The sequence below is a fragment of the Brachybacterium sp. B718/18 genome (assembly GCF_055454375.1).
The window spans coordinates 206,959-262,894 of record NZ_JBVDDO010000002.1; the positions used below are offsets into that span (position 1 = coordinate 206,959).

The 55,936-nt window shown below is 73.1% G+C and carries 53 protein-coding genes (2 of these 53 running past the window's edge); 25 read left to right on the top strand and 28 right to left on the bottom strand.

Annotation, left to right across the window (positions count from 1 at the left end; translation table 11 throughout):
• Nucleotides 1–355: the beginning of a helix-turn-helix transcriptional regulator gene (locus ACZCAH_RS04820; RefSeq protein ID WP_464339986.1), read on the bottom strand. Its footprint begins 539 nt before the window's first position; only the first 355 of its 894 coding nucleotides appear in the window; it begins with the start codon at nt 353–355; its stop codon lies off the left edge, out of view.
• Between the two features lie 87 nt (nt 356–442).
• On the opposite strand from ACZCAH_RS04820, the gene ACZCAH_RS04825 reads away from it, so the two are divergent.
• Nucleotides 443–1,210, top strand: a complete 768-nt coding sequence (locus ACZCAH_RS04825) for an SDR family oxidoreductase (RefSeq protein ID WP_464339987.1) — start codon at nt 443–445, stop codon at nt 1,208–1,210.
• A 14-nt stretch (nt 1,211–1,224) separates the two neighbouring features.
• Here ACZCAH_RS04825 and ACZCAH_RS04830 read toward each other — a convergent pair whose 3' ends face one another.
• On the bottom strand, nt 1,225–2,313 hold the full coding sequence (locus ACZCAH_RS04830) for a DUF4241 domain-containing protein (protein ID WP_464339988.1): 1,089 nt from the start codon (nt 2,311–2,313) through the stop codon (nt 1,225–1,227).
• A gap of 47 nt (nt 2,314–2,360) precedes the next feature.
• Here ACZCAH_RS04830 and ACZCAH_RS04835 point away from each other — a divergent pair, with 47 nt between their 5' ends.
• From ACZCAH_RS04835 to ACZCAH_RS04845, 3 genes are all read left to right on the top strand, one after another.
• Entirely contained in the window at nt 2,361–2,651 is a 291-nt protein-coding gene (locus ACZCAH_RS04835; protein ID WP_464339989.1) for a hypothetical protein, read from the top strand.
• A 77-nt stretch (nt 2,652–2,728) separates the two neighbouring features.
• The gene (locus ACZCAH_RS04840; RefSeq protein ID WP_464339990.1) at nt 2,729–3,028 is read left to right on the top strand and encodes a hypothetical protein; all 300 of its coding nucleotides are present in this window, start codon (nt 2,729–2,731) and stop codon (nt 3,026–3,028) included.
• Nucleotides 3,029–3,092: 64 nt separating this feature from the next.
• Entirely contained in the window at nt 3,093–5,096 is a 2,004-nt protein-coding gene (locus tag ACZCAH_RS04845) for a GMC oxidoreductase (RefSeq protein ID WP_464339991.1), read from the top strand.
• A gap of 154 nt (nt 5,097–5,250) precedes the next feature.
• On the opposite strand, the gene ACZCAH_RS04850 is transcribed toward ACZCAH_RS04845, so the two are convergent.
• On the bottom strand, nt 5,251–7,770 hold the full coding sequence (locus ACZCAH_RS04850) for an ATP-dependent DNA ligase (RefSeq protein WP_464339992.1): 2,520 nt from the start codon (nt 7,768–7,770) through the stop codon (nt 5,251–5,253).
• A 128-nt stretch (nt 7,771–7,898) separates the two neighbouring features.
• Here ACZCAH_RS04850 and ku point away from each other — a divergent pair, with 128 nt between their 5' ends.
• Together ku and ACZCAH_RS04860 are read left to right on the top strand one after the other, a co-directional pair.
• Entirely contained in the window at nt 7,899–8,864 is a 966-nt protein-coding gene (ku, locus tag ACZCAH_RS04855) for a non-homologous end joining protein Ku (protein ID WP_464339993.1), read from the top strand.
• Nucleotides 8,865–8,998: 134 nt separating this feature from the next.
• The gene (locus ACZCAH_RS04860) at nt 8,999–9,475 is read left to right on the top strand and encodes a hypothetical protein (RefSeq protein WP_464339994.1); all 477 of its coding nucleotides are present in this window, start codon (nt 8,999–9,001) and stop codon (nt 9,473–9,475) included.
• Nucleotides 9,476–9,727: 252 nt separating this feature from the next.
• On the opposite strand, the gene ACZCAH_RS04865 is transcribed toward ACZCAH_RS04860, so the two are convergent.
• The 7 genes from ACZCAH_RS04865 to melA form a co-directional block, all read right to left on the bottom strand.
• Nucleotides 9,728–11,212, bottom strand: a complete 1,485-nt coding sequence (locus tag ACZCAH_RS04865; RefSeq protein ID WP_464339995.1) for a sulfatase family protein — start codon at nt 11,210–11,212, stop codon at nt 9,728–9,730.
• A 37-nt stretch (nt 11,213–11,249) separates the two neighbouring features.
• On the bottom strand, nt 11,250–12,878 hold the full coding sequence (locus ACZCAH_RS04870; protein WP_464339996.1) for an alpha-L-arabinofuranosidase C-terminal domain-containing protein: 1,629 nt from the start codon (nt 12,876–12,878) through the stop codon (nt 11,250–11,252).
• Nucleotides 12,875–14,464 (bottom strand): sulfatase-like hydrolase/transferase, encoded by a 1,590-nt coding sequence (locus tag ACZCAH_RS04875; RefSeq protein ID WP_464339997.1) that lies wholly within the window; start codon nt 14,462–14,464, stop codon nt 12,875–12,877. The genes ACZCAH_RS04870 and ACZCAH_RS04875 overlap by 4 nt, the downstream gene beginning before the upstream one ends.
• Entirely contained in the window at nt 14,461–15,705 is a 1,245-nt protein-coding gene (locus ACZCAH_RS04880; RefSeq protein WP_464339998.1) for an ROK family transcriptional regulator, read from the bottom strand. Before ACZCAH_RS04880 ends, ACZCAH_RS04875 begins: the two co-directional genes overlap by 4 nt.
• Nucleotides 15,706–15,814: 109 nt before the next feature.
• Nucleotides 15,815–17,089, bottom strand: a complete 1,275-nt coding sequence (locus ACZCAH_RS04885; RefSeq protein ID WP_464339999.1) for an MFS transporter — start codon at nt 17,087–17,089, stop codon at nt 15,815–15,817.
• Between the two features lie 526 nt (nt 17,090–17,615).
• On the bottom strand, nt 17,616–17,936 hold the full coding sequence (locus ACZCAH_RS04890; protein ID WP_464340000.1) for a hypothetical protein: 321 nt from the start codon (nt 17,934–17,936) through the stop codon (nt 17,616–17,618).
• Nucleotides 17,937–18,225: 289 nt separating this feature from the next.
• Nucleotides 18,226–19,614, bottom strand: coding sequence for an alpha-galactosidase (melA, locus tag ACZCAH_RS04895; RefSeq protein WP_464340001.1), 1,389 nt, complete (start codon nt 19,612–19,614; stop codon nt 18,226–18,228).
• 90 nt (nt 19,615–19,704) lie between these two features.
• Here melA and ACZCAH_RS04900 point away from each other — a divergent pair, with 90 nt between their 5' ends.
• Nucleotides 19,705–20,655 carry a helix-turn-helix domain-containing protein gene (locus ACZCAH_RS04900; protein ID WP_464340002.1) on the top strand — a complete coding sequence of 317 codons (951 nt, stop codon included), beginning with the start codon at nt 19,705–19,707 and terminating at the stop codon, nt 20,653–20,655.
• A 28-nt stretch (nt 20,656–20,683) separates the two neighbouring features.
• Nucleotides 20,684–22,453 carry a DEAD/DEAH box helicase gene (locus ACZCAH_RS04905; protein WP_464340003.1) on the top strand — a complete coding sequence of 590 codons (1,770 nt, stop codon included), beginning with the start codon at nt 20,684–20,686 and terminating at the stop codon, nt 22,451–22,453.
• An 18-nt stretch (nt 22,454–22,471) separates the two neighbouring features.
• On the opposite strand, the gene ACZCAH_RS04910 is transcribed toward ACZCAH_RS04905, so the two are convergent.
• From ACZCAH_RS04910 to ACZCAH_RS04920, 3 genes are all read right to left on the bottom strand, one after another.
• Nucleotides 22,472–23,047 (bottom strand): YdeI/OmpD-associated family protein, encoded by a 576-nt coding sequence (locus ACZCAH_RS04910; RefSeq protein WP_464340004.1) that lies wholly within the window; start codon nt 23,045–23,047, stop codon nt 22,472–22,474.
• A gap of 71 nt (nt 23,048–23,118) precedes the next feature.
• Nucleotides 23,119–24,732: a CotH kinase family protein gene (locus ACZCAH_RS04915; RefSeq protein WP_464340005.1), complete on the bottom strand. Its 1,614-nt coding sequence runs from the start codon at nt 24,730–24,732 to the stop codon at nt 23,119–23,121.
• Entirely contained in the window at nt 24,729–24,968 is a 240-nt protein-coding gene (locus ACZCAH_RS04920) for a hypothetical protein (RefSeq protein WP_464340006.1), read from the bottom strand. The genes ACZCAH_RS04915 and ACZCAH_RS04920 overlap by 4 nt, the downstream gene beginning before the upstream one ends.
• 387 nt (nt 24,969–25,355) lie before the next feature.
• Here ACZCAH_RS04920 and ACZCAH_RS04925 point away from each other — a divergent pair, with 387 nt between their 5' ends.
• Nucleotides 25,356–26,618, top strand: coding sequence for an MFS transporter (locus ACZCAH_RS04925; protein ID WP_464340007.1), 1,263 nt, complete (start codon nt 25,356–25,358; stop codon nt 26,616–26,618).
• A 165-nt stretch (nt 26,619–26,783) separates the two neighbouring features.
• Here the strand turns inward: ACZCAH_RS04925 and ACZCAH_RS04930 are convergent, their stop codons facing one another.
• A complete protein-coding gene (locus ACZCAH_RS04930; protein WP_464340008.1) occupies nt 26,784–27,272 on the bottom strand; it encodes a GNAT family N-acetyltransferase in 489 nt (162 codons plus the stop codon).
• Nucleotides 27,273–27,628: 356 nt separating this feature from the next.
• On the opposite strand from ACZCAH_RS04930, the gene ACZCAH_RS04935 reads away from it, so the two are divergent.
• Nucleotides 27,629–28,075, top strand: coding sequence for a hypothetical protein (locus ACZCAH_RS04935; RefSeq protein WP_464340009.1), 447 nt, complete (start codon nt 27,629–27,631; stop codon nt 28,073–28,075).
• Nucleotides 28,076–28,097: 22 nt separating this feature from the next.
• On the opposite strand, the gene ACZCAH_RS04940 is transcribed toward ACZCAH_RS04935, so the two are convergent.
• Nucleotides 28,098–29,900: a glycoside hydrolase family 2 protein gene (locus tag ACZCAH_RS04940; RefSeq protein ID WP_464340010.1), complete on the bottom strand. Its 1,803-nt coding sequence runs from the start codon at nt 29,898–29,900 to the stop codon at nt 28,098–28,100.
• 98 nt (nt 29,901–29,998) lie between these two features.
• Nucleotides 29,999–31,936: a glycoside hydrolase family 127 protein gene (locus ACZCAH_RS04945; protein ID WP_464340011.1), complete on the bottom strand. Its 1,938-nt coding sequence runs from the start codon at nt 31,934–31,936 to the stop codon at nt 29,999–30,001.
• Nucleotides 31,937–32,134: 198 nt separating this feature from the next.
• On the opposite strand from ACZCAH_RS04945, the gene ACZCAH_RS04950 reads away from it, so the two are divergent.
• Complete coding sequence (locus ACZCAH_RS04950) at nt 32,135–33,160, top strand: LacI family DNA-binding transcriptional regulator (protein ID WP_464340012.1); 1,026 nt, start codon at nt 32,135–32,137, stop codon at nt 33,158–33,160.
• Nucleotides 33,161–33,326: 166 nt separating this feature from the next.
• Here ACZCAH_RS04950 and ACZCAH_RS04955 read toward each other — a convergent pair whose 3' ends face one another.
• On the bottom strand, nt 33,327–33,815 hold the full coding sequence (locus ACZCAH_RS04955) for a PTS sugar transporter subunit IIA (protein WP_464340013.1): 489 nt from the start codon (nt 33,813–33,815) through the stop codon (nt 33,327–33,329).
• A 117-nt stretch (nt 33,816–33,932) separates the two neighbouring features.
• On the bottom strand, nt 33,933–34,946 hold the full coding sequence (locus tag ACZCAH_RS04960) for an NAD(P)/FAD-dependent oxidoreductase (protein WP_464340014.1): 1,014 nt from the start codon (nt 34,944–34,946) through the stop codon (nt 33,933–33,935).
• 79 nt (nt 34,947–35,025) lie between these two features.
• Here ACZCAH_RS04960 and ACZCAH_RS04965 point away from each other — a divergent pair, with 79 nt between their 5' ends.
• The 8 genes from ACZCAH_RS04965 (at nt 35,026) to ACZCAH_RS05000 (ending at nt 42,116) form a co-directional block, all read left to right on the top strand.
• Nucleotides 35,026–35,607 carry a helix-turn-helix domain-containing protein gene (locus ACZCAH_RS04965; RefSeq protein WP_464340015.1) on the top strand — a complete coding sequence of 194 codons (582 nt, stop codon included), beginning with the start codon at nt 35,026–35,028 and terminating at the stop codon, nt 35,605–35,607.
• 51 nt (nt 35,608–35,658) lie between these two features.
• The gene (locus ACZCAH_RS04970; protein ID WP_464340016.1) at nt 35,659–36,321 is read left to right on the top strand and encodes a carbonic anhydrase; all 663 of its coding nucleotides are present in this window, start codon (nt 35,659–35,661) and stop codon (nt 36,319–36,321) included.
• A gap of 393 nt (nt 36,322–36,714) precedes the next feature.
• Nucleotides 36,715–38,157 (top strand): MFS transporter, encoded by a 1,443-nt coding sequence (locus ACZCAH_RS04975; protein ID WP_464340017.1) that lies wholly within the window; start codon nt 36,715–36,717, stop codon nt 38,155–38,157.
• Between the two features lie 100 nt (nt 38,158–38,257).
• Nucleotides 38,258–38,638 (top strand): hypothetical protein, encoded by a 381-nt coding sequence (locus tag ACZCAH_RS04980; RefSeq protein ID WP_464340018.1) that lies wholly within the window; start codon nt 38,258–38,260, stop codon nt 38,636–38,638.
• Nucleotides 38,639–38,682: 44 nt separating this feature from the next.
• On the top strand, nt 38,683–39,093 hold the full coding sequence (locus ACZCAH_RS04985; protein ID WP_464340019.1) for an ArsR/SmtB family transcription factor: 411 nt from the start codon (nt 38,683–38,685) through the stop codon (nt 39,091–39,093).
• An 83-nt stretch (nt 39,094–39,176) separates the two neighbouring features.
• Nucleotides 39,177–40,277, top strand: coding sequence for a FecCD family ABC transporter permease (locus ACZCAH_RS04990; protein WP_464340020.1), 1,101 nt, complete (start codon nt 39,177–39,179; stop codon nt 40,275–40,277).
• A 19-nt stretch (nt 40,278–40,296) separates the two neighbouring features.
• Entirely contained in the window at nt 40,297–41,331 is a 1,035-nt protein-coding gene (locus ACZCAH_RS04995) for an ABC transporter substrate-binding protein (RefSeq protein WP_464340021.1), read from the top strand.
• Entirely contained in the window at nt 41,328–42,116 is a 789-nt protein-coding gene (locus tag ACZCAH_RS05000) for an ABC transporter ATP-binding protein (protein WP_464340022.1), read from the top strand. Before ACZCAH_RS04995 ends, ACZCAH_RS05000 begins: the two co-directional genes overlap by 4 nt.
• Nucleotides 42,117–42,120: 4 nt before the next feature.
• Here the strand turns inward: ACZCAH_RS05000 and ACZCAH_RS05005 are convergent, their stop codons facing one another.
• On the bottom strand, nt 42,121–43,239 hold the full coding sequence (locus tag ACZCAH_RS05005) for a GTP-binding protein (protein WP_464340023.1): 1,119 nt from the start codon (nt 43,237–43,239) through the stop codon (nt 42,121–42,123).
• Between the two features lie 39 nt (nt 43,240–43,278).
• Here ACZCAH_RS05005 and rpmB point away from each other — a divergent pair, with 39 nt between their 5' ends.
• The 6 genes from rpmB to ACZCAH_RS05035 all read left to right on the top strand — a co-directional run bounded on the left by rpmB (nt 43,279) and on the right by ACZCAH_RS05035 (nt 46,437).
• Nucleotides 43,279–43,515, top strand: coding sequence for a 50S ribosomal protein L28 (rpmB, locus tag ACZCAH_RS05010; RefSeq protein ID WP_464340024.1), 237 nt, complete (start codon nt 43,279–43,281; stop codon nt 43,513–43,515).
• 13 nt (nt 43,516–43,528) lie between these two features.
• The gene (gene rpmG, locus ACZCAH_RS05015; RefSeq protein WP_464340025.1) at nt 43,529–43,696 is read left to right on the top strand and encodes a 50S ribosomal protein L33; all 168 of its coding nucleotides are present in this window, start codon (nt 43,529–43,531) and stop codon (nt 43,694–43,696) included.
• Nucleotides 43,696–44,001, top strand: a complete 306-nt coding sequence (gene rpsN / locus ACZCAH_RS05020; RefSeq protein ID WP_464340026.1) for a 30S ribosomal protein S14 — start codon at nt 43,696–43,698, stop codon at nt 43,999–44,001. The genes rpmG and rpsN overlap by 1 nt, the downstream gene beginning before the upstream one ends.
• Nucleotides 44,002–44,162: 161 nt before the next feature.
• On the top strand, nt 44,163–45,068 hold the full coding sequence (locus tag ACZCAH_RS05025) for a PrsW family intramembrane metalloprotease (RefSeq protein WP_464340027.1): 906 nt from the start codon (nt 44,163–44,165) through the stop codon (nt 45,066–45,068).
• A 72-nt stretch (nt 45,069–45,140) separates the two neighbouring features.
• Nucleotides 45,141–45,479 carry a PadR family transcriptional regulator gene (locus ACZCAH_RS05030; RefSeq protein WP_464340028.1) on the top strand — a complete coding sequence of 113 codons (339 nt, stop codon included), beginning with the start codon at nt 45,141–45,143 and terminating at the stop codon, nt 45,477–45,479.
• A 1-nt stretch (nt 45,480) separates the two neighbouring features.
• Nucleotides 45,481–46,437: a permease prefix domain 1-containing protein gene (locus tag ACZCAH_RS05035; protein WP_464340029.1), complete on the top strand. Its 957-nt coding sequence runs from the start codon at nt 45,481–45,483 to the stop codon at nt 46,435–46,437.
• 36 nt (nt 46,438–46,473) lie between these two features.
• Here ACZCAH_RS05035 and ACZCAH_RS05040 read toward each other — a convergent pair whose 3' ends face one another.
• The 9 genes from ACZCAH_RS05040 to ACZCAH_RS05080 all read right to left on the bottom strand — a co-directional run.
• Nucleotides 46,474–47,400, bottom strand: coding sequence for a helix-turn-helix domain-containing protein (locus ACZCAH_RS05040; RefSeq protein WP_464340030.1), 927 nt, complete (start codon nt 47,398–47,400; stop codon nt 46,474–46,476).
• A gap of 193 nt (nt 47,401–47,593) precedes the next feature.
• On the bottom strand, nt 47,594–48,877 hold the full coding sequence (locus ACZCAH_RS05045; protein WP_464340031.1) for a GAF domain-containing sensor histidine kinase: 1,284 nt from the start codon (nt 48,875–48,877) through the stop codon (nt 47,594–47,596).
• Nucleotides 48,878–49,013: 136 nt separating this feature from the next.
• Entirely contained in the window at nt 49,014–49,199 is a 186-nt protein-coding gene (locus ACZCAH_RS05050; RefSeq protein WP_464340032.1) for a hypothetical protein, read from the bottom strand.
• A gap of 132 nt (nt 49,200–49,331) precedes the next feature.
• Nucleotides 49,332–51,056 (bottom strand): D-lactate dehydrogenase, encoded by a 1,725-nt coding sequence (gene dld / locus ACZCAH_RS05055; protein WP_464340033.1) that lies wholly within the window; start codon nt 51,054–51,056, stop codon nt 49,332–49,334.
• A gap of 122 nt (nt 51,057–51,178) precedes the next feature.
• Complete coding sequence (locus tag ACZCAH_RS05060; protein WP_464340034.1) at nt 51,179–52,351, bottom strand: Gfo/Idh/MocA family protein; 1,173 nt, start codon at nt 52,349–52,351, stop codon at nt 51,179–51,181.
• Between the two features lie 158 nt (nt 52,352–52,509).
• Entirely contained in the window at nt 52,510–52,866 is a 357-nt protein-coding gene (locus ACZCAH_RS05065; protein ID WP_464340035.1) for a hypothetical protein, read from the bottom strand.
• 75 nt (nt 52,867–52,941) lie between these two features.
• Entirely contained in the window at nt 52,942–54,951 is a 2,010-nt protein-coding gene (locus tag ACZCAH_RS05070) for a beta-galactosidase (RefSeq protein ID WP_464340036.1), read from the bottom strand.
• A gap of 58 nt (nt 54,952–55,009) precedes the next feature.
• Nucleotides 55,010–55,651, bottom strand: coding sequence for a serpin family protein (locus ACZCAH_RS05075; RefSeq protein ID WP_464340037.1), 642 nt, complete (start codon nt 55,649–55,651; stop codon nt 55,010–55,012).
• 47 nt (nt 55,652–55,698) lie between these two features.
• Nucleotides 55,699–55,936, bottom strand: partial view of a serpin family protein gene (locus ACZCAH_RS05080; protein ID WP_464340038.1) — the 3' portion only. It continues 218 nt past the right edge of the window; the window shows 238 of its 456 coding nt (coding positions 219–456); the start codon falls outside the window, past its right edge; its stop codon occupies nt 55,699–55,701.

Here is a 55,936-nt window from a genome sequence, read left to right on the forward strand (position 1 = left end):
GGGTGTCCGGGAGGCGGGAGAGCAGGTCGAGCATCCCCGGGTGGACGTGCACGCCGGTCCCCGTCTGCGGCAGCGGACGGTCCGCGAGACGGAACAGGTAGTCCCGCTCGTCGCGGGTGAGGCGCAGCGCCCGCGCGAGCGCGGCGAGCATCTGCTCGGACGGCTGGGATCCGGCGCCCCGCTCGAGCTCGTGGTAGTAGTCGACCGACATCCCCGCGAGCTGCGCGACCTCGTCTCGTCGCAGCCCCGGCACCCGTCGGCGCGGCCCGGCGGGCACGCCCACGTCGGCCGGACGGATCCGGTCGCGCCGCGACCGCAGGAAGGCGCCCAGCTCATCGGGTCTCGCGGGAGTCATGGGGGCAGTGTGCCGCACGGGCGGGTCGGCGAGACAGGGGATCGGATCCCCTGGTTCGGCCGGCCGATGGCGCGCATCGTGGTCGTCATGACCACTCCTGCCACCGCCCCCTCCCCCGTCTCCAGCCCCCACGTCGCGATCGTGACCGGCGGTTCCCGCGGCATCGGCCGCGCGATCGCGCTCCGCCTCGCGGCCGACGGGTTCGCCGTCGGCGTGAACTACGCCGGGAACCACACCTCCGCCGAGGAGACCCTCGCCGCGATCCGCGCGGCGGGCGGCACCGCCCTCGCCCTGCGGGCCGACGTCGCCGACGAGCAGCAGGTCGCCGCCGCCTTCGATGCGGTCGAGGAGGCCTACGGCGGCGTAGACGTCGTGGTGCACTCCGCCGGTCGCATGGCCCTCTCCCCCGTCGCCGACCTCGACCTCTCCGATCTCGATGCCCTGCACCGCACCAACATCCGCGGCAGCTTCGTCGTCGCCCAGCAGGCGGCGCGGCGACTGCGCCCGGGCGGGGCCTTCGTCGCCCTCTCCACCACCGTCGTCGCCACCCAGCTGCCCACCTACGGGGCGTACGCCGCGTCCAAGGCGGCGGTCGAGGGGATGACCCTGATCCTCGCGCGCGAGCTGCGCGGCCGGGATGTCACGGTCAACGCGGTCGCGCCCGGCCCCACCGCGACGGACCTCTTCCTCGACGGCAAGACCTACGAGCAGGTGGCGGCTCTCTCGGCCGCGCCGCCGCTCGAGCGGCTCGGCACCCCGGAGGACATTGCCGCCGCGGTGTCCTTCCTCGCCGGCCCCGACGGGCGCTGGATCAACGGGCAGGTGCTCCGCGCGAACGGCGGGCTGGCGCGGTGAGGGTCACCCCCCGCTCAGCGGTGCCGCAGCATCCCGTCGTCGTCCTGGCGCACGAGCATCATGAAGTCGACGACGAGCTGCACGACGCGGCCCTCGGCGTCGACGCCCCAGTACACGGGGTAGGAGCCGTCGCCGGTGCCGGAGTCGACCACGATGCCGCGGTTCCCCTCCGGGAGCGGGATCTCGATCGCGGCGGGGCGCTTGGCGGCCCCGAAGGTCTGCAGCGCCGTGGCCTTGTCCCGCCGGGTCTGCGCCGCATACGCGGGGTAGTCGACGATGCAGGCGCTGCCGGAGTCGACCCCGAACACGTGCCCGCTGTTCGCGATCCGGGCCGGATGCCAGCTCACCGGCGCCTCCTCGGAGAAGAGCACCCGCACGGCGGCGTTGCGACCCGCGAGGGTGACCCGCTCGACGGGGTAGTAGCCGGGCGTCACGGTGCGCTCGAAGGGCCTCGCCCGGTCGTTGTTGTACCCGGCGTCGAGGACCGTCAGCACGCCGGTGGAGGTGACGAGGGTGCCGATCAGGGAGCGCTCGACCGGGACGCGCTCCTCCTCGGACTGGCCCGACACCTCCCGCGGGGTGAAGTTGTGGACATGGTCCAGGCCCCGCTCCCCCTCGGGCAGCTCGATGAGCTCGGCATCGGGGCTGGTCGTGGCACGCTGCTCGGCGGCGGCCTCCGCCATGACGAAGGGCTCGGTGGGATCGCCGTTGTAGTCCTCGATCGAGTCGATCATCCAGTCCTCCCCCTGGGCCTGGAGGGTGTACTCGTGGATCCGCTGCAGCGGCGAGCTGTCGCGGGTGAGCACGCGGGCCGTGTCGCCGAGCATCTCGGAGCCGACGATGGTCTCCGACTGCGGGCCGTACTCCGGCGGTTCGCCGAAGGACTGGCTGAGGCCGCGCGGGTCGGGATCCAGGAAGTGGCGCGGCACCAGCTCGGCGATCAGCGCCCGCCACTGCACGAAGGCCTCGCGCATCTTCCCCGGACCGCGGTCCTCGAAGGCGGACGCGGCCTTCCGCCACTGCTCGTCGTAGTCGGCACCGAAGCGGAGCACTCGCTCCTCAGCGGCCTTCTGGGCGGGGACGGTCGCATCATCGGCGGTCATGGGCGACATCGTAGGGGGACGGTGGCGTCGGAGGATACGGTTCCGGCATGTCCCCGTCACCCCTCGGCCAGGCCGCGAGCGAGGCGGTGCTGCTGCTCCTCGCCCGGCATCCCGGGAGGAACGAGGAGGCCTTCGCGGCCCGCTTCCCGGATCCGGCCGCGCGTCGCGCCGTGCAGGCGCTGATCGACGAGGCTGCGCGCTGTCCCCGCACTCCCCTGCAGGGCTCCCTGATCGGGATCAGCGAGGAGGTTCGCGCGGGGATGGCCCGTGCCCATCCGGAGCTGTCCGAGGCCGCGCTGCGGAAGCTCGGCAACGCGGTGACGTACCTGCTGCGGTGAGGCGGGCGGCGTGCCGCGACGACGAAGGGCCGATCGCGACCGGTTCCGCCCACGCGGGTCCCGGGCCGGTCTTCTTCATGCGTCGTTCGAGCGGACCGAGCGACGGGCAGTGGTCCACCCGGCTCGACTCGAACCCGACGCACTCGCAGGCGACCGTGAGCGGCACCTTCACCATCGAGTCCGGCAGCGGCATGCTGCGGATCGAGGGCGCCGACTACTGGCACGAGTACGAGCTCAGCCCCGAGGAGCCGGTCGTCCTCGAGGATCTCGCCCTCGAGCTGAAGGGCGACGGCCGCGAGGCCTGGCTCTACCTGGAGGTCGTGGCCGACCCGCAGATCGAGGGCTTCACGGCCGAGTACGAGTGGTCGACGAGCTGACTCCGTCGTCCCCACGTACCCTGCACCCATCCGTCGGCCCCGCACCGATCCACCGGAGGATCCCGTGACCCCTGCCGTCCGCCCCGACGATCCCCGGCTGACCGCCGCCCGCGAGCGCATCACCCGCGCCCTGGACCCGGCCCTCGCGAGCCCTGCCCTCGTCGACGAGCTCGCGACCCGCCTGCTCGCGATCGACGACTCGGACCGGATGGGCTGGGCGACGGGACCGCTCGAGGACCCTTCGGCCGAGCGCGCGCTCGTGGGCGACCTGCTGTACGCGCACGGCCTCGCCCCGGACCGCGTCGGCCAGACGCTCTCCCCGCACGCCGCGCACTGGGCGCCGCCCGCGCAGGTCACCCCGCACCCGGCGCTGCTGCGACCGGAGGACCTCATGACCCCCGACCGCCTGTCGGCGCAGTACGACGCGATCGTGATCGGCTCCGGCGCGGGCGGCGGCATGGCCGCGCAGACCCTCGCCGAGGCGGGCCTGCGCATCCTGGTCGTCGAGCGCGGCGACTACCCGGCCCCGTCGGCCCTGGTGAGGGAGCATCTGCGCACGCCCCGCGCCGCGACCGGGCTGCTCACCCTCACCGGTCCCGGCGCCCGCGGCGAGGACCGCGAGGTGTCGCTCGGCGAGGGGCCCGCCGAGAGCGTGCCGCCACGGGACTGGCGCTGGAACGACAACGCCCTCACCCTCGGCGGCGGCACCCGCGTCTTCGGCGCGCAGGCCTGGCGGTTCGCGCCGCGCGACTTCGAGATGGCGAGCACCTACGGCGTCCCCGAGGGCTCCTCCCTCGCCGACTGGCCGCTCACCTATGCGGATCTCGAGCCCTTCTACACCCGCGTCGAGCAGCAGCTCGGCGTGAGCGGCGGCCCCTTCACCGACCCGTGGGCGGGACCGCGCAGTGCCGAGCTGCCGCTGCCCGCCGTCGGCCGCTCCCCGCTGACCGCGCTGCTCGCGGCGGCGGCGCAGCGCCTGGGGCTCGGCACCCAGCCGGTGCCGCTGCTGGTCGCCTCCCGCCCCCACGGCGGGCGTGACGCCTGCGTCCGCTGCTCCCAGTGCATCGGCTTCGACTGCCCGGTCGCGGCCCGCGCCGGCAGCCACAACACGACCCTCCCCCGCGCCGCGGCCAGCGGGAACGCGACGATCCTGCCCGGTGCGCAGGTGGCCCGGATCCTCCTCGCCCCCGGCGGCTCGGGCCAGGTGCGGGGCGTGGAACTGGTGGGCAAGACGCCCGACGGACGGATCTGGCGGCGCGAGGTCGCCGCGGGCGCCGTGGTGCTCTCCGCGGGCGCGATCGAGTCGGCGCGGCTGCTGCTGGACAGCGCGACCGACACCCACCCGGCGGGGCTCGGGAACGCCCATGACCAGGTGGGGCGGCACCTCCAGGGGCATGCCTACGGCGGGGCGTCGGCCCTCTTCGCCGACGAGGTGTTGGACCTGCGCGGCCCCGGCCCGTCGATCTCCACCGGCGATCTGCGCCACGGGAACGCGGGGATCGTGGGCGGCGGGATCCTCGCTGACGAGTTCGTGCCCACCCCCGCCACCGCCCAGCGCTCCCTGCTGCAGACGGGCCTGGTCCCCGCCGACACCGCGCAGGGCTCCGCGGCGATGGAACGGGCCATGCTCCGCTTCGGCCGCATCATGGGACCGATCCAGGAGGTCACCTCCGCCGACTCGCGGGTGCGGATCGATCGCGGCCGACGGGACCGCTTCGGGCGCGCGATCGTGCACCTCTCCGGCGGTCTGCACGCCGAGGACCTGCGCGGACGCGCCCTGCTGACCGAGCGCGCGACCGCCTGGCTCGAGGAGGCGGGCGCGGAGCGGGTGGTGCCGATGGGGCCGATGTCGCTCCCCACCCCGGTCAGTGCCGGCCAGCACCAGGCGGGCACGCTCCGGATGGGCACCGACCCCGCCCGCTCCGCCACGGCGCCCGACGGGCACGTGTGGGGGCACGAGAACCTGTTCGTCGCCGACGCCTCGCTGCACGTGACCAACGGCGGCGTGAACCCGGTGCTGACGATCCTCGCGAACGCGCTGCGGGTCGCGGAGGGGGTCGCGGGCTGAGCGTCCGGGCGCCAGGCCGTGATCGGGCGAGGGCATCGATCCCTCAGCCCCCGAGGCCGTACAGCCGCAGGGCGTTGCCGCGCAGGGTCTCCTCGTTCTGCTCGCCGATCAGCGGGGAACCGGCACCGGTGCCCGCGGCGAGGGCCGTGCCCGCTCACTCCTCCCATCGCACCTCGTCTGCAGCCTCGTCCTTCCGCCACCCGCGCCAGACGGGGTGGCGGAGTCGGCCGTCGGCCGTGCGCTCGGTGTGCTGGACCTCGCCGACGAGGTCCGCGCGCACCCACTCGGCGTCGCGCCGGTCCGCGGAGGGCACGTCATCCACCGGAGGCGTCTTCCGAGTGCGTGAGGAGAGCGTGGCGGCGATCTGCTCGAGGTCGCGGTCGCTGAATCCGGTGCCGACGCGGCCGGCGTAGCGCAGCTCGCCGCCTGAGTCGGGGACGGCCAGCAGTAGGGAGCCGATGCCGCCGGAGCGACCGCCCCTGCCGTGCCGCCAGCCGATGACGACCACCTCCTGGTGCCGGGCGTTCTTGATCTTGATCCAGGTGCGGCTGCGCTTGCCGGGCCGGTACACGCCCGTCTCCGTCTTCGCCATGACGCCTTCGAGCTGCAGCTCCTTCGAGAGTGCGATCGCATGGTCGACGTCGCCGTGGTCCGCATGCGGCAGCTGCACGTGCCCGCTCGGCTCGACCACGTCGAACAGGGCGTCCCGCCGCTCGCGGTACGGGGTGCGCAGCAGCGACTCCCCGCCGCGCACGAGCAGGTCGAAGAGCATCACGTGCACCTCCACGTCCTGCCGGGCCCGCTCCACGTCCCGCGGACGGGTCAGCCCCAGTCGCTGCTGGAGGCGGGAGAAGGACGGCCGGTCGCGATCGTCGAGCGCGACGATCTCCCCGTCGAGCACGGTCTCACCGGCCGCAAGGACAGCGGGGTCGATGGCGTCCTGCAGCTCGGCGAGCTCGGGGAAGGTCACGGTCAGGTCCTTGCCTGTGCGACTGGTGAGGCGCACGGCGCCGGCCGTGACGGTCGCGATGACGCGCACCCCGTCCCACTTCATCTCGAAGGCCCAGTCGTCCTGGTCGCGGATGTCCTCGCGACGGCCCAGGGTGGCGAGCATCGGGGAGATCGGCTCCCCCATCGTCGCCGCGTCGGCCCCCTCGTCGGTTGCCGGATCGGGGGACTTGGCGCGGGCGGGTTCGGCTTCGGGCTGGTCCTTCATGAGGTGCATCAGCCAGTGGGCGCGGGCCTTCTCCTTCGCTGCCCGGCTCGTCCGCTTCCCGCCCGAGCCGCCGGTGTGCACGAACGCGTAGCGGCGCGGCACCCCGCCGAGCCCGCCGTCCTCACGACCGTGGCAGACGGCGATGATCTCCTTCCCCTCGCGCCACTTCTCGATCTCGACGGTGCCGGTGTCCCAGATGGTGACGTCGCCGCCGCCGTACTCTCCCTTCGGGATGCTGCCCTCGAAAGTGCCGTACTCGAGCGGATGGTCCTCCGTCTGCACGGCCAGGCGGTTCACGCCCACGTCCAGCGGGGGCCCCTTAGGCACGGCCCACGAGACCAGCACACCGTCGTGCTCGAGACGGACGTCCCAGTGCAGGCTCGAGGCGTGATGCTCCTGGATCACGAACATGGGCTGGTCCGCGTCGAGCGCGTGCTGCGCCGCCTCAGTGGCCGGCACGCGCTCGGGGACGGGCTCCGGGGTTCTGGCAGCGTCGCGCTTGGAGCGGTAGACCTCCAGACGGTCCCGCGTGCCGCGATCCTCGGGCCCGCTGGCCGGCTCACCGTCGCCGCTCCACCCCAGGTCAGCGATTGGATCGACGCCGTCCTCGACCCGCCGCAGGACCTCGTCGAGCTCCAGCTGCTCGAGCTGTGGATCCTCGATCTCCTCCCAGGTGCGGGGCGCGGCGACCGTCGGCCGCAGGCGACCGCGCAGTGAGTACGGGCAGACGGTGGTCTTGTGGCCGTTGTTCTGGGACCAGTCCACGAGCACCTTGCCCGCTCGCCGCGACTTCTTCATGTCGCTGACGACATCATCGGGGTGGTCCTCCTCGAGACTCCGGGCGAGCTCGTGGGCGACCTGGGCGATCTCCTGGGCCGTGGTCGAGCCGTCCAGGGGCGCGTACAGGTGGATGCCCTTCGAGCCGGAGGTGACCGGGAAGGACGCCATCCCCATGCCGTCGAGGATCTCGCGGCACCAGCCGGCTACGCGGGCGCAGTCCGCCAGCCCCGCACCCTCGCCGGGGTCGAGGTCCAGCACGAGCCGGTCGGGGTTCGACGGTGAGAGGTTCGCGTCGAAGCGCCACTGCGGGGTGTGGATCTCGAGGGATGCCAGCTGGGCGAGCCACACGAGCACGGCCGGCTCGTCGACCAGGGGGTAGGTCGACGTGCCGTCCTGATGATCGATGTCCGCCCGCGGGATCCAGTCTGGGGCGTGGTCCTCGAGGTCCTTGCGGAAGAAGACCTTGCCGGGATGCTCGGCGGTGCCCACGCCGTCGACCCAGCGCTTGCGGGTGGCGGGGCGGCGTGCGGCCTGCGGGACCATCACCCCGGCGACGCGCCGGTAGTAGTCCAGCACCTCGCCCTTGGTGGTGCCCGTGGAGGGGTAGTAGACCTTCTCGAGGTGCGAGACCCTCAGCGTGCGACCGTCGACCTCGACCTTCTGCTCACCGGTTGCCATGGTGCCACTGTGCCCCCGTTCCGCCGATCCGTCACGGAGCAGCTCGCTCCCACGACCGATCGGTCCGAGGCCCCGCGCCCCGGGGCCTCGACCCTGGCCAGGCGGCGAGCACTGTGCTGTCATGGGGCATGCGCGCGATATGGAGTGGTGAGATCACGTTCGGGCTCGTCAACGTCCCCGTGAAGCTCTACGGGGCGACACGGTCGCACGACCTGTCCTTCCACCAGGTCCACGACGAGGACCAGGGACGGATCCGGTACCAGCGCATCTGCGAGGTGTGCGGGCGCGAGATCGACTACGAGCACATCGACAAGGCCTACGACGACGGGGACAAGACCGTCGTGCTTACCGATGACGAGCTCGCGGACCTGCCGGCGGAGGACAACGACGAGATCGACGTCGTCCAGTTCGTCCCCGGGGATCAGGTGGACCCGATCCTGCTGGGGACCTCCTACTTACTCGAGCCCGTGGGCCGCTCCTCGAAGGCGTACGTACTGCTGCGCCGCACCCTCGAGGACACCGAGCGCACGGCCGTGGTCACCTTCACCCTGCGCTCCAAGACCCGTCTGGGGGTGCTGCGGGTGCACGAGGACCTGCTCGCCCTGCAGACCCTGCGCTGGCCGACCGATCTCCGGGACGTCGACTTCGGTCCGTCGCGGACGACGATCAGCGCGAAGGAGCGGAAAATGTCGGCCGCGCTCGTCGAGCAGTTCAGCGGGGACTTCGACCCGGAGCAGTTCACCGACGAGTACCAGGAGCAGCTGCGCGAGCTGGTCGATGCCAAGCTCGAGGAGGGCGATGCCATTGACACCGAGGCGACCTTCGGCAAGGACTCCTCCACCGACGACGACGCGGGCGACGGCAAGGTCATCAGCCTGATGGACGCCCTCGAGCGCAGCGTGCAGAAGAAGCGGAGCGCGGGATCGTCGGGAACCGAGAAGCGCTCGTCGACGACGAAGAAATCCGGCACGACGAAGAAGAAATCCGGCACGACGAAGAAGAAGTCCGGCGCGGCGAAGAAGAAGTCCGGCTCGACGAAGAAGAAGTCCGGGACGGCTAAGAAGAAGTCCGGGACGGCGAAGAAGTCCGCCTAGGTGGTGTTGACGCCCCCGCGGTCAGCCGCGTACGCCCGCCGGCGGAGACCCGTCCCTGGTCTGCCGATCCGGCCATGCGGGTCGCGGAGGTGGTCGCCGAGGGCGTTCCCGGGACCGTCGCATAAGGTGGGGCGATGAGCACCCCCTCCCCCGGCCCGGACGACCAGCCCACCCGCGGATCCCTCGAGCCGCACCCCGACCAGCTCGCCGAGATCGACCGTCTCCACGAGATCTCGAGCGCGCGCCCCACCGAGATCGAGCCGCAGATCGCCCTGTGGCGGGCGGTCACTGCCCTGGACAACTGGGTGGTCATCAACCGCGGCACCCCCGAGGAGCCGCGGCCCTACTTCCTCGCAGCCCCGACCGGGAACATGCTCGCGATCTACACCAGCGCCACCCGCGCGAAGGAGGGAGCGATCGCGAACGGTCTGATCACCGAGGGCGATGCGGCGCCGCTGATGCTCGTGCCGCTGCCCGCCGGTCTGGACTGGGCGATGTCCTTCGGCCAGCACGGCGTCGCCGGCGTGACCGTCGACTACCCGCGCATCGGCTCCTGGTGCCCGTTGCCGAACCTCGCCCGCCTCCGGGACGAGCGCGCCGCCGGGCAGTGACCGCCCGGCAGTGACCACGGAGCAGTGACCACGGAATCGTGACCGACCGGCCGTGAACCCACCACCGGGGCCACCCGGCGCGAGACTCGGTGGCACCAGAAGCGCTGCACTCTGGGGGGAATCCGGCGGCCATTCCGCCCAGTCTGCAGCGGTTTCGCGAAGCGATGCGGCGCCGAGACGGGGGCTCGAAGCGAGGCGGGGCCAGGATGGGGACTCGGAGCGAGGCGGCGCCGGATAGGCGCCGAGCGCCGCTCACCAGGGTGCGAGCTGCACGCCCCGACGGTCCTCGACCCCCGCCAGCACATCGAGCAGATCCTCCATGAGGTCCCGCCGCGCCTCGCCGTGCGCGGCGTCGTCCCACAGGTTCACGAGCTCGCCCGAATCGGCCTCGAGGTCGTACAGCTCCCCGGTCCGCTCCCGCGGGGTGCTCGGGGCGCCGTGGTGGACGATGAGCTTGTAGCGGCCGCGGCGCAGCATCGTCAGATGCGCCGACGGGTTCGCGGGGTCTCCGCTCGAGCGGTACTGGCTGAGAGCCCAGTCCCGCCATCCGTCCGCCTCGCCGCGCAGCAGCGGCAGGAGGCTCTCCCCCTGGTAGGAGCGCGGCCGCTCGATCCCCGCGGCCTCGAGGAAGGTCGGGGCGAGGTCCACCCACTGCACCAGCTCCCCGCGCCGGGTGCCCGGCTCGATCACGCCCGGCCAGCGCACGATCAGCGGCACCCGGACCGAGCAGTCGTAGAGGAACGGGCCCTTGCGCAGCAGCTGGTGGTCGCCGAGCAGCTCGCCATGGTCGCTCGTGAACACCACGATCGTGCTCTGGGCGAGGCCCTCCTCCTCGAGAGCGGCGAGGATGCGGCCCACCTCGTCGTCCACGAGGCTCACCATCGCGTAGTAGGCGCGGCGCACCTCGTCCAGCTGCTGCTCGTCGAGGTCGGCGTAGCTCGGCATCCCCCCGCCGCCGTGCAGCGAGGTCCACCGCTGGATCTCTGGCTTGTCATCGAGCTCCCCGTCCCGGGTGTTCACGGGAGGCAGCTCCACATCGTCGTAGCGCCGCATGTACTCCTCCGGCGCCCCGAAGCCGTGGTGCGGGTCGAAGAAGTTCGCGACGAAGAGGAACGGCTCATCGCGCCGACGATCGGTGCGCAGGAACGAGACGGTCTCCTCCGCGATCCAGTGGCTGTAGTGGAACGCGGTGGGCATCGTGTCGAAGCCGCCGTCCTCCTGCACGGCCCGGGCGTAGAGGTCCGGCCGCGTCGCCCGCAGCCACCGGTGATACGCGTTCTCGCTCGATCCCGGATAGGGGTCGTGCGCCCAGCGGAAGACCCGGAACCCGTCGTCCAGACGCGGCTCGGTGCGTCCGTGGAAGCAGGAGTGCAGATGGAACTTCCCGACCAGGCCGCAGTCGTAGCCGGCCGCGGCGAGGTCCTTCGAGAACACCCTCGTGCCCGGATCGATGTCCACCCCGTTCTCGTGCAGGCCGTGCGTGGAGACGTAGGTGCTGGTCATGAGGCTCGCCCGGGACGGTGAGCACACCGGGTTCTGCACATAGCAGTTCTCGAACAGGGCGCCCTGGGCGGCGAGGCGATCCAGGTGCGGCGTGGAGACCGCCGGGTTCCCGGCGGCGCCGATCATGTCGTAGCGCTGCTGGTCGGTGCAGATCAGCAGGATGTTGGGGCGGTCGCTCCCGGTTGAGGGCGTCGTCTCGGCCGTCGGTGCGGTCCGGGCTGTCGGTGCGGTCATGGGGCGACCTCCTCGTCGCAGATGGGGTCCGGGCCGGTCACCGGCGGAACGTCAGCAGCGTGACGCTGTGCGCCGGGAAGGTGTGGGTGCCGTCATCGAGGGTGATCTCGCCGCGGTCGCGGAGGGCGCAGCGGTCCGGGTCCGAGAGCGTCGGATGCTCGAAGAGGTCCTCCGCGTCGGCGCCGAGCTCGTGACAGTGCGCCGTGCCGGGCAGCGCGCCGTCGGCGTCGGCGAGCCGGGCGGTGATCGCCTCGTGCGGGGAGCGGTTGATCGCGGCGACCGTGAGGGTGCGGCCGTCGGGCGAGACGGAGGCGGAGACGTCCAGCAGCGAGACCGCCGTCGGCCGCGCGGATCGCGAGTACCCGCGCGGATCCTGGTGCTCGGAGCCCTGACGCACCTGCCGCCAGGTGGCGGGCGCCGTGACCTGGGCCCGCACCGCGAGGGGCTGGAACAGGTTCTGGTAGAGGTGCCAGATGTGGAACACCGGGGTGCGGAGCACCCCCTCGGGGCGGACCTGCAGGATGCCGTTGGCGTTGATCAGGTTCACGGCGTTCGCCATGGTCACGGGCACGGGATGGCCGGCGGCGCGATGGATCGCGTGGAAGACACCGGAGTACATCAGGGCGTCAGCGAGGGTGCGGGTGCTGTGCCGGTTCACCTCCTTGCGGTCCTCGCGCGCGCCGGCGCCCGCGGGCTCGAAGCCCCCGTCGGCCGCCGGCACCGGCTCGCCCAGCTCGACGGACTGCATGTGCCGGTTGTTCCATTCGTCCATCGCGATGGACGGCGCGCGATCCAGGTGCGCGCGCTCGGCGGCGAACCGGATCTCGTCGGCGTAGTCGGCGATCTTCTGCTCGAAGTAGACCGCCTGCGCGACCACGTCCTCGAACTCCGAGACCGTGGCCTCGGTGAGGTGATGGTCCAGGCCGTACAGGTGCAGGGAGACTGCGTCGACCCGGTCGCCGAGGCCCGCGATCAGCGTCTCGGTGTACGCCTCGCGCTCCCAGCCGCAGGCCACGAAGCGGATCCGCGGGTCGACGGCGCGCAGGAAGCGCACGTGCTCGCGGGCGTCCTCGACGTACCGCTCGACGCTGCGATGCCCCATCTGCCACGGCCCGTAGATCTCGTTGCCGATCCCCCACCACTGCACGTCGTAGGGCGCCGCGTGCCCGTCGGCCGCGCGCAGCGCCGTCATCTCGGTGTCGCCGCCGTGGTTGGTGTACTCGAGCCAGCGCACCGCGTCCTCGATGCTGCGGGCGGAGTGCGCGAGATACGCCGACGTCGGCGCCTGCTCGGTGCGGACCGCCTCGATCCAGGCCAGGAACTCGGGGGTGCCGAAGCGGTTGGACTCCTCCCAGCCCCAGGCGAGCTCGAGCCGGCGCGGCCGCTGATCGCGCGGGCCGGTCCCGTCCCGCCACCAGTAGGCGGAGGTGAAGTTCCCGCCCGGCCAGCGCACCACCGGCAGGCCCAGCTCGCGGCAGGCCTCGATCACGTCGGCCCGGCAGCCGTCCAGGGCGCCCTGCCCGCTGACCGCGAGGGGCGACCCCTCGTCGAACACGCCGCCCTCGATGTTCGAGAAGAAGGCGGACTCGAGGAAGTGGCCGTACACGGTCCGGTCCACCTCGGCGCGGACCGAGGTGTCGAGGGTGATGGTGGCCTGGGTTCTCATGCCGGGGCTCCCGGGGTCGCGGATCGGGCACGGTCGACGGACGCAGCGAATTCGACGGACGCGACGGAATCAGCGGACACGGCGTCGCCCCGGCTGTACGTGGAATCGTCGAGGCCGCTCATCATCGGGTCGTAGGAGACCTCGCCGACGGCGAACATCGAGGTCATCCAGTGGAAGAAGTTGTCGCCGCGCTCCACCAGCAGCTCGTACAGCCGGGCGGTGAGCCGGTCGCGCACCTCCGCCAGCTGCGGATCGGCGAAGCGGTTGGCGAGCTCGTCGGGATCGGCCTCGAGGTCGTACAGCTCGCTGACCGACTCGGGGTTGATGACCAGCTTGTAGCGGTCGGTGCGCAGCATCCGCTGCGGGTAGGGGAAGTGGTGGCCGTGGTACTCGCAGACCACGTCCTCCGGCCACGGCACCTCATGGCGGGTGGTCAGCGGGAGCAGGCTGCGGGAGTCGACGGCCGGGGCGGTGTCGAGTCCGGCGAGGTCGAGGATCGTGGCGGTGAGGTCGAGCAGGCTCACGAACTCCCGGCGGACGATGCCCGGCTCCTGCCCGGGCACGCGCAGGATCCCGGCGGTGCGGTAGATGTCCTCGTACATCGCCGGGCCCTTGTCGTGCAGGCGGTGCGCGCCCGTGAACTCGCCGTGGTCCGAGGTGATCGCGACGGCGGTGGTGTCCGTGAGCCCGAGGCGGTCCAGCGCGTCGAGCACGCGACCCATCTCTGCGTCGATCATCGCCACATAGCCCCAGTACACGGCGAGGAGCTTGCGGGAGGTCTCGAGCGGCATGGTGTCGAAGGCCCAGTGCCCGGAGTAGTTCGCCTGCACCGGCGGCTTGCCCGCGAAGGTCTCCGTGATCGAGGCGGGCAGCTCCACGAGCCCCGGGTCGATCAGGTCGAAGTACTCGTCGGGGAGGATGTACGGCAGGTGCGGGCCGAAGAGGTTCAGCTGCAGGAAGAAGGGGGCGTCGTCGGCGGTGCGCGCGGCGGCGTAGCGCTCGAGCAACTCGATCGTGCGGGTCGCGAGGTAGTGCTCGAAGGTCGCCTCGACCGGCTGGTGCAGCCGGGCGGCGAGCAGGTTCCCGGGCCCGCCGTTGGGCAGGGTGCCGCGGATCCGGTTGCTGATCGCATAGGGCGGGAGGTCGTGCTCGGCGAGGTATGCCAGGTAGTCGGGGGCGTCGACGGGGTTGTGCCAGGCGTCGCTCGGCAGCTCCGGCCCGTCGAAGCCGAAGCTCGCCGCGGTCCGCTCGTGCCCCGCATGCCACTTGCCGACGAGCCCCGTGCGGTAGCCGGCCTGCTGGAGCGCGGCGGGGAAGGTGAAGGCATCGGCGGGGAGGTCCTCGCGGTAGCCGACGTTCCGCTCGTGATTGGCAAGCACCCGGTGCCGGAAGGGCGCCTGCCCGGTGAGCAGGCTCGCCCGCGCCGGGGTGCAGATCGCGGTGGGCGTGTACCAGCGGTCGAAGCGGGTGCCGGTCGCGGCGACGCGGTCGGCGACCGGGGTGAGTCCGCACCGGTTGCCGTAGGCGCCGAAGGTGTCGACCCGGTGCTGGTCGGTCATGAGCAGGAGGATGTCGGTCCGGGTCATCCGAGGGCCTTCCGGGTGGTGGGGGCGGTGTCGGGGGCGGCGTCGCCAGAGGCGTCGTCCATGGCGTCGTCCCGCGCGGCGGGGAAGACGGTGTCGTCGTAGCCCGCGAGCAGCGGGGTCTCGTGGATCGCGCCGAGCAGGGCGCCGTGCGCCCCGGCGAGCGGCCCGCACACCGCGGCGCGCACGTCGGGCCGGGTGCCGGCCGAGCCGCCGGCGTTCTCCTCGACCACGGAGCGGATCCGCCCCAGCAGCTCCGGATGCTCGTCCAGGGCGCGGCCGCCGATCACGATCAGCGCGGGGTTCAGGACCATCGCGGCGGCGGCCAGCACGCGGCCGACGGCGAGCGCTGCGCGCTCGAGACGCGGGTCGTCGAGCTGCCCGTCGGCCGTGTGCTGGGCGGGTGCCCCGTCGGCCGTCTCGACAGGTGCCCCGTCGGCCGTGCCCGCGGGCGCGCCTGCGAGCGCGCCCGCCCGCGCGACCGTCTCCAGACAGCCGCGCTTGCCGCAGCGGCACCGGATCCCGCCGGGCTCGACGACCACGTGTCCCAGCTCGCCCGCGAACCGCTCGGTGCCCTGGTGGAGGCGGCCCCCGGCGATCACCGCCCCGCCCACGCCGTCGCTGAGCTGCAGGTAGAGCGCATGGGCGATGCCGCGGCCCTGCTCGGCCGCCTCGGCGAGCCCCGCGAAGCGCACGTTGTTGTCCACCGTGACGTCGAGTCCGAAGGCGTTGCCCAGCACGCCTGCGACCACGGGCTCGGCCTCGGCGCGGCTCCGCCCGGTGACCCCGGCGGCCACCCCCTGGATCGCCCCGAAGTGCAGGTCATGCGCCGCAGCGAGGGAGCGGGCGAGGTCCACGGCGATCTCCGCCCGCTCGCGCCAGGTGCTGTGCTCGGCATAGGCGGCCTCGCCCCGGGCGACCACCTCGTGGCCGGCGCCGGCGATCGCGACCGCGACCCTCCGATGCCCCAGGTCCAGGCCCAGGTACTGCGCCGATCCGGGGTCGAGGGCCAGCAGCGCGGCGGGCCGTCCGCTCCCCCGGCGCCAGCCGGCGTCGGTGTCGGCGACCACCACGGCCCCGCGGGCGAGCAGGTCGGCGACGATCTCGGAGAGGGTGGTGCGGGAGAGCCGGGCGGCCTCGGCGAGCTGGGCCCGGCTCGAGGGACCGCGGGAGCGGAGAGCGGCCAGCACCCGCCGCTCGTGGGTGCGGCGCGTCAGGGCGAGCACGCCGATGTCTCCGCTCATGGCGGCCACGCTAGGGTCGCGACATTATTCCGACAACCCTCCGGCAGAAAGATTCCTCGTGGCTCCTCCGCGCGGTGCGGGGCGCGCGGAGCAGCCGACGACCGCCGGATCAGGCGGCGCGGGCGGCCACCAGCCGGTTCAGTCGCTCCGACATCACGATGCCCAGCGCCACCAGGACGATCAGGAACAGCGGCAGGACCCACAGCCCGGTGACGGCGGAGAGCGCGCCGAACAGCGGCGGCGCAATCGTGGAGCCGGTGTAGGCGGCGGCCATCTGGATGCCGATGATCGCCTGCGAGTTGCGGGCGCCGAAGCTCGCCGGGGTCGAATGGATGATCGCGGGGTAGATCGGGGCGCAGCCGACGCCCGCGAGCAGCAGACCGACGAGGCCGACCACGTCGGTGGGCAGCGGCAGGGCGAGCAGCAGCGCGCCGACGCCGATCATCGCGAAGCCGCCGCGGATCAGCGCGCGGTCCCCGATCCGATCGGCGAAGAAGCCGGCGAGGAAGCGCCCGGCGGTGATGCCGAGGATGAACAGCGCCCCGAGCATTGCGGCGGCGGCCGGCGGTGCGCCCCGCTCCGTGACCAGGTACGTCGCCGCCCACAGCAGGCCCGTCGACTCGAGCGCGCAGTAGGCGAAGAAGGTCACGAGGATCAGCACCACGCCGGGGATCCGCAGCGCGGTCAGCAACGGCACGGGGCCGACGGGGGTCGCGCCGTCGGGAGCGTCCGCACCGGCTGCCGCGGGCGCGTCGGCGGCGGCGTCGGGCCCCGAGGCGGTGGGCGCGGCGGCGGGCCCGTCGCCGGTGGGGCCCGTCGGCCTGACGCGCTCGCGGTCGACCCTCCCCCACAGCGGGATGCTGACCAGCAGCGCGACCATCAACACGACCTGGATCGCGCCGATCCACAGGTAGGCGGCGGACCAGCCATGACCCGCCGAGATCGCGTACCCCATGAGGAACGGGCTGATCGAGGCGCCGACGCCCCAGAAGCTGTGCAGCCAGTTCATGTGGCGCGCCGCGTAGTGCAGCGCGACGTAGTTGTTCAGCGCCGCGTCGACCGCCCCCGCCCCCAGGCCGTACGGGATCGCCCACAGGCACAGCATCCAGAACGCGGGCGAGAACGAGAAGCCGAGCAGGGCGAGAGCGGTCATCCCGACGCTGACCGCGGTGACCGTCCCGGCGCCGAAGCGTCGCGTGACGCGCTCCGAGGCGAGGCTCGAGACGATCGTGCCGCTCGCGATGATCATCGTGAGGATCCCGGCGAACGCGACAGGGACGCCGAGGTCCTGGTGCATGACAGGCCAGCCCGCGCCGACGAGGGAGTCGGGCAGGCCGAGGCTGATGAAGGCGACGTAGATGATCGCGAGGAGGAGGGCGTACACGGGGGTGGAGGCGTCTTTCGAGAGGGGGTGTGCGGCGGGGACGGAGCGGCGGGCACGGTGGATGGGCGCGGTGGGCGGGCGCCGCGACGGGCTGAGCGGCACGTCGGACGGGCGGCGCGTCGGCACGACCCGACCGACGTCTAGGGACGATCGTACACAGCACGGGGCGCGGCGGTCACCCCGGCCGCCGATCCCTCGCCGCCCCTCACTATCCGCCCCCGAGAAGGCAGGTCACCATGGATCTCTTCCTCATCCCCTGGGACGTGCGCGCGGAGCATCGCGACACCCACATCCACCGCATGCTCGAGCGGGAGAGCCTCCGGCGCGCCGGGCTGCCCTGCGGCGGGACCGCCGAGGAGGTCGCCCAGCTCGACGCCTGGATCGCTGGTCTGCGCGGGTCACTACGTGCCCGAGAGCCGTCGCGGCTTCCTCCTGGTCTTCGCCCGCGAGGAGGACGGCGGCGACCGTGGAGCGCGGGCGTGCCCGGGGTCGGCTGTGGTGTGCGGGGGTCTGGGGCGTTCTCGGATCAGCCGCCGACCGGTCCGCCGCGCTGGGCGAGCTTGTCCTTGATGCCCTGGATCGTCTTGCCGAGGCCCGTCGGCGCGGGCTCGTCCTCGGAGGGCAGCTCGATGTAGTCGACGATCGACCGCATCGTCGCCACGTCGATGCTCGGCGTCCCTGCCGCGAGGAGCGTGCCGATCCGCTCCCCCACCATTCGCTCGAGCGCCGCCGCGGCCTGGTCCCCGCGGCTGTCCCGCACGGAGTCGAGACGTTCGTGCAGCAGGCGGGCGGCGACGGGCGAGGCCTTGACCGGCTCGGGATGGCCGGCGACGGTGATCAGTTCCACGGTGACGATCCCCCAGAGGTCGAGATGCGCGCGCGAGCCGGACCCGCACGGCCGCCGGGCAGCTGCGCCCGACTCCATGCACGGTACCGGGTCATCCCCCGCGCCACCACGCTGTCCGATCTGCCCCGTTTCGCAGCCACGCTCCGCGCGGGCGCGGCCACGAGCACGGGACTATGCCCGGTCCGCCCCCCAGAAGCGCTGCAGCCTCGGGGGAATCCGGCCCGAATTCGCCCCAGAGTGCAGAGGTTCTGCGGGGTGGCGGGAAGGGAAGGAACCCCGCCCCGCCCGCTCACCCCGCCTGCAACCGCTCCGGGAGGCGGTCGGTGTGGGCGGCGAGGAGCTCCTCGGTCATAACGCGCGCGTCCTCGAGGGTGAGCATCGCTGCAGTCAGAGGGTCGAGCGCCACGGCGTGGAAGACGTTCTCGAGGTCCCCCTCGAGCGCCGCCCGCACAGCGAGGGTCTGCACGTTGACGTTGGTGCGGTTCACGGCCGCGAGCTGCGGGGGCAGGTCGCCGATCGCGGTGGGCTGCACGCCGCGGGCGTCGACGAGGCAGGGCACCTCCACGCAGGCGTCGGCCGGGAGGTTCCGGATGAGCGCCCCGGCGTTGGGGACGTTGCCGTGCACGACGCTCGGCGTACCGGTGACGATCGAGTTCACGATGCTCGCCCCGTACTCGACGCTCGGCGCGAGCTCGGTCTTCAGCTTTTCGAGCTGTGCATTGATGTCGCCCTGGTCGTCGTGGGCGGCGCAGATCTCGTAGTAGTCCCAGCGCTCGGGGATGTACTCCTCCACCAGCTCGGGGGTCTTGCGGAAGTAGGGCAGGTACTCGGAGGCGTGGTGGCTGGACTCGGTCTGGAAGTAGCCGAAGGCGTTCATGATCGCGGTGCGGACCTGCTCGTTGCCGCCCTCGTAGGTGCTCGCCTCCTCCGCGGCCTCGGAGTGGTCGCCGTCGTCGCCGGCGAGATCGTCGGCCCCGCGCCCGCGCCGGTGCTTGGCGGACATGACCTCGCGCAGCCGCGGGTAGAGGTCCTCCTGGCCGCGCATGAACTCGAGGATCCAGGCCTGGTGGTTGATGCCGGCGCACCGGTAGGAGACCTCGTGGTAGGGGATCTCGAGGGTGCGGGCGAGCATGCGGGTGGTGCCCTGCACGCTGTGGCACAGGCCCACGGTGCGCAGGCCCTTCGCGTTCAGGTACGCCGTCGCCATCGCCATCGGGTTCGCGTAGTTGATGAAGGTCGCGTCGGGGCACACCTCGAGGGCGTCGGCCGCGATCTCGTCGTACGCGGTCACCGAGCGCAGGAAGCGGAACACGCCGCCGGGGCCGACGGTGTCGCCGACGGTCTGGTCGATGCCGTACTTCCGCGGGATCTCGACGTCGTGGCGGTAGGACTCCACGCCGCCCACCTGGAAGGTGATGATCACGATGTCCGCTCCGTCGAGCGCGGCGCGGCGGTCGGTGGTCTCCTCGACCGTGGCGCCGAAGCCGTGGTGGGCGACGAGCTCGCGGGTCGCGGCGGCGACCGGACCGAGCTTGTCCGGGTTCACGTCCATCAGGGTCAGCGTCGCCTCGCGCAGCGCGGGAAAGGAGAGGATGTCGCCGATCAGCCGGAACGGGAACACGAATCCGCCCGCGCCGATGAGGGTGATCTTGGGGTTCGTCAGATGCGTCGTCGTCATGGCATCACGCTAGGGCCGCACCGCACCGGAGGTCTCCCGGATTCCTCCCCGGATCTTCCAGGATCCTGCGGCCCCCGGTACGGTGCGAGGATGACGAGCGCGACGGTGGTCCCGGGGTTCGGGCTCGATGCCCGGGTCGACGAGGAGCGGGCGGGGCTGTGGATCCGCCGCGGCTCCCCGCCGCGCATGCTCTCGATGCACCGGCACGACGACGTCGAGATCAACGTGGTCCTCGATGGGCAGCTGCAGTACCTCCTCGCGGGCCGGCCGCTCACGGTGCGCGCAGGGGAGATCGCCGTGTTCTGGGCGGCGCAGCCCCATGGCCTGGTCGACTCGCGGCCCGGCGACACGCTGTGGATGCACGTGCCCTTCGCGACGGTGCTCGCCTGGGGGTTGCCGGAGGCAGAGACCGCGCCGCTGCTGAGCGGGCGGCCGCTCGTGGCGCGCGCGCCGGAGCTCGCGGCGCGCACGGCATTGCTCGCGCAGCAGTGGGTGCACGAGGTGCCGGGGGCCGAGGGGCCGACGGTCGCCGAGCTCGCCCCGGCCCCGCTGGACCTCGCCGAGCTCGAGATCCACGCGGCCGTGCGACGAATCCTCCGCGCGGGCATTCGGCCAGGCACCCCGGCGGACCCGACCGTCGGCGGCGCCCCCGTCGACCCCGACGCCGGCTCTCCGATCAGCCCTCGCAGCGGCTCCCCCGTCGGTTCCGCGCCGACGGCCCGGCTGCGCCACGTCTCCGCGATGGCGCAGCACGTGCGGGAGCACCATCGCGAGCCCTTGACCGTCGCCGACATCGCCGCCGCCGCGCATCTCACGCCGTCGCACGCGATGACGGTGTTCCGCCGCACCGTCGGCGTGACGCTCGGCGAGTACCTGACGATGTGCCGGGTCGCGGAGGCGCAGCGCCTGCTGCTGACCACGTCGATGACCACGGCGGAGATCGCGGCCGCCGCCGGCTTCGGCTCCCTCTCCAGCTTCTACGAGCACGTCACCGCGGCCTGCGGGATGACGCCGCGGGAGTACCGGCGGCAGGGGCGGTGACTGCGGGCGGCCGGCTCCTCGACCGCGCGTGCTCGCACCGATCGTCGTCGACCCCGGCTATCGTCGCCGGGTACCCACCTCCCGCCGCTCCAGCACCCGTCGACGCCGCAGCCACTCGCGACGTCGCGGCTCGAGCTCCGCACACAGGGAGCTGCCCTTCGTCGGCCCCGGCGAGCGGCTGTTCGTGCTGGACGTGCCGTACGGGACGCAGGTCGAGGGGGCGTCGTGGCATCCGGCGGTGCGGATGCACCTGCACGTCGGCCGCACCCTGCCCGCGCACCTCGCGCCCTACTCCCCCGGGCCCCACACGCTGGGACGGTTCCTCGAGAACGAGCTCAATCCCGGCGCGCCCGCACCGGTCGCCGCCCCGGCGGAGGATCTCGAACCGCGCCAGCTCCAGTACGAGGCGGCCGACGCGATCGCCGCACGTGCCGCCGCGGGCGGGCGCCTGTTCCTGCTGGCCGACGAGCCCGGCGTCGGTAAGACCATCTCCGCGGTGCTGGGGGCGAGCGCCGTCGGCGACCTGCGCGGGGCCGAGCGGGTGCTGGTCGTCGCCGACCGGCCTGCCGCCATCACCATCGGCCACTGGTGCCGCACCATCACCGCCCTCGGCGACGGCGGCCTGGACTGGGTGGTGATCACCTGGGACCGGCTGGAGAAGGTCGCGGGCCACGACTGGGACGTGATCATCGCCGACGAGGCCCACGCCCTGCGGCGCACCTCTACGAAGCGGTGGAAGCTCTGGGCGAAGATCTCCGGGCACGGGAAGCGCCACGACGACGCGCCGTTCGTCATCGCGACCACCGCGACGCCCGGGCACACCCCGCTCGAGCTGCCCTATCTCGCGCCCGCCTACGCGCAGGTGCAGGACGAACCGATGACCACCTGGACCTCGGCGAAGGATCCCGCGGGAGACTTCGCGGCCGCCCTCGAACGGCACGGGATTGCGCTCGAGAAGGGCCGCTACGGGCCGTCCTGGACGAGCGATGCGACCCGTCGGGCGGAGGATCTCACGCGAGTGCGCGGCTGGCTCGCGGACTCGGAGCCGCCCGCGATGCTGCACCGCGCGGCGCCCTGGGGGCCGGTGCCGATCTCGGGCCTGCCGGTCGCGCTGACCCCGGCGGAGCGGGACGCCTACGAGGCGGACTGGGGCGAGTTCTGTCGCGAGATGGACCTCGCGAGGCGCGGCCGGAACACCGCGAAGGGCCGCGCGGCCCTGCTGCGCTTCCGGCAGAAGGCGGGGCTGCTGCGCGTCGACTCGACGGTGCAGTGGATCGCGCAGCAGGTCGAGGCGGATCGGCAGGTGGCCTGTTCCGTCGAGTTCGTCGGCACCGCCGCCAACCCGATCACCGACCGGCTGCGGGCTACCGGGATCGAGGTCGCCACGATCTACGGCCAGGACCGCTTCGACGTCGAGGCCGAGCGGCTCCGCTTCCAGACGGGGAAGGCGCCGGTATGCGTCTTCACCACCGTCGCCTCGATCAGCCTGCACGCCGGGGAGACCCTCGAGGGCGGCGGGCAGGCGAGCACCGCGCCGCGCGTCGGGATCTTCCACCAGGCGCGCTTCTCCGGCATCGCCGGCCGACAGGTCACCGGCCGCACCCACCGCGACCACCAGGTCTCCCCGTGGTACATCGCCTACGCCCAGGACACGGTCGAGGAGCAGGTCAGCAGGGTGATGGTGGAGCGGATCGCCGCGGCCTCCGACACCGTGGGCGGCGACACCGAGGGACTCACCGACGTCGCCCAGCTGCTCCGCGCGGACTGGCTGCCGACAGGGGCGATGACCGAGGGGTGAGGTGTGGGTGGGGTCGCCTCACTCCCCCGTCGCCGCGAGCTTCGCCACGGCCGACGCGATCCGCTTCGCGCGCAGCTCGTCGCTGGTGACCGACAGGATCGGGTGCAGCACGCTGAACCGCGCAGAACGCGTGAGCCCCTCGAAGGCCGCGGCGGCAGCGGGGTCGGCAGCGAGCGCCTCGAGCAGCGCGGGCGGAGGCTCGGCGGTCGCGGGTCCGGCGTAGGCGTTCTCCCAGCGGCCATCGGCCCGGGCGAGCTCGACCTCGGCGCGGCCGCGCTCGCGCATCCGTCCCTCGGCCTCGAGGCGGGCGATGATCTCCACGTTGCGCCGGGACCATATCGACCGCGGCCGGCGCGGAGTGAAGCGCTGCCGGAAGGCGTGCTCGTCATGGGTGCGGCGCTGCCCGTCGATCCAGCCGCAGCACAGTGCCTCCTCGAGCGCCTCCTGGTAGGTGAGGCTGGTCGGAGCGTCCTTCCCCTTCTTCGCCAGCAGCAGCCACACTCCGTCGGAGGTGTCCGCGTGGGAGCGCAGCCAGTCGTGCCAGGACGCCAGGTCGGGGATCACGAGTGGCGGCGGGAGCTCGGTGGGGGCCATGGGAGGAGTGTGGCAGAGAGCGTCCCGCCGACCCTCCTCCCCCGCGCCCGCCGCCCTACCGCCCGCCCCGCTCACCCCTCGAGCACGGCGGTGATGGTCTCGGCGTCGGCCTGGAGGTCCTCGGCGGTGACGAGGTCGGAGGCGTCGGCGGTGAGCAGGTCGACCAGCTCCTGGAGCCGGGCGGCCGCGTCGCCGGAGGTGTAGATGGCCTCGGTGAGGTCGGCGAGCGCAGTGTCGTAGAGCGCGGCGAAGGTCGAGTCGGCGAGGAAGCGCTCGGACAGGATGTTCCCGCCCATCCCGCCGCCCATGCCCCCGCCACCCGCCGCGCCGCCGCGGCCGCCGGCGCCTTCGGGCAGCTCACCCTCGGGCAGCTCACCCCCGGCCGGGGGCTCGAAGTCCTCGGGCAGTTCGCCGTCCTCGGGGAAGCCGCCGGGTCCACCGCCCATGCCGCCCCCGCCACCCATCCCGCCGAAGGCGAGGTTGTGGTCCCAGGCCACGACGTTCCAGGTCGCCGCGTCGGAGTCGTAATGGAGGTAGGAGTTGTTGCCGGGGCCGTCGATGTCGTCGGTGTTGGCGACCATCTCCTGGGCGGCCAGATAGGCGGCGAAGCCGTCCACGTCGAAGCGGTCCATGAGCGTGGAGGCGAACTCGTCGTCCTCGGACTCCTCGAGGAACTGCAGGAACTCGCCGAGCGCGGCGAAGCTCTGCTCCGTGGTGAGGTCGTCCCCCACCCATTCCGCGTCGAACACGTCGACGTAGTCCGCCTCCGTCTCGCCGCGGTAGGAGTAGTCGCCGCCGGCCTGCGCCTTGAGGGTCGCGCCGACCCCGCCGTACCGGTCCTCGTTCCACAGGTCGTCGTCGGGCAGGTCCAGCACGAGGCGCAGCCGCTCCTCGGAGTCGTTCACGCTGAAGCGGGTATAGCTGTACTGCTCGGCGGGGACGCCCGCGGCGGCGAGCACCTCGAGCGCCATCGCCTCGTTGAGGGAGGAGGGGGTGTTGTTGCCGCGCACGGCGAAGTAGGTGCGGCCGGCGTAGCTCTGGCCGTCCTCGTACTTGTCCAGTCGGATCACCCAGGGCAGACCCTCCGGCTCGTCGGCCGACAGGCTCCCGTCGCCCTCATCGTCCATGCCGCCCATCCTGCCGCCGCCGGTCGGCATCTCGCCGCCGCCGTCCGAGGCGGCAGGTGCGGCGTCGGCGTCAGCGCCGTCCGACGCTCCCCCGGCGGCGTCACCCCCGCCGTCGGACGCGGCCCCGCCGTCGGACGCTCCCCCGCCCGCGGCCGTGCCGCCGCTCGCGAGGCCGCGCAGGCTCGAGTTGCCCTTGAGCTTGAGGCCGGCGCGCTCGAAGACGTTGCCGTCGATCTCGACGTCGGCCTCGATCCACTCCTTCTCCTCGGACTCCTGGTAGGTCAGGATCATCGCGTCGTAGGCATCCTGGTCGACGGAGACCGACAGGGTGTGCACGCTCGCGGTGTCCCAGAAGTCGCCCTCGACCGCACCGCTGACGACGGTGCCGTCGAGCCCCGCCCCGTCCGCGGCCCCGGATTCCGTGCAGGCCGCGACGGTCAGCACCGCCCCGAGCCCGCCGAGGGCGAGCAGCTCGCGCCGGGAGGGCCGACGGAGCAGGTCGGGCAGCGGGGCACGGGAGGTCGGGGCGGACGGGGCGGGCTTCTGCGGTGCGGTCATCCCTCGACGGTAGGGACGGCGGGTATGCCTCCCCCTGGGCGGCGCTGTGCATCGGCTGTGCATGTCGGCGCATGCTGCGGCGGGCGGAGGTCCGACGGGATCAAGAGCAGCACGCAGCCGCCCCGGATCAGGAGCATCTCCCTCTCGCCGATCAGCACGCTCTCGCGGCCGAGCAGCGGGTGCGCGGGGGCGTACAGCGGCAGGGCGATCAGCGCGTCGATCACGGTCGCGCCCACGTAGTTGGCCGCACCGACTCCTCGACGCGGCGCGGGAGATCCAGCTCCGCGATCCCGAGGCCGAGCAGGAACAGGCCGGGCACGAGCATCATCCCGCCGGCGAGCGGCCGACGTCCGGCTCGACGCGCGGGTCGATGGGTCCTGGCCCGGCTCCACCTCGTCTCGGACCATCCGGACTTCACCGAGGCGCATCTCTGGTGCATAGTCCACGTCGACGAGGACGGGCTGATCACCGAGGTCGAGGAGACGATCGGGTCGATCCCGTGAGGCGGGAGGGCGCCGACGGGCGGGGCGGAGAGCCCGACGGCCCATCCCCGATACCATCGAGCCCTCCCCACCGCTTCCAGCGTCGGCAGCGTTCCCGTCCCGCCCGCGCTGGAGGTCCCCGTGCCGCAGTCCCCGTCCGCCTCGTCCCCGTCGGCGCCGCTCACCCCGGGGCGCCTGCGCCTGGTGATCGTGGCGATGGCGCTCGGCGCCTTCGCGATCGGCACCACCGAGTTCGCCTCGATGGGCCTGCTGCCGCAGATCGCCGACGACCTCGGGGCGAGCATCCCGCAGGCCGGCATGCTGATCACCCTCTATGCGCTGGGCGTGGTGGTCGGGGCGCCGCTCGTGACGATCGCGGCGGTGCGCCTGCCGCGAGCCCGTCTGCTGGTGCTGCTCATCGCCCTGATCGGGCTCGGAAACCTGCTCTCGGCGGTGGCGCCGAGCTTCGGGGTGCTCGCGATCGCCCGGGTCATCGCGGGCCTCCCCCACGGCGCCTACTTCGGCGTCGCCTCCCTGGTCGCCTCGCGGCTCTCCCCACCCGGGCGCCGCGCCCGCTCCGTGTCGCTCGTGATGCTGGGCCTGACCATCGCGACGATGCTGGGCGTCCCGGCATCGACCGCGCTCGGCCAGTCGGTCGGCTGGCGCTGGGCGTACGTGATCGTCGTGGTGATCGCGGCGGCGAGCACCATCGCGATCTGGCGCCTCGTGCCCGAGCCGGAGGGCAGCGGCACCACCGGATCGATCCGCGGCGAGCTGCGGGCCCTGCGCCGCGCCCAGGTGTGGTTCGGCCTCGGCATCGGCTCGATCGGCTTCGGCGGCATGTTCGCCGTGTACAGCTACATCGGCGAGATCATCCCCGGTGTGCTGGGCCTCGGCGAGCGCGGCGTGCCGTGGGCGCTGTTCGTGTTCGGCATCGGCATGACGATCGGCAACATCCTCGCCGGTCGCCTTGCCGATCTCAGCATCTACGGCACGATCTTCGCGGGCCTGATCGGCATGACCCTCAGCCTCGCGGTGTTCGCCCTCGTCGCCCAGAGCGCGGCGGCAGGCCTCGTGCTGCTGTTCGCGATCGCCGTGACCTCGCAGCTGATGGGCCCGTCGCTGCAGATGTTCCTGCTCGACGCCTCGCCCGACGCCCCCTCCCTCGCCGCGGCCCTGCACCATTCCGCGCTCAACCTCGGCAACTCCCTCGGGGCGGCGCTCGGCGCGGCCGTGCTCGCCGCCGGCTGGGGACTGCTCGCTCCGTCCTGGGTCGGCGTGGGGCTCGCCCTGCTCGGCCTGGTCGTGGCCGGCTGGTCGTTCGCGCTGCACCGTCGGCAGACGGCGGCTGGTGACGGCGCGGAGGCCCGGGCGGGGGCCGAGACGGTGCCGGTCGGCGGCTGAGCCGGTGCCGGTCGGCGGCTGAGCGGGCGGGGTCGAGACGCCGGCTGCTGGAACTCCGCGCCAGGCGTGACCTCAGCGCTCCTCAGGCCCCCAGGTCGCACAGGGCGCGGAGTTTCAGCAGGGCCGGGTGGGGAGTGCAGGTCTGGGGGGACGCCCCGGCGCTGCTCAGCTCGCCGGAAGATCCTCCGCGACGAAGAGCTGCTCGACGGTGCCGTCGGCGTGAACGGTCTCCTCGTAGCCGGCGGGGATCACCCGGCGCCAGAACGCGGTCGCCGAGGAGTTCGTCGCGAGCTGGCTGATCGACCATCGCCCCGGGTGGAGGGCGATGATATCGCGGGCGGCGCGGGCACCGACCCCGGTGCGGCGGTACTTCCGAAGCACGAAGAACTCCGCCATCTGCACCGGGTCCTCGGCGCGCACCAGCGCGAAGCCAGCCGGACGGCCGTCGACGCGGATCACGTAGGCGTGACGCTCGGGCTCCTCCCGATACGCATGGAGCCAGGCGTAGGAGTAGCGGCCCCGCTCGTCGACGTCGTAGCCCGCATGCTCCGAGAAGTCGTGGAGGTAGAGCTGCAGGAGCTGCTCGAGCAGCGCGAACTCCGCCTCGGTCGCTCGGGTGACGGTCGGTCCCTGCCCTGCTGTCGGTGCTGCCATGTCGGCACTGTACGAGGGCGGGTGGGGACGGGCACCTGACTTTCCCGGGGGTGGGAGGGTGGGAGGGGCGAGGTGCGGCGGCAGGGCGGAAGGGTCGGCAGCGGTCTGGTGCGGCGGGCTCGCTGCGGAAAAACTGCGCCTGGCGTGACCTCACGGCTCCACAGCCCGTCAGATCATGCTGGGCGCGGAGTCTCAGCAGAGCTGGCCGGGGCAAGCTGGCGGGGGCTGGTGGCTGGCCGTGGCGGGGCGGGTGGTAGTAGACCGGAGCGGGTGGGCTGGAGCAGGGGGCGGACGGGGCGGGGGCCAGGCCGGGCGAAGCCGCCCAGCCCGTCCAGCCCTCCGCTACCCTCGACGCCATGCATGGGGAGAAGAGCATCCGAGGGGTCCGCGCTCGACGGGGAGCGGCAGCGCTGCTGCTCATCGGGATGCTCCTGCTCAGCGGATGCACCGAGAAGGTGCAGCAGCGCTGCAGCGGGAGCGACAACACGGTGACCTGCACCGCCACCTACGAGAAGTCCGAGGGGCAGTGGAGCACCGAGCTCGAGGGTAAGAGGCGGCACGGCGAGGTGACCATCTCCGGCACCTTCACCGTGACCTCCGGGAGCGGCACCCTGGAGATCGAGCACGCCGACGGCGTCGAGGAGTTCCCGCTCAGCGCCGACGAGCCGGTGGAGATCTCCGATCTGACCCTGCCGCTGATCGAGCCGCGCGACGCCGACGACGACACCCGCGTGGTGCTCTACACCCGGACCGACGGGACCTTCGAGGGGTTCTCTGCCGAGTACACCTTCGAGACCCGCTGAGCCGGGCCCACCCGCCGCCCCGTCATCCCCGCCCGGTGACGATCCCCCGGATCACGTCGGCCGGGAGCTTCGGCACTCGGTCGGCGGTGGCGAGGCCGTTGGCCTCCTGCAAGGTGTCGGTGAGCTGGGTGTAGCAGAACCCGGCGAGCACCTCGCTCGCATGCAGGGCGGCGAACAGCCCGCCGACCTTCTCCGCGAACGCCTCCGGATCCGAGACGGTGGCGTACCCCCAGGTGCCGTCGGCCGCGTAGGCGATCCCGCCGAACTCGGTGACCATGATCGGCGCGCCCTCGTGGATGTCGACCGCGCCGTCGTCGATCGGCCGTCGGCGCTGCGGGCCGCGCCCCGCGATGAGCGCCGCCACGGACGCCTCGTCGGCCCAGGTGCGGGCGAGCGCCTCGTCGTCGGTGGTATAGTCGTGCAAGGCGATCACGTCGCCGCCGGTCAGCTCGTAACCGTCGTTGGAGACGACCGGCCGGCTCGGGTCCAGCGCCTTGGTGAGCGCGGTGAGGGCGATGGTGAGCTGCCGCTGCGGGAGGGAGTCGGCGAGGTCGCGCACGCCCCAGGACTCGTTGACCGGCACCCAGGTGACGACGCTCGGATGCGGCCGGCACTGCTCGACGATCTCGGTCCACTCGTGCGTGATCGCGGCGGCCGCGGCGGGGCTGTAGGCGTAGGCGTTCGCGGTCTCGCCCCAGATCAGCACGCCGAGGCGGTCGGCCCAGTGCAGGAAGCGAGGGTCCTCGACCTTCTGGTGGATGCGGGCGGCGTTGAAACCGAGCTCCTTGATCAGCTCGACCTCGGCCCGCAGCGCCTCGGGCGTCGGGGCGGTCAGGTGCGAGGAGGGCCAGTACCCCTGCTCGAGCACGGAGCGCACGTAGTACGGCTCGCCGTTAAGCAGGAAGTGGCCACGGTCAATGCCGGTGGTGCGCAGTCCCAGGTAGCTCGCCGCCCGGTCACCGACCTCGCCGTCCTCGAGCACCTCGAGATCCACGTCGACGAGCACCGGATGCTCGGGGCTCCACAGCAGCCGGTCGCGGTCCTGCGTGTTCCGCACCGCGGGCACGTCCACGCTCACCTCGACCCGGGGCTCGAGGGCGCAGGTTTGCACGCTGCCCAGCAGAACGTCGCCGGCGCGGAGGGTCACCCGCAGCTCGGTTCCGGCTCGCGGCCGTCGGGCGAGGCGCACGCTCAGCTCCACGCGCGCCCGCGCCATGTCGAAGTCGCTGTGCACGGCGGTGACGTGCTGCTCGGGCACCTGCTCGAGCCACACGGTGCGCCAGATGCCGCTCGAGCGGTGATACCAGATGGCGTGCGGCTCCTCGCGCCAGTCCTGCTTGCCGCGGGGCTGCTCCGGATCATGCGGGTCATCGAGGGCCCGGACCACGACCACGTGCTCCTGCGCCTCGCCGAGCGCATGGGTGATGTCGAGCGTGAACGCGGTCTGACCGCCCACGTGCCGCCCCACGTGGAGACCGTTCACCCAGACGTCGGCCGTGTGGTCGACCGCCCCGAGGTGCAGCAGCGTCCGCTCCCCTGCCCGCGCGGCGGCGCGCAGCGTGCGCCGGTACCAGAGCACGGGATGGAAGCCCGTCTCGTGGATTCCGGAGGCCTCGCTCTCGGGCACAAAGGGCACGAGGATCTCGCGGTCGAAGCGCCCCTCCTGCCCTGGCGCGAACCAGTGCTCGTCGAGCCCGCGGTCCGCGTCGTCCTGGGCGAAGCCCCAGGTCCCGTCGAGATCGGTCCAGTCCGCGCGCCGCAGCGTGGGGCGGGGGTGGAGGGCGGCGTCGGGCTCGGAGGGCTCGGGCTGGGCGGTCTGGGTCATCGGTCGGTGCTCCTTCGCACGGAGTGAGGGGGTGTGGTCCCGGGGTCGATCATCCCTTGATCCCGGTGAGCGTGACGCCGTCGACGACAGGCGGCATGTCAGGCCTCATCGGGGCTCACGGTGCGGTCCCCCTCGGGGATCCACACGCGCATCGGGCCGATCTCGCGGTTGGCCCACAGGAAGTACGGGATGGCGAGGGCGCGGCGGCGGGCGTTCTCGGGCCGCACCACGACCTCCATCTCGGCGACGGGGATCTCTCCCAGCCCCGCGACCTCCGCGAGGCGGTCGGTGATCGCGGCACCGGTCAGCGCCAGGTCGTCGACCCGCACGGCCGGGTCCTGATCGACGTGCTCGAGGGCCAGCACGAGCGGTCCGCGCTCGAGGGCGACGCTGCCGCGCGCGGAGTCGTTGCGGTGGTGGGGACGGACGCGCCGCACCTCCGTCGGCAGCTCGAGCACCACCCGATCCCCCGCGGCCCACTCGCGGCGGACCCGCGCGTACCCGCCCGCGGCCGGGGCCGACGTGCCCCCGTCGGCCGCCGTGAGCCGGGCCCCGTCGGCCCAGCCGGGGATCCGCAGCGCCATCTCGCGCTCCCCGGGCTCGGCCGCGAGCACCTCGAGCTCGATCCGGCCCTGGAACGGGTAGCCGGTGCGCATCCGCAGGTGGAGGCCGCCGCCGTGGATCTCGGCGTCGGCGAACTGGTGGATCTGCAGGCGGGTGCCGCCGTCCTCGCCCCCGCCCTCCGTCGCGAGCAGGTGGTGGAGCGTGGCGAGGGTGCGCATGAGGTTCGTCGGGCAGCAGGAGCAGCCGAACCAGGGCTGGCGGCCTGCGGCGCCCATGCGGTCGTCGTGGGCGACGGCGCCCTCGCGGACCTGCAGCGTGTTGACGTAGAAGTACTTCTGGCCGTCCTGGGAGCGGCCGGAGAGCACGGCGTTGTAGAGCTGGCGCTCGATGAGGTCCGCGTACCTCGCCTCACCGGTCGCGAGGAGCAGGCGCCAGGACCACTGGATCGAGGCGATCGCCGCGCAGGTCTCGCCGTAGCCTCGGTCGCTCGGCAGCTCGTAGGGCTCCCCGAAGGCCTCGCCCTCCCAGCGTGATCCGAGGCTGCCGTTGACGTACATCTTCGCGTCGACCATGTTCGCCCACTGCCGCTCGAGCACGGCGAGCAGCTCCGCGTCGCCGGTCTCGACGGCGAGGTCGGTCGCCCCGGCGGCGAGGTAGACGGCGCGCACCGCATGCCCCTCGACGTGCTCCGCCTCCCGCACCGGCACCCGGTCGCTGAAGTACACCGGGGTCCAGCCCTGCCAGGTCGGATCGGTGATCGTGCGGTGCCCGCGCACCTCGACGAAGTAGCGGGCGAGCTCGAGGTAGCGCTCCTCCCCGGTGCTGCGGAACAGTTCCACGAGCGCCATCTCCACGAGGGGGTGCCCGCAGGTCTCCTCCCGCTTCCCCCAGCCGAAGGTGTCGTCGAGATGGTCCGCGGCGCGGCGGGCGACCTGCAGCAGCACCGTGGAGCCGGTGGTGCGGTGCTGGGCGACGGCGGCCTGGATCATCGTCGCCATGTTGAAGATCTCGTGGTCGTAGGAGATCCACTCCCACCGCTCCCGCACCCCGGCGGACTGGTTGTAGGTGGAGAGATAGCCGTCGTCGGCCTGCGCCCGGGCGGCGAGCGCGCTGTACCGCTCGAGCCAGGTGCCGAGCTCGCCCGTCGGATCCTGCTCCGCCTCCCAGCCCACGGCCTCGAGCCACTTGAACACCTCGCCGTCCTCGAAGACGGGGCCGTGGTGCGGGCCCACCTCCCGGGCGGCGGCGCGCTCGAGGTTCTCGAAGGCCTGCTCCCGCACCAGGTGCTCGTGCCCCTGCGGGACGGTGGTCTCCTCGTTCTCCCGCTGGAGCCGCCCGAGGAAGCCGCCGACGATCCGCGCTCCGGCGAGCGGGAGCGGGCGGAGCATCGTCGCGGCGAGCGGGGCGACGGGTCCGGCGCCGACGGTGCGGCGCAGGTCGGGGAGGGTGGTCTGGTCCGTCTGGTCCGTCACAGGGGGCCTCTTCGCGTCCTCGGGAATGGGGGAGCCGACGGGATGGTCGGTGGTCGTCCGGGACCAGCCTCACACCCGGGACAGCCAGAGGCAACATGTTTCCTAAACTGGTCTCGTGTTTCCTTCCGGCGACCTCGCACCCCTGCGCTCTCTGGCCCGATGCGGTACCTTGCGAGGGAAACAGGAGAGGATGCCGCCATGAGCCCGACGCGCAGCACGACGGTGCGGGATGTCGCCCGCGCCGCCGGGGTCTCCCCCGGCACGGTCTCCAAGGCGCTCAACGGGACCGGCTCGGTGAGCCCCGAGACCCGCTCGCGGATCCTCGCCACCGCCGAGGCCCTCGACTACCGGCCCAACGACCTCGCCCGCAGCGTGTTCGAGCGGCGCAGCTTCACCGTCGGCATGATCACCACCGACAGCTTCGGCCGCTTCAGCGTGCCCGTGATGCTCGGCGCGGAGGACGCCCTCGGCGCCGGCCGCATCTCCGTGTTCCTGTGCGACAGCCGCGACGATCCCATCCGCGAGCGGCACTACATCGACGTGCTGCAGCGCCGCCGCGTCGACGGCTTCATCGTCACCGGCCGCTCCTCGAACCCGCGTCCTCCGCTCGAGGTCCATGCGGGCACGCCGGTCGTCTACGCGCACGCGCCGTCGAGCGTCCCGGGGGCGACGAACGTGCTGATCGACGACCGCCGCGCCGGGGAGCTCGGCGCCGAGCACCTCCTCTCCCTCGGCCGCACCCGGCTCGCCCTGCTCATGGGGCCTGATTGCTTCGTGGCCTCCTCCCACCGCGCCGAGGGATTCCTCGCGGCGCTGACCTCCGCGGGGCTCGAGCCGGTGTGCCCGCCGCTGCTCGGCGAGTGGAGCGAGCAGTGGGGACGCCACGCCACGGCCCGGCTGCTGCGCGAGCACCCGGAGGTCGACGGGATCCTCTGCGGCAGCGACCTGATCGCCCGCGGCGCCCTCGACATGCTGCGCGAGCACGGCCGCGCGGTGCCCGGCGACGTCTCCGTGGTGGGCACCGACGACTGGGAGGTCATCGCCGCGGGCGCCCGCCCCGCCCTCACCAGCGTGGACACGAATCTGCGGGACCTGGGGCGGGTCGCTGCCGAGCGCCTGCTCGAGGCGATCGACGGCCGCCCGCGCCGCGGTACCGAGTGGATCGCCCCGCGCCTCACCCTCCGCGACTCCACGGCGCCGCTCGAGGCGGGCACCTCGCGGTAGCCCCCGGGCAGCGCCAGACCCCTCAACGGCACGAGAACCCCCGCAGACTTGGGGGAATCCAGGCGTTATTCCCCCAAGTCTGCGGGGGTTCCGGGGGTTCCGGGGGTCGCGCGGGACGGCGCGGGCTCGGGCGGGACGCGGGGCTCGGGCGCCGGCACCCGGCGCCTCAGCGGCGGCGGACGAGCACCACGGGGTCGCTGCCGACGGCGTCGAGGAAGGGTCCCTCGACTTCGTAGTCATCGCCGTTGGCGACGATCACGGGGCTGATCAGCGAGGGGACGCGGGGGCGCAGCAGGGCGAGGTCGACCTCGAGCACGGGCTGCCCGGTGATCACCCGCTCCCCCTCCGCGAGGCGGCAGCGGATGCCCTCCCCGCACAGCGACACGGAGCCGAGGCCGGCGTGGAGCATGATCACGGCGCCATTGGCGGTGCGGATCCCGACGGCGTGGGCGGCCTTCGCGATGAGCACGATCGTCCCGTCGACGGGCGAGCAGAAGCGCCCGTTCTCCGGGTCGACGGCGAAGCCGGGGCCCATCATGCCGCGGGAGATCACCGGATCCGGCACCTCGTCCAGCGGCAGCAGCCGTCCGGCGACGGGGCTGGCGACCGCGACGGCATCGTCGATCAGCAGCTTCTTCTTCCCGAACCCGAGCACGGCTCCTCCTCTCCGTCACGACCGATCTGCGGGACAAACGCCCCACAGTATGCGCCCGTTCCGGAGCGGCCGTGAAGATGGGAGCCGCAGAGGACGTGTGAGCCTCGCCCCGTCGGCTCAGACGCCGACGGCCGCCCGGCGCGCCACCGCGGCATCGGCGCCGTCGCCCACGAGGGAGGCGTTCAGATGCGCTCCGGCGAGCGCACCGGCCGCCGCCGAGGCTCCGACCTGCGCCATCGGATCGGCGAGATTGCCCGCGGCCCAGATGCCGGGCACGCCCGTCGCCCCGCCCATCGCGGTGACCACCTTCTCGCCGAACCCGCCCGGGAGCTCCTCGAGAGGGAGTCCGAGGTCACCCAGTCCGTCGAGCCGGGGATGGACCCGGGAGGCGACGGCGAGCACATCACGCTGCACGAGGGTGCCGTCAGCGAGGCGGACCCCCGCGAGGGATCCGTCGGCCGCGGCCTCCACCTGCGAGGCCGCCCCGTCGATCACCGTGATGCCGAGGGCGGCGAAGCGCTCGAGGGTCTCCTCCTCGAAGCGGGTGCCGCGGGAGAAGACGGTCACGTCGTCGCTCAGCTGCCGGAACAGCAGCGCCTGGTGCGCGGAGGCGGGGCCGACGGCGAGCACGCCGATCGCCTGGTCGCGCACCTCCCAGCCATGGCAGTAGGGGCAGTGGACGAGGCCGCGGCCCCAGTGCTCGGCGAGGCCGGGGATCGCGGGCAGCTCGTCGCGCACGCCCGTGGCGAGCAGCAGCCGACGGGCGGTGACGACGCGGCCGTCCGCGAGGTCGACGGTGAAGCGGAGGTCCCCGTCGGCGGCGGGCCGGTCGGCGCGGGCACCGACGACCCGGGCGCCGACGACGAGCCCGCCGTACGAGCGGACCTCGGCCCGGCCGCGGGCGAGCAGCTCTCCGGGCGCCATGCCCTCGCGGCCGAGCAGACCGTGGATCCCGGCTGCGGGCGCGTTGCGGGGATCGCCCGTGTCGAGCACGAGCACCGAGCGGCGGGAGCGGACCAGCATCAGGGCGGCGTTGAGCCCCGCGGCGCCGCCGCCGAGGACGGCGACGTCCACGAGCTCGTCGGGCAGGGTGTCGGCAGTGTCGGGGGTGGCGGGGTGGATCGACGACATGGGAGCTCCTTGGGGGATCAGCGGGCGGGTGCTGGTCGATCCTGGACCGGAATTGCCCCACGGGACTACTCTCTTGCTCATGACGCAAACACCCGGAGGTCTCGACGACCTGGTGCGCAAGCGGCTGAGAGCTGTGCGACTCGCCCGCGGCCTCTCCCTCGCCGAGCTCGCGGAGGCCTCGCACCTCTCCGTCTCCACCCTGTCCCGGATCGAGACCGGCTCGCGTCGCCTGGCGCTCGACCAGCTGGCGACCCTCGCCCGCGCACTGGACACGAGCCTCGACCAGCTCGTCGCCACCGAGGCCGACGACGTAGTGATCGCCCCGGTCAGGGATCTTGCCGGCGACGGCGGTCTGCGCTGGACGCTCCGCGACAGCCCAGACACGACGATCCTCCGCCGCCGCTTCACGGGGCCGCCCCCGTCGGACCCCTCGAGGCTCCGCGCCCACCCGGGCCGGGAGTGGCTGCTGGTGCTCTCGGGCACCGCGACCCTCCTGCTCGGCACCCGCAGCTATCGGATCGAGCGCGATCATGCCGCGGAGTTCCCGACGATGCTCCCCCATGCGCTCGGGGCCGACGGCCGCCCCTGCGAGGTGGTGATGGTCTTCGACCGGGAGGCCCGACGCGGACACCGCGATCCCGCACCCGGGCTCCGGGAGTAGTCTGCCGGGGGCTCCACAGCCGGGAGACCCATCCCCATGGAAGGACGAGTCATGGCCGCTCCCCGAGTCAGCGTGCAGGAGGCGTGGGATGCCCTCGCCGAGGGCAACGACCGCTTCATGCAGGGCGACCTGCACCACCCCCAGCAGAGCGCGGCCCGCCGCAGCGAGCTGAGCACCTTCCAGGCGCCGAACGCGGCCTTCCTCGGCTGCTCCGACTCCCGCGTCGCCGCGGAGATCCTCTTCGACTGCGGCCTCGGGGATCTCTTCGTGGTCCGCAACATCGGGCAGATCGCCAACGAGAACACCACCGCGACCATGGAGTTCGCGGTCGCCGAGCTGGGCGTCGCGGTGATCGTGGTGCTCGCCCACGGCTCCTGCGGGGCAGTGCGCGCCGCGATCGACCAGACCACGGCCTCGCCCAGCGAGGTCACCCCCGCGATCCGCCGCGAGCTCGAGCGGATCCAGCCGGCGGTGCAGCGGGAGTGGCTCGCCACCCACCAGGACACCCCCTACGTCGACCCCGAGCTGATCGACGCCGATGCGGTCGGCCGCCGGCACCTCGACGAGACGATCCACGCGCTGATGCGCTCCTCGCGGGTCATCTCCGACGCCGTCGCCCAGGGCCGACTGGGGATCGTGGGCTGCCAGTACCAGCTCGAGGACGGGCACGTGCTCCCCATCACCGCCGTGGGCCAGCTGACCCTGGAGCGCTGAGACCCGGGCCGCGAAATTCCCGCGGCGAAGACCCCCGAGACCATTCCGTGACCCGGAAAGGATACTCGGGGGTCTTCTGCATCCCGACCTGGGCGGGACGACTTTTCGCACCGCTGACGCGAGAACTCTGAAACGCTCGAAAGGTGGCACGCGCCACTGCCGCCGTCGTAGCAACCGATGGCAACCGGTGTTTCTTGCACTCCTGACCGCCGCATTCTGTGGCAACCGGCACGACCATCGACCGGATCGGGCGCCCGTCACCGACGACCACGCCCTGCAGGATCGCCGCTCGGATCCCCTCCGAAAGGGCTCAGCGGAATCCGCACTTTACTTTTCTGGCCTTCAGAACAATGCAGTTCCTGCTGCCTCCGGGCAGTGTGCGAAAGGAAGACGATGGGCAATTCACCTCTCGGCGAGGACGCAGGCCGCCCGGCACTGGTCCCCGACGCGGTCTCGACCGACACCGGCACGATCATCGCCCGCACCCCGAACCACGATCCGGGCGTCGCGATCATCGACAGCGACGAGCGCCGCCCCGACGCGACCGGCACCGCCTCCACCACGGGCAACGGCAAGGCCATGGTCGCGATGGGCTTCTCCCAGGCGGTCGACAACTCCGAGGGCGGGTTGATCAACACCTTCTTCCCGCTGATCGGCGCGGCTTTCGGCGTCGCGGAGGGGATGCTGGGCCTGCTGAGCGCGATCAGCAAGTTCGCCCGCATGATCTTCGGCCCGTTCTGGGCGATGATGGCGGACCGTTTCGGCCGCAAGAAGGTCCTGATCCTGGTCACGGGCGTGTGGGGCATCTGGACCGTCGCCACGGGCTTCGCCCCGAACTTCACCTGGCTGATCGTCCTGTACGCGATCAGCGTCATCGGCACGGTCGCCTCCGAGCCGATCATCAACGGCCTGCTCCCGGACCTGTTCAAGCAGTCCCAGCGCGGCAAGGCCTACGGCACGATCCGCGGCATCGGCGCCGCGGTCGGCATCCTCATGGGCCCGGCCATCGGCCTCTTCGCCCGCGGCGACGACCCCAGCCCCGACGCCTGGCGCTACGCCATGTGGACCATGGGTGCGATCTCGATCCTCTCCGGCGTTCTCATCGCGCTGTGGGTCAAGGACCCGCGCGAGAACACCGCCCGCGAGGACATGATGGCCGAGGCCGGCCGCTTCAAGGTCTCCGACGCCGCCAAGCTCTTCAAGATCCCCACCTTCTCCCTCATGGCCGGCATGGTCGTGCTGGTGACCAGCCTCGTGCTGCTCGCCTTCTACCCGAACTTCCTCGCCGTCGAGCGCGGGCTGACCATCTTCCAGGTCACCGTCGCGATGTCCTGCTTCTCCGTGGGTGCGGTGTTCTCCGCCTTCCTGGGCGGTCGTCTCGCGGACCTCTTCGTGCGGAAGTTCGGCGAGAAGGGCCGGGTCATCCTCATGCAGATCTACCTGGTCGCCTTCGCGCTGACCGTTGCCCTCGCGACCCAGCTGCCCTACGAGGGCTTCATCCCCGCGGCGGCGCTGACGCTGCTGCTGGGCCTGGTGTTCTCCGTCGGCTTCTCCGGCTGCGTGCTGCCGATGGTCTCGAACGTGGTGCCCTCGCAGCTGAGCGCCACCTCCTTCGCGGTGCTCTTCTCCTTCATCCAGGGCGGCCTGACCGCGTTAATGACGCTGGGGCTCGGCTTCGTGGCCCAGGCCTTCTCGAGCCAGATGATGTTCCTGTGGTTCGTAGTGGTCCCCTACCTGCTGAACGCCCTGTACTGGACGCTCTTCTACCGGGTGTACCCCCGCGACGTGGAGCTGCAGAAGGAGCGCACGGAGCTCGTGGCCGCCGGCCGCTTCTGATCTCCCCCACTCCCCGAGCAGCTTCTCCGCGAGCCGCTCCTCCCGAGGCCCCGTGCCCGCCGTCCCCGGCAGGTGCGGGCCTCGGCCGTGGGGCGGCACGGTGCCCGCGCACGACGCCGTGCTGACCCTCGTGCCTGCCTGCCGCGGCGAGGAGCGGGCGCTGCGGGCGGTCCGAGCGCTCGCACGGCGACTGCAGGGGGCGGGGGCGCTCGTCGCACTCTGGCTCCCCGGGCGGCGCAGGCTGGCGCGCGGCGGCGAGATCCTCGAGACGCTCGAGGAGCTGCTCGCGGGCGCTCGCACGGTCGCGCCGGTCGCACCAGGCGCGCCGGGTCCTGCCGAGAGGGAACGGGTCGAGCGTCGGCCGCGCCGCCCCACCGAGGATCCCACCCGGCGCGGCTATCGCGCCGGCACGGTCGTGACCGCCGACGAGGACCCGCACCGCACTAGCGGCGGCCACGGCCGTCGGCCCGGTCGCCGATGATCCGGCGTCCGGAGGGAGCGGCGGCGCCGGGTAGCGTGCCCCTCATGGACCCGGAACCCGCCGCCCACGTCCGCGCCGATGCCACCACCCCCGCGGACGAGCAGCTGGTCCGCGCGCTGCGCGACGAGCTGGCCGGGGCCGGGGACCTCGAGGCCCTCGCGTCGCGAATGTCCCTGCTGGCCGACGCCCGCCGGCTGCGGATCCTCTTCTGCCTGCACGCCCACCCGGGGGTGCGCTCCTCGGACATCGCGCGGGTGATCGACGCCGGGGACTCCGCCACCTCGCACGCCCTCGCCCTGCTGCGGGAGGCGGGCTGGGTGCGCGCCGAGCGCTCCGGCCGCGAGGTCCGCTACGCCCTGGCCGACGAGCTCGCGCACACGCTGCTGCACGCGCTCGGCTCCCAGCACCTCCCGGGAGTCCACCACCACGACGAGACGCCGCACCGGCACGACTGAGGCCGGCCGACAACAGGAGGCCACCGGGCCCCGCCCCGCATCGATACTTGTAGAGTCCTTCAATCATTATCGGAAGGACCCCCGTGTCTGCCACCCTGCGCAGCCCCTCCGTCGGCCGCTCCTCCGCGCCCGACCCGCTCGGCCTGCGCCGCCGGGATCGGCGGTCCCGCCGGATCCTCGTCCTCCTCGCCCTCGCGACGACAGCGAGCGGGCTGCTGTGCGTCGGGATCGGCCCGGTACCGATCCCCGCCGGCACCACGATCGCGGTGCTCGCGCACCATCTCGGGCTCACCGCCGCGCCGGGCGCGGAGGCCTCGGTCGACGCGATCGTCTGGACGGTGCGGGTGCCGCGCGTGCTGCTCGGCGCCGCGGTCGGGGCCTGCCTCGCGATCAGCGGCGCGGCCCTGCAGGCGATCGTGCGGAACATGCTCGCCGATCCGTACGTCCTCGGGATCTCCGGCGGGGCGTCGACGGGGGCCGCCGGGGCGATCCTCTTCGGCGTCGGGGCGGCGCTCGGCGACTACGCCCAGTCGGTGCTGGCCTTCGCGGGGGCGCTCGGCGCCGCGCTGCTGGTGCTGCTGATCGCCCGCGCCGGAGGGCGGGTGACCTCGCTGCGGCTGCTGCTCTCCGGGATCGCGGTGGGCTACGCGCTCTCGGCGCTGACCAGCCTGTTGATCTTCTCCTCGGACTCGGCGGAGGGATCGCGGTCGGTGATGTTCTGGATGCTCGGCTCCGTCTCCCTCGCGCGGTGGAACGCCTTCCTCGCCATCGCGCTGATCGCGGCGGTGCTGGCGACCGCGGCGCTGTGGCTGCGCGCGCCCGTGCTCGATGCGCTCAGCGCCGGGGACGAGGTCGCCCACGGCCTCGGGATCGCCCCGGACCGGGCCCGCATCGGCCTGCTCGCCGTGGTCTCCCTCGCGACGGCGGCGGCGGTCGCCGGGGCCGGATCGATCGGCTTCGTGGGCCTCGTGGTCCCGCATCTCGCGCGGCGCCTCGTAGGCGCACGACACCGGGTGCTGATCCCCGCGTGCGCCCTGCTCGGCGCCCTGTTCCTGCTGTGGGCCGACGCGGTCGCGCGCACGGTCCTGCAGCCGCGCGAGCTGCCGATCGGCGTGCTCACCGCCGCGATCGGCGCCCCCTTCCTGCTCCTGCTGGTGCGCCGCCTCGGCGCCCGCCTCGCCTGACCCCGCCCCCGGAGGACCCATGGATCGCCGCACCGCCCTGACCGGCTCGCTCGCCGGACTGCTCGCCCTGACCGCCGCCGCCTGCGGTTCCGCCTCCTCCGCCGGCTCGTCTGCCGGCAGCGGAGGGTCCGACGCGGGTAGGGCGGGCGGCACCGGGCCGACGGGCTATCCGCTCGAAATCGCGAACTGCGAGGCGACGCTGACCGTCGACCGGGCGCCCGAGCGGGTGATGCTGCTGGAGTCCTCGCCCGTGACGATCCTCGACGGGATCGGGGTGCTGGACCGCGTGATCGCCCGGGCGGGCGCCTTCCCGCTCGGCTACTACGACGCCGATCTCTCCGCGCGGATCACGGCGATCCCGGCGCTCAGCGAGGACGTCGACGCCTCGGGCCACCTGCTGATCTCGCAGGAGATGGTCCTGGCCCAGTCCCCGGATCTCGTGTGCGGACTGCCCGACGGCGTCACCCGCGAGGGGCTGCGCGCCGCGGGCTGCGAGGCGCTCGTCCAGGAGGTGTTCTGCGCGGCGCCCGGGGAGAGGGCGAGCTTCGCGGATCTCTCCGCGACGATCGACCTCTACGGCCGGATCTTCGACCGCGCCGAGGCGGCGGCGGAGCTCGCCGGCTCCCTGGAGACGCGGATCGAGGCGGCCCGGACCGCCGCGGAGACGCTGACCACGGCGAGCGCGGCGGTGCTCTACCCCTCGATCGGCGGCGGTCCGCTGTACACCTACGGCGCGGGATCGATGGCGACCGCGCAGCTCGACGTGCTCGGGATCGAGAACCCCTTCGCGACCACCCCCGAGCGGGTCGTCGAGGTCAGCGCCGAGCCGCTGCTGGCCGCGGATCCCGACGTGCTGATCGTGCTGTACCAGGGCGAGGGCGACGGATCCGAGGTGCTGGAAGAGATGGTCTCGGCGGATCAGCTCTCGGGCCTGCGCGCGGTGCAGGAGGGGCGGGTGCTGCCGCTGCTGTTCAACTTCGCCGAGCCGGCATCGCCGCTGGTCGTCGACGGGCTCGAGCGGATGCTCGCCTGGCTGCCGGAGATCGAGGGGTGAGCGGCGGGGCGTTGCTCGAGGCGCGCGGCCTGCGGCACTCCTTCGGGGCGCGGAGGGTCCTCGCGGGCGTCGACCTGGTGCTCGGTCCGGGCGAGATGCTGGGGCTCGTGGGGCCGAACGGCTCGGGGAAGACGACGCTGCTCCGCCTGCTGCACCGCTCGCTCGTGCCCGAGGCCGGGCAGGTGCTCCTCGAGGGGGTGGACCTCGCCGCACTCCCGGGACGCGAGCGGGCACGGCGCCTCGCGGTGCTGGCGCAGGAGTCCGCCGGGGAGGTGCCGCTGCGCGTCGCCGACATGGTGCTGCTGGGCCGGCTGCCGCATGCGGGGGCCTTCGGGGCGGGCTCGGCGGAAGATCATGCCCGGGCGGCGGAAGCGCTCGAACTGGTCGGGGCGCTGCACCTGACCGGGCAGGAGTTCTCCCGGCTCTCCGGCGGCGAACGGCAGCGGGTGCTCATCGCGCGGGCACTGGTGCAGCGGCCGCGGGTGCTGCTGCTCGACGAACCGACGAACCATCTCGACATCGGCGCCCAGCACCAGGTGCTGCGGATCGTGCGCGACCAGCGGCTCGCGACCGTCGTCGTGCTCCACGACCTGAACCTCGCCGCCCGCTACTGCGACCGGGTGATGGTGCTGCGCGAGGGCGTCGTCGCGGCCGACGGTCCGCCTGCCGAGGTGCTCGGCGCGGGGCTCGTGGAGGATCTCTACGACGTCTCCGCCGAGCCGGTCCGCGCCGCCGACGGGACGGCCCAGCTGCTGTTCCGGGGGGCCGGGGCCCATCGGGCCTGACCCCTCACACGCGCGCGTCCCGCTCGCCGAGCCACGGGGCGAGGCGGTCCGGGGACCCGAGCCAGGGGGCGAGCCCCTCGGCCCATTCCGCGTCGGTGAGCAGGCTGCGACCGAAGGCGAGCCGCACCCGCTCGGCGTCGGCCGGGTGGATCCCGGTGACGACGAGGCGGGTGGTGGGCAGGTCGCGGCCGGCCCGCCACACCGCACCGATCGACACCTGCCCACCGGCCCCGTCCCACTGGCAGATGCTGTCCGGGCGGTCGGGAACCCAGAACCGGCCGCGGCCGCGCAGCTCCCCTCCCCCGAGGGCCTCGATGTGCTCGAGCAGGCGCTCGGGATGGAAGGGCCTCGTCGAGCTCAGGTCGAGGGTCCAGGTCCCGTGGCGGGTGGGGCCGCCGTAGGGCTCGACGAGCCGGGCGTCGCGTCGGCGCAGTCCGGCCACGCGGTCGTGACGCCCGCCCAGCGCCTCCCCCACCCGCAGTGCGTGGAGCCCATGGAGGAGCCGCTGCTCGGGGGCGCGCAGGTGCTCGACCAGCTCGGTGCCGGGATCCCCCGGATCACCGTCGAGCACGATCAGGTCGGCGTGCTCGAGCTGGGCGGCGAGCGCCTCGCCGACGGAGCGGGCGTCACCGTCGGCCCATTGCGCGCCGCGTTCGGCGAGGGTGTCGTCCCCGAGGAGATCCTCGCGGGCGGTGCCGCTCGCGGCGACGGCGAGGGAGGAGGCCAGCTGCCACTCGCCCTGATGCGGGTGGAGGGCGCCGACGACGGTCGCGGGATCGGCGCTGAGCGGCGGGGCGAGCAGGATCCCGTCGACGTCGCGCAGCTGGGCGAGGCGTCGCAGGGTCGGCACGGCGTCCTCGCGCATGGCGCAGGAGACGCACGGGTGCTCGAGCTCGACCAGCTCGTCCTCCCGCACACCGTCCGCGGCGACCACGAGGCGGCGCAGCGCGGCGGCCTCGCGATCCACCTCGTAGCGCAGGGCGAGCAGCCCGTCTCCCTCGAGCAGGAGGCTGCCGACGAGGACGTCGCGCAGCACGGGGTCGATCGCGGTGATCACGGCGACGGGGCAGGGCGATCCGACGGGGATCGGGGACATGGCGGACACGGGGGCCTGCCCTTCCATCTTGACGATAATGATTCTCAACAACTACTATCGCTCACCATGTCCCGACGCTGTCAAGTCACCGGAGCGGTCCCCCGCTGCGGGATGTCCGTCTCCCACTCCCATCGGCGCACCTCGCGTCGCTTCGACCCGAACGTGCAGACGAAGCGGTTCGTCGTCCCCTCGCTCGGCCGCACCGTCCGCCTGCAGGTCTCCGTCCGGGGCCTGCGCACCATCGACCGGCGCGGGATCGAGGCCGTCGTGACCGAGATCCGCGCGCGCGGCGAGAAGATCTGAGAGGAAACCTCCCATGGCCAGGAAGAATGACCTGCGCACCACGATCCGGATGCTCTCGACCGCGGGCACCGGCTCGACCTACATGACCACGAAGAACCGCCGGAACTCCCCCGACCGGCTGACCCTGCGGAAGTTCGACCCGCGCCTGCGGGCCGTCGCCGAGTTCCGGGAGGAGCGCTGATGGCGAAGACCTCGAAGATCGCCGCCGACGCCCGCCGGCGCGCGATCGTCGCCCGGCACGCGTCCGAGCGCGCCGCGCTGAAGCGCGTGATCAAGGACCCCCGGGCCTCCGCGGCGGAGAAGGTCCTCGCCCAGCGGGCCCTGCAGCGGCAGCCGCGGGACGCGAGCCCGACACGGCTGCGGAACCGGGATGCCGTCGACGGCCGGCCGCGCGGGCACCTGCGCCGCGTCGGCCTCTCCCGCGTGCGTTTCCGGGAGCTCGCCCACCGGGGCGAGCTCCCGGGAATCCGGAAGTCCAGCTGGTGATCTCGTCCCCCGCTTCAAGCGGTCGCCAGAAGGGCTGAGGCGTGATGCACCAGACGCCGTCGCACCGCGGGAACCGGCGCATACTGTCCCCGACGCCGCCGCACTGACGACGCCTGATCGCGGGTGAGCGTGAGCGAGCCCGCCGCACGAAGGAGCGGGCGATGACCGCACAGACCCTCGCCGTCGATGTCCCCGGGACCCTCCCGTCCGGCCCCGTCCCCCCGGGCGGGCCCGTCGGCACCCTGCCAGCGGCCCGTGCCGCGGAGCGACCCCGCGCACCCTGGGTCGAGCGCTTCGCCGGGCTGCTCGTCCTGCCGGGCGGGATCGTCGCCTACGTCGCGACCTTCGCGATCATGGTCCTGACCCGGAACTCCACCATGATCCCGACGGTGCTGCTGGTGGGCGCCGCGACGATCCCGCTGACGGTCCTGCTGCTCGCCCAGTGCACCCGCTACGGCGCCCTCGTGCCGTCCCGGATCGTGCTGGTCACGGCCGCCGCGGGAGGGCTGCTCGGGATCTGCGCCGCGGGCCTCGAGGAGGCGGTCGCGGCGGCGGCGCTGGGCCGTGCCTCGGTCCTCCTGGTCGGCGTGATCGAGGAGACCGCGAAGCTGGTCGTGCCGCTCGTGGTGCTGGCCCTCGCGCATCGCGTCACCCGCGGCGGCGGGCTCGTGGTCGGCATCGCCTCGGCCACCGGCTTCGCGGTCCTCGAGACCATGGGCTACGGATTCAACGCGCTGCTCGAGAAGGGCGGCGGCCTCGGAGCCCTCGACGCGACCCTGGTGCTGCGGGGCGTCCTCGTCCCCGCCGGTCACGTCGCCTGGACCGGCGCGATCTGCGCCGCGCTCTGGTTCCTGGTGGAGACCTCGCACAAGGCCCGCGGAGCGTTGGCCCTGGCGGTCGCGTACGTCGGCGCGATCGTGCTGCACACCGCCTGGGACGCGACCGGCGGCCTCGCCCTCCATGTCGCGATCGGCCTGCTCAGCGTCGGCACCCTGCTGGTGCTGATCATCGTCTCCCACCGGGCGGTCGTCCGCCGCGAGCGTGCCGCGGCGAGCACCACCGCCTGAGCGCCGAGCTCTCGACGGGCGTCGAGCCTGCCCCATAGACAACACTGTGCGACACACACTATGGTGTCTCGCATGAGCGAACAGTCGGATCTCCACCTGCAGGAGCTGCGCCGCGGCACGGTCGTGCTCGCGTGCCTCCATCTCCTGCGCGAGCCCGGGTACGGCTACGGCCTGCTCCAGGACCTCGAGCAACACGGCTTCGACACCGACGCCAACACCCTCTACCCGCTGCTGCGACGCCTCGAGAAGCAGGGTCACCTCACGAGCGAGTGGAACACCGAGGAGGCGCGGCCGCGCAAGGTCTACCGCACCTCCCCCGAGGGCTCGGCTCTGGCCGAGCTCCTGATGACCGAGTGGTCCGCGCTCACCGCGGCCATCGACTCCCTCCCCACCTCCGCGAAGGAGCAGTGACATGACCGCCATCGACCTCACCCAGCGCTACATCGCCGCGACCGTCTCCTCCCTGCCCGCCGCCGCCCGCGAGGACGTCCGCGCCGAGCTGGGGACCTCGATCGCCGACGCGATCGAGAGCCGGATCGAGCAGGGCGAGGAACGCGGGGCCGCCGAGCGCGCGGTCCTCACGGACCTCGGCGATCCGGCCCGTCTCGCCGCGGGCTTCGCGGACCTCCGGCTGCAGCTGATCGGCCCGCGGCACTACCTGACCTGGCGCCGTCTGCTGATCCTGCTCGAGAGCATCGTCCCGGCCTGCGCGCTCGTCGGTGTCGCCCTCGCCCAGGTGCTCTCCGAGGCCCCTGTCGGCACCGTGATCGGCCAGTCGATCTCGGTCGCGCTCACCGCCGCGGTCCACGTCGCCTTCTGGGTCACCCTGGTGTTCGCGATCCTCGAGCGCACCGACGCGGAGACCGGCGAGGAGTGGACCCTCGAGGACCTCCCCGAGGAGCGCGGCCCCGACCTGCCGCTCTCGGACCTCATCGCCTCGATCGTGGTGGGCGTGCTGGTGATCGGGGCGGTGCTCTGGGACCTCGCCGACCCCTTCGTGCAGCTCGACGACCACGCGGTGTCGGTCCTGGCTCCGAGCCTGTGGCCGGGGTGGATCGCAGTGCTGCTGGGCGTCGTGGTGCTCGAGGTGGCCCTCACCGTCATGGTCCATCGGCGCGGTGCCTGGACCACCCCCTTCGCGGTGGTCAACACGGCGCTCTCGCTGGTCTTCCTCTCCTGGGCGCTCACGCTCATCGCCCGCGGCGAGCTGATCAACCCCGAGCTCGTCCGCCTGGTGCTCACGGACAACGGCGTCGGCGGGGACACGCCGCGGATCCTCGCGGTGCTGCTCGCCGCGGGCATCGCGATCAGCTGCGCGGTCGACGTGGCCGACGGCTGGCGCAAGGCGCTGCGCGCCCGGCGCGTCTGAGCACCGGACGCGGGGCCGACGGGGCCGCGCGGGAGGTCAGCCCTCCTGCGCGGCCCCCGTCGTGCGCGGGTCGGCGGCGGGCGCGCCGGCCCCCGCCTCCGGCTGGGAAGCGGCCCAGCTCGCGAGCACGCGCAGCCGCTCCTGCGAAGTGGAGGCCGGCTCCGCGGTGTACACGATCATCACCAGATCGGGCTCGGCCGTGATCGCGAGCTCCTCGTAGGCGACGGTGACGTCCCCGACCACGGGATGACGGAAATGCTTGGTGCCCGCCCCGTGGGTGAGCACGTCGTGCGCGCCCCACAGCCGGCGGAACAGCGCGGAGCCCTCGCTCAGCTCCGCGACGAGCTCCTGCAGGACCGGGTCGTGCGGGGCTCGTCCCACCTCGACGCGCAGGCTGGCCACGGCCATCTGCGCGAAGCGGTCCCACTCGGGGTAGAGCTGCTCGGAGCCGTCCTCGAGGAACTGGAAGCGCAGCAGGTTGGGCACGCCACCCTCGGGGACGGTCGCGAGCAGCGGCGCGTAGAAGGCGCGGGCCAGGGCGTTCATCGCCCGGACGTTCCGGTAGCGGTCGCGCACGAAGGCGACCGCGTCGGTCTGGGCATCGAGCGTCCACTGCAGTCCGGGCCGCACGGGACCGGTCTCGACACCGTGCCGCCGACGCAGGCGGCGGTCCGTCGGGACGCCGTCGGCCGCGCTCGCGAGGTCGAAGAGGTGCGCGCGCTCGGTCGCATCCAGCTGCAGGGCGGTCGCGACCGCGTCGAGCACCGACGCGGAGGCGCCGGCGATCGCCCCCCGCTCGAGCTTCGCGTAGTACTCGACGCTGACCCCGGCGAGCATCGCGACCTCGCTGCGGCGCAGGCCGGGCACGCGGCGGCCGGGGCCGACGGGGAGGCCGGCCTGCTGCGGGGTGACCTTCGCGCGGCGCGTCATGAGGAACTCGCGCACATCGATCCTGTTGTCCATCGCCCCAGCGTAGAACCGCGGAGCGCAGCGGAGGAGTCCCTGACAGGGCATCCTTCGGGGACGGGCGCCAGAAAGCCGCACCCCGCCAGGCCGACTACGGCGTGGAGGCGGTCGTCGGCACCCCGGCGGTTCCGTACGGGGAGATGGAGGCTGGGTCGCGGCGACCCGTGCCCCGACCCTCACGCCCCGGGCGCTACCCTTTCGCGCCGACCGGCCAGCTGGCGCGCACGCCGAGGCCGCCGAGCGCCGTGTCCCCCAGGACGAGCCGGCCGCCGTGCGCCTCGGCGATGTGGCGGCAGATCCCCAGCCCGAGCCCGGTCCCCGGAGGCTCGCCGCTGCGCCGCAGGCGTCCCCCGTCCCTGAGCAGCCGGTCGCGGTCGGCGGGAGGGATGCCCGCGCCGTTGTCCTCGACCAGGATGCCGCTGTGACCGTCGGCGTCGACGGCGGTGATGCGCACGCGCGGCGCACGGTCAGCGGGGCAGTACTTGAGGGCGTTGACCACGAGGTTCTGCACCAGCGAGCGCAGGTGCGACTCATCGCCGCGGACGATCCCGCCGGCGCACTCGATGGTGGCGCCGGTGCGGGCGGCGAGGTCGGCGACGTCGTCCTGCACCCGATTCACCAGTGCGCCGAGGTCCACCGGGCCGCTCTCGAGGTGGCTCCCGTCCACGGCGTGGTCGAGCAGGTCGCGGAGCGAGTCGAGCATCCGCCGCCCCGCCCCGTCGGCCCGGCGCAGGAGCTCCGGCGCCTGCGCCTCGTGATCGGCCTCCTGGGCGAGCTCCAGGAAGCCCAGCAGCGACGTCAAGGGCGTGCGCAGGTCGTGGCTGACCTGGCGGGCGAAGTCCTCCAGCCGCTCCGCGGTGGCGGCGGCCTCGGCCAGGGAGGCGTCGAGCTGCCGGTCGCGGCGTTCGAGCTCGAGGACGTCGATGACGTTCTCCGCCAGATTCTCCAGGAGCACCAGCTGGTCCGGGGTGATCGTCGTTGGGGCGGAGGAGAACACGCACAGCGACCCCAGCGGCACCTCCGCGTGGAGGGGGACCGAGACGTAGCCGCGCACCTCCGCGATGACGCCGGTCACGAAGGGGTTGTCGCGGAAGCGCGGGTCCCGGGACGCGTCCGGGACCACGGCGGGGTGGTCGTCGAGGAACACCGTCGCGCACATCGAATCCTCGCGCGAGCACACGGAGGGGTCCACGCCGAACGCGGCGATCTGGTGCTGCTCGTCCGCGGTGATGACGTTCACGACCGCGAACGGCACCTCGGCGACCGCGGCCGCCATCCGCGCCAGGCGGTTCAGGCGCGGGGTGGACGTCGTCCAGGTCTGCTCCGCTCCCGCGCCGGGGAGCCGATCGCCGGCATGGCCGTGGGGAAGTCCGTAGGCGTGCAACCAGCGTTGCCTCGCCTCCTCGGAGACGAGCACCGCGGTGCCCGAACGACCGTCCGTTCCGCGATATGACTCCGTGTCGTCGGTGCCCACACGTCCCCCTGCACGTCCCCTGGTCCTGACGGTTCATGGTAGCGGGGATCGTGCCCCTCGTGCCGCCCGGCTCGCCTCGCCGACGCGGGACGGGCGCGCCGCTGTGAGCGATAGTGATCGCTCACAGCGGCGGGTCTCAGACCAGCGGCGAGTCGCCGTCGTCGGAGCGCTCGTCGAGATCGGCGCCCGAGGAGTCACCGTCCTCGGAGGACCGCGACGGGTCCTCCTCGGCGGCTCCGCTGCCGGGCTGGGCGATGCCCTGGTCCTCCGGGAGGGGACTGGTCTCGTCGTCGTCGGGGTGGTACATCGGGGTGCTGCTCATGGCCGAACCTCCTGAGATGTGGTCTTCCGGACCTCCACCCTCTCACCGAGCACCCGCCCGATTCCACCCCCCGCCCCTGCGAGGTGCGGCGTCCCGGGCGGACCACCCGGCAGCGCTCACCGCCCGGGCCCGTCACCCCCACCCCTTCCGCACCGACGTCTCCCCCACCCCGGCGTTGAACATGTTCCGCGGGTCCAGCCGACGGTAGTGCTCGACCGTCCCCGCCGGGGCGGGATAGATCCGGCCGAAATTGTGCTCGGCGGGGACGGCGGCGCCGCGCTCCTCCAGCAGGCGGGTCATCCGCTTCTTCAGCGCGACGGGGTCCACGCCCTTCCTCGCCACGTGGTCCTGGTGCAGCACATGGCAGAAGAAGTGGCCGAAGTAGACGCTCTGCAGCAGCTGGTCCGCGATCTCCTCGGGCAGCACCTCCAGCCAGTCCTCGTCGTCGCGGCGCAGGGCGACGTCGAAGGTGACCATCGCGGAGGCCTCCTCGCGGTGCATGACGTAGTAGCGGCTCGCAGCGCTCGCGACGCCGAAGCGGATCAGGGTCGCGCTCTGCGCCTCCTCGGCGTCGCAGGCGAAGAAGTCGCCCTCGTGTCCGTCCTCGGCGAAGAATCCCTTCAGCAGCTGTTCGGTCGCCGCGCGCTCGCTGCCGCTGACGACCAGGATCAGGTGGTGGGCGAAGCGGTCGCGGTAGCCGAGCAGACGGGCCGGGATCCTCGCGGGGACCAGGGAGAACAGGCGCTGGGAGATCGCGTCGGCGGCCGACGGGCCGGTGCCCGGCAGCTTCGCGAGGACCCCGTTGGCCCAGCTCTTCAGCGCGAACATGCGCACCAGCGCGGCGGAGCCGGCGTGCTTCAGCGAGACGTAGGTGTCCTTGCCGTACTCGGCCGCGAGGTCGAAGGCATGGGCGCTGAGGTACTCGCCGGAGATCGGCAGGGGGCCGTCGGCCGCGAGGAATCGGCGGCGCAGCGCCTCGAGGTCGGCGGGGCGGTCGGTACCGATGTAGAAGGTGGCCTTGGCCTGCTCGAGCGGGAAGGTGCGCGTGCGGACGGCGAAGACGAGGAGCTTGCCGGCGCATCCCGAGGCCTCGTGGAGGAAGGTCGGGTCGGCGTTGAAGCGGGCAGGGGTGGGGGCGAGCTCGCGCACGTGCTCGGCGTAGTCGGTGCCGGTACCGTCCGGGGGCGGCGGGGAGACGTCGGCGGCGGACCAGTCCCCGCGCTCCAGCCGATCCAGGATGTGGGTGGGGTCGGTGCCGAGGTCGATGCCCAGGTGGTTGACCAGCTGGATCGTGCCGTCCTCGTCGACCCGGGCGTAGATCGCCTGCTCGGTGTAGGCGGGGCCCTTGCGGATCTGGGAGCCGCCGGAGTTGTTGGCGATGCCGCCCACCACGGTCGCGCCGATCGAGGTGGAGCCGATGACGGAGTGCGGCTCGCGGCCGTGCGCGGCGAGCGTCTCCTCGAGGGAGTAGAGAGTGGCGCCGGCGAGGCTGACGGCCTCGCGCGCGTCGTGCAGGAGGTGGATCGCGTCGATCCGCAGGGTGGAGAGGATGACGACGTCCCTCTCCCCGTCCGGGGCGCCGGGGCCGGAGCCGCCGGTCAGGCCGGTGTTCGCGGCCTGCGGGATGACGATGAGGTCGTGGTCCACGCACACCTGCAGGGCACGCCACATGTCCACCAGCGACCCGGGCCGCAGCACGGCCAGGACCTCCCCGGAGCCGAAGCGGTCGCCGGTGGTGTACGGGGCGGTCGCACGCGGTGAGGTGAGCACGTGCTTCCGCCCCATGATCCGGGCGAAGGCATCGATCGCCTCCGCCGCTCGGGGTGTCTGCCGTGCGCGGGTGGGCGGTGTCCGCATGGTCGACTGCTCCTTCGCCTCCGTGGGGTCGAGCTCCGGGGCGCGCCCCGGGTGCTCCGGGCCGTCCTCGGCCCGCGGCCAGCGTAGCCAGTGGCGAAGGTCCCGCATCGGCGTGGTCAGGCTCAGGCCTGGCCGCCGTCGAAGTAGGCGCGGAGCTCGGGCGCCACCGGCGGCACGTCCCGCGGCACCCCGCCGTCGCGGATCGACTCGGCGCCGAGCACGCCCGTCGCCACCGCTTCGCGGGCCGCGATGACCGATACGTCGGTGGCTCCGCCCGAGCGGGCGAAGCGCAGGAACTCCGCGACCAGGCTCGGGTCCGCGCCGCCGTGTCCGCCGTCGGCCCGAGCGATCACCTCGACGGCGTCCGGGCGCCCGGGGCCGGAGCGGCGGGACTCCCAGAGGTGGATCTGGTCCCCCGCGCCGTCGCCCATGTTCTCGATCCGGCCCGCGTCCCCGATCACGGTGTAGTTCCGCCAGTAGTCCGGGGTGAAGTGGCACTGCTGGTAGGAGGCGAGGACGCCGTTGTCGAGCCGCATCTGCAGCATCGAGATGTCCTCGACGTCCACCACCGGGTTCAGCTCCCGCTGCGCCGTCGGCGGCCAGATGTCCGCGTCGTACCAGTCCCCCATGCGGCGGTCCGAGTTGTCGCGCCGATCGGTGATGTCGCCGTACACGGCGAGGTCGCCGATGCCGGAGACGCGACGGGTGTACCCGCCCGCGAGCCAGTGGATGACGTCGATGTCGTGGGCCCCCTTCTGCAGCAGCAGGCTCATGGCCTTCTCCCGCTCGGCGTGCCAGTCCTTGAAGTAGAAGTCGCCGCCGGCGCCCACGAAGTGGCGGCACCAGATGGCGCGGACCCGACCGATCCGGCCGGAGTCCACGATCGCCTTCATCTGCCGCACCACCGGCATGTGGCGCATGTTGTGGCCCACGTACAGCCGGGCCCGCTGCTCCTGCGCGAGCGCGAGCATCGCGTCGGCGTCCTCCACGCTGATCGCCATCGGCTTCTCGCAGAAGGTCGCGATGCCGGCCCCGAGCGTCCGCAGCGCGACGGAGGCGTGGGTGGCGTCCGGGGTCAGGATCATCACCGCGTCGACCTCGTGACCGGCCAGCAGCTCCTCGACCGAGTCCACGACCGCCACGTCCTCGCCGATCGCCTCCCGGGCCTGGGCCTTCCCCCGTGCGGAGGGGTCGGCGACGACCGTGACGGCCGAGCCCTCCCTGGGTCGGTGCGCGTGGACGGCGAGGCCGTGGCGGGCGCCGAAGCCGATGACGCCGATCCGGAGGTCGTCCATGTGGTGGTGGTCCTTCGTCTCGGGGGGTGCGGGACGCCCGCTCCGCAAATGGTTTCACGCCCTGTCGCCGTCCGCAACCCGTCCCCGCCGGTCACGGACGGATCAGCCGGGGCTCAGCGCCGGGTCTCCCAGAGATGCGCGGCGGCGAGGCCGAGCCGCTAGGGGACCCGGTCGAGGTCCAGCAGCAGCACCTCGTTGCGGCCGGCGCGCAGCAGCGGGGCGGGGACGTAGAGGCTCTGCTGCGGGCCGATCGACCAGTAGCGGCCCACGCAGAAGCCGTTGACGTAGGCGACGCCGTGCCCGGCGCCCGACAGGCCGAGGAGGGTGTCCTCGGGGTCTCGACCTCGACGGAGGAGCCGACGAGGACGGGCGGGGCCTCGGGGCCCGCGAGCCCGTCGGCCCCCGCTCCGTCGGCCGCGAGCCCGTCGGCCGCGAGCAGCCGGGCGAATTCGGCGGCCATCTGCTCGAGCGGCCACGGGGAGGCGGCGCAGCCGGTCCCGCCACAAAGCTTTCACACACCGGGGACCGAGGCGAGGGGATTACCGGGAGCGGGGATGCCCGGGGCCGGCGGGATGGCGGGGAGCGGGGGCTCAGGACTCCTCGATCACCGCCGCCCCGCCCGCGGGGACCGTGAAGGCGCCGTCGGCCGTGTGCCGGGTGAGCAGGTCGCGACCGTCGACCTGGACCACCTGGTCGCGGTCGGAATGATTGAGCACGAAGAGATAGGTGGTGCCGTCCTCGGCGAAGCGGCGCACCGCCTCGACGTCCCGGTGCAGGCCCGGGACGGCCGGTTCGACACCGGCGGCGTCCGCGATCTCCTCGAGCAGCGCCTCGAGGCCCGCGACGGAGGGGCGGGCGGCGACATACCAGGCGGCTCCCTCCCCCACCTCGTGGCGGGTCACGGCGGGCCAGCCGTGCAACGGCCCATCGGCCCACGTGCGCACCGCGCGGGCGCCCTCGAGGTGGGTGCGCTCGCTCCACAGATCCGCGCTCGAGCCGTCGTCGAGATGGCGCACCTCGTCCTCGAGCAGCGGGTCGAACTCCTCGGTGCGCACGCCCAGCAGCTCGCGGAAGGCGCCGGGGTATCCGCCGAGCCGCACCTGGTCGTGCTCGTCGACGATGCCGGAGAAGAAGGTGATCACCACCTGGGCGCCCTCGCGCGCGGCGGCGGCGAGCCGCTCGGCGTCCTCGTCGCGGACCGTGTACAGCGTCGGCGCGATGATCAGGTCGTACCCGTCGAGATCGCCGCCGACGGGCACCAGGTCGACCCCGAGCCCCAGGTCCCACAGCGCCGTGTACCAGCGCAGCAGCTCCCCGGGATAGGACAGGGCCTGGGTGGGATGGGAGTCAAGCTCGCTCGCCCACCACGAGGGGTAGTCCATGACCAGCGCCACCCGGTTCAGGACGCGGCTGCCCCGCACCGAGGCGAGGGCCTGCAGCACGCGCCCGAGGCCCACGGTGCCGCGCCACACCTCCGAGTCCCGCCCGGCGTGCGGCACCATCGCCGAGTGGAACTTCTCGGCGCCCGCCCGGGACTGCCGCCACTGGAAGAACATGACCCCGTCGGCCCCGCGCGCGACGTGAGAGAGGGAGTTGCGCAGCATCTCGCCGCGGCGCTTGGACCGGTTGCGGTTCTGCCAGTTGACGGCTGAGGTGGAGTGCTCCATGAGGATCCACGGGTCGCCGCCCGCGACGCCGCGGGAGAGGTCCGCGGCGAAGGCCAGCTCGATCTGGCCGCGGGGATCGGCGGAGATCAGGTAGTGGTCGTTGGCGACCAGGTCGAGGTCCTCCGCCCACGAGAAGTAGTCCATCCACTTCGTCGCCGAGGACAGCATGAGGTTGGTGGTCACCGGGACGTGCGGGGTGACCGCCCGCAGCACGTCCCGCAGGGCCCGGTAGTGGGCCAGCAGCTCATCGCTCGAGAAGCGGGCGAAGTCCAGCTGCTGGGTGGGATTGGGGTAGGTGGGCGCCGCGCGCGGCGGCAGGATCTCGGCGAAGTCTTCGTAGCGCTGGGACCAGAAGGCGGTGCCCCAGGCTCGATTCAACTCCTCGATCGTGCCGTAGCGGGCCTCGAGCCAGGTGCGGAAGGCGACGGCGGCATGCTCGGAGAAGTCGTGGGGGACGTGGCAGCCGAGCTCGTTGTCCACGTGCCAGAGGGCGAGCGCGGGATGCTCGGCGTAGCGCTCGGCGAGCACGCGCGTCATGCGCAGGGCGTACTCCCGATAGAGCGGGGAGGAGACCGCATAGGCCTGGCGGCCGCCGGGGCTGAGCACCGTGCCCTCCGCCGTGACGGGCAGGATCTCGGGATGCGCGCGGGTCAGCCACGGCGGCGGGGAGGCGGTCGCCGTCGCGAGCGCGACCTGGACGCCGGCCTCGCCGAGGCGGTCCATGACGTCATCGAGCCAGGCGAACTCGTACTCGCCCTCGCGCGGCTCGAGCGTGGCCCACGCGAAGATCGCGACGCTCACCAGGTTCACGCCCGCCTCGCGCATCAGCTCCACGTCCTCGAGCCGGACCTCCTCGGGCCACTGCTCGGGGTTGTAGTCGCCTCCGTACGCGATGCCCTGCACTCCGAGGGGCCAGGGTCGCTGCTCGCTCATGTCTCCTCCATCGGATCCGATCGTCCACCACGGGGCTCGGCAAGCCCTTACCTGCAGTCTAGGCGGCCGCGGTGGGGTCGCCGATCCGCGCGACGACCAGCGGGGTGCCGGTGCCGGACTCGACGACGAGCGCGAGGAAGGGGACGTCGAGCGCGAGGGTCCGGGTCGGGACCACCGCCGCGGTGCGTGCGGCGACGAGGGTCGCGGCGGCCGCCTCCATCCCCTCCTCGTCCACGCGCAGCACCGCCTGCTGGAGCACGAGAGAGAGGTGCAGGCGCGGATCCTCGGCGATGCCGGAGAGGTCCGCCCCGGGCCGGAGCACGCGTCCGGCGCCGAGGCCCGCGAGCGCTCCCGTGAGGTCGCCGGACCAGCGCAGGTCGAGCGGCGGCACGCTCAGGCGCATGGCCTCGCGCGGGGTGCGGAGCTTCGCGAGCAGGCCGACGAGCGCGGAGGGGTCCGCGGCCCAGGCGGCGAGGAGCTCCTCCGGTCCGGTGCGCGGACGCACGAGCACGAGGGAGAGCGCGCCGCCGACGGTCCGCAGGCTGGTCGCCTCCCACAGCTCCCCCTCGGACCAGCCGGCTCCGGTCCCGGTGAGCAGGTCCGTCTCCACCCGCTCACCTCGGGCCGTGGTGAACCCGCCCCGGGTGCGGGCGAGCGGCGCCGTCCAGGGGGCGCGCACGTGCAGGGCGTCGATGAGCACGAGGAGCAGGCGCGGGGAGAGGTCGTCCGGGCCGACGAGATCGGTGATCAGCCCGTCGTCGCCTCCTCGACCAGGGCGTTGATCTCGTCCCTCGCTCGCGCCCGCCCCTCGGCGCGGGTGAAGTCCGCGCTGCCCGGCCGGACCCGCAGCTGGTGCACCAGACGGTCCCGGAAACGCCCCTCGAGGTGGACCCCAGACTGCAGCCAGAAGGCGTCCACGAGCGCCGCGTGCGCCGGGGGCTCGACGCGCTCGAGAGCCTCGCGCAGCGCCACGACCTGCGCGGCG

What these genes read in the sequence shown, in the direction of transcription:
- ACZCAH_RS04865 (WP_464339995.1), bottom strand. Translation starts at nt 11,212, where the DNA reads ATGACCGCACCGACAGCCCGGACCGCACCGACGGCCGAGACGACGCCC.
- ACZCAH_RS05025 (WP_464340027.1), top strand. Translation starts at nt 44,163, where the DNA reads ATGACCGCACAGACCCTCGCCGTCGATGTCCCCGGGACCCTCCCGTCC.
- ACZCAH_RS05030 (WP_464340028.1), top strand. Translation starts at nt 45,141, where the DNA reads ATGAGCGAACAGTCGGATCTCCACCTGCAGGAGCTGCGCCGCGGCACG.
- dld (WP_464340033.1), bottom strand. Translation starts at nt 51,056, where the DNA reads ATGCGGACACCGCCCACCCGCGCACGGCAGACACCCCGAGCGGCGGAG.
- ACZCAH_RS04950 (WP_464340012.1), top strand. Translation starts at nt 32,135, where the DNA reads ATGAGCCCGACGCGCAGCACGACGGTGCGGGATGTCGCCCGCGCCGCC.
- ACZCAH_RS04960 (WP_464340014.1), bottom strand. Translation starts at nt 34,946, where the DNA reads ATGTCGTCGATCCACCCCGCCACCCCCGACACTGCCGACACCCTGCCC.
- ACZCAH_RS05035 (WP_464340029.1), top strand. Translation starts at nt 45,481, where the DNA reads ATGACCGCCATCGACCTCACCCAGCGCTACATCGCCGCGACCGTCTCC.
- ACZCAH_RS04880 (WP_464339998.1), bottom strand. Translation starts at nt 15,705, where the DNA reads ATGAGCGGAGACATCGGCGTGCTCGCCCTGACGCGCCGCACCCACGAG.
- ACZCAH_RS04835 (WP_464339989.1), top strand. Translation starts at nt 2,361, where the DNA reads ATGTCCCCGTCACCCCTCGGCCAGGCCGCGAGCGAGGCGGTGCTGCTG.
- ACZCAH_RS04970 (WP_464340016.1), top strand. Translation starts at nt 35,659, where the DNA reads ATGGCCGCTCCCCGAGTCAGCGTGCAGGAGGCGTGGGATGCCCTCGCC.
- ACZCAH_RS04985 (WP_464340019.1), top strand. Translation starts at nt 38,683, where the DNA reads ATGGACCCGGAACCCGCCGCCCACGTCCGCGCCGATGCCACCACCCCC.
- ACZCAH_RS04995 (WP_464340021.1), top strand. Translation starts at nt 40,297, where the DNA reads ATGGATCGCCGCACCGCCCTGACCGGCTCGCTCGCCGGACTGCTCGCC.
- ACZCAH_RS04930 (WP_464340008.1), bottom strand. Translation starts at nt 27,272, where the DNA reads ATGGCAGCACCGACAGCAGGGCAGGGACCGACCGTCACCCGAGCGACC.
- ACZCAH_RS05070 (WP_464340036.1), bottom strand. Translation starts at nt 54,951, where the DNA reads ATGAGCGAGCAGCGACCCTGGCCCCTCGGAGTGCAGGGCATCGCGTAC.
- ACZCAH_RS05060 (WP_464340034.1), bottom strand. Translation starts at nt 52,351, where the DNA reads ATGGACGACCTCCGGATCGGCGTCATCGGCTTCGGCGCCCGCCACGGC.
- ACZCAH_RS04875 (WP_464339997.1), bottom strand. Translation starts at nt 14,464, where the DNA reads ATGACCCGGACCGACATCCTCCTGCTCATGACCGACCAGCACCGGGTC.
- ACZCAH_RS04900 (WP_464340002.1), top strand. Translation starts at nt 19,705, where the DNA reads ATGACGAGCGCGACGGTGGTCCCGGGGTTCGGGCTCGATGCCCGGGTC.
- ACZCAH_RS05050 (WP_464340032.1), bottom strand. Translation starts at nt 49,199, where the DNA reads ATGAGCAGCACCCCGATGTACCACCCCGACGACGACGAGACCAGTCCC.
- ACZCAH_RS04965 (WP_464340015.1), top strand. Translation starts at nt 35,026, where the DNA reads ATGACGCAAACACCCGGAGGTCTCGACGACCTGGTGCGCAAGCGGCTG.
- rpsN (WP_464340026.1), top strand. Translation starts at nt 43,696, where the DNA reads ATGGCGAAGACCTCGAAGATCGCCGCCGACGCCCGCCGGCGCGCGATC.
- ACZCAH_RS04975 (WP_464340017.1), top strand. Translation starts at nt 36,715, where the DNA reads ATGGGCAATTCACCTCTCGGCGAGGACGCAGGCCGCCCGGCACTGGTC.
- ACZCAH_RS05040 (WP_464340030.1), bottom strand. Translation starts at nt 47,400, where the DNA reads ATGGACAACAGGATCGATGTGCGCGAGTTCCTCATGACGCGCCGCGCG.
- rpmG (WP_464340025.1), top strand. Translation starts at nt 43,529, where the DNA reads ATGGCCAGGAAGAATGACCTGCGCACCACGATCCGGATGCTCTCGACC.
- ACZCAH_RS04915 (WP_464340005.1), bottom strand. Translation starts at nt 24,732, where the DNA reads ATGACCGCACCGCAGAAGCCCGCCCCGTCCGCCCCGACCTCCCGTGCC.
- ACZCAH_RS04850 (WP_464339992.1), bottom strand. Translation starts at nt 7,770, where the DNA reads ATGGCAACCGGTGAGCAGAAGGTCGAGGTCGACGGTCGCACGCTGAGG.
- ACZCAH_RS04840 (WP_464339990.1), top strand. Translation starts at nt 2,729, where the DNA reads ATGCGTCGTTCGAGCGGACCGAGCGACGGGCAGTGGTCCACCCGGCTC.
- rpmB (WP_464340024.1), top strand. Translation starts at nt 43,279, where the DNA reads ATGTCCCGACGCTGTCAAGTCACCGGAGCGGTCCCCCGCTGCGGGATG.
- ACZCAH_RS04825 (WP_464339987.1), top strand. Translation starts at nt 443, where the DNA reads ATGACCACTCCTGCCACCGCCCCCTCCCCCGTCTCCAGCCCCCACGTC.
- ACZCAH_RS04830 (WP_464339988.1), bottom strand. Translation starts at nt 2,313, where the DNA reads ATGACCGCCGATGATGCGACCGTCCCCGCCCAGAAGGCCGCTGAGGAG.
- melA (WP_464340001.1), bottom strand. Translation starts at nt 19,614, where the DNA reads ATGACGACGACGCATCTGACGAACCCCAAGATCACCCTCATCGGCGCG.
- ACZCAH_RS04940 (WP_464340010.1), bottom strand. Translation starts at nt 29,900, where the DNA reads ATGACCCAGACCGCCCAGCCCGAGCCCTCCGAGCCCGACGCCGCCCTC.
- ACZCAH_RS05005 (WP_464340023.1), bottom strand. Translation starts at nt 43,239, where the DNA reads ATGGAAGGGCAGGCCCCCGTGTCCGCCATGTCCCCGATCCCCGTCGGA.
- ACZCAH_RS04870 (WP_464339996.1), bottom strand. Translation starts at nt 12,878, where the DNA reads ATGAGAACCCAGGCCACCATCACCCTCGACACCTCGGTCCGCGCCGAG.
- ACZCAH_RS04860 (WP_464339994.1), top strand. Translation starts at nt 8,999, where the DNA reads ATGAGCACCCCCTCCCCCGGCCCGGACGACCAGCCCACCCGCGGATCC.
- ACZCAH_RS04935 (WP_464340009.1), top strand. Translation starts at nt 27,629, where the DNA reads ATGCATGGGGAGAAGAGCATCCGAGGGGTCCGCGCTCGACGGGGAGCG.
- ku (WP_464339993.1), top strand. Translation starts at nt 7,899, where the DNA reads ATGCGCGCGATATGGAGTGGTGAGATCACGTTCGGGCTCGTCAACGTC.
- ACZCAH_RS04910 (WP_464340004.1), bottom strand. Translation starts at nt 23,047, where the DNA reads ATGGCCCCCACCGAGCTCCCGCCGCCACTCGTGATCCCCGACCTGGCG.